The 57,671-nt window shown below is 42.3% G+C and carries 56 protein-coding genes (1 of these 56 running past the window's edge); 34 read left to right on the forward strand and 22 right to left on the reverse strand.

The window, feature by feature from the left end; translation table 11 throughout:
• Positions 1–461: 461 nt before the first annotated feature.
• Together DVG79_RS12225 and DVG79_RS12230 are read left to right on the forward strand one after the other, a co-directional pair.
• Positions 462–1,841: a PepSY-associated TM helix domain-containing protein gene (locus DVG79_RS12225; RefSeq protein ID WP_114596967.1), complete on the forward strand. Its 1,380-nt coding sequence runs from the start codon at positions 462–464 to the stop codon at positions 1,839–1,841.
• A complete protein-coding gene (locus DVG79_RS12230) occupies positions 1,834–2,319 on the forward strand; it encodes a FixH family protein (protein WP_114596968.1) in 486 nt (161 codons plus the stop codon). The genes DVG79_RS12225 and DVG79_RS12230 overlap by 8 nt, the downstream gene beginning before the upstream one ends.
• Before the next feature lie 70 nt (positions 2,320–2,389).
• Here the strand turns inward: DVG79_RS12230 and DVG79_RS12235 are convergent, their stop codons facing one another.
• Positions 2,390–3,403, reverse strand: coding sequence for a hypothetical protein (locus tag DVG79_RS12235; RefSeq protein ID WP_114596969.1), 1,014 nt, complete (start codon positions 3,401–3,403; stop codon positions 2,390–2,392).
• Between the two features lie 259 nt (positions 3,404–3,662).
• Here DVG79_RS12235 and DVG79_RS12240 point away from each other — a divergent pair, with 259 nt between their 5' ends.
• From DVG79_RS12240 to DVG79_RS12265, 6 genes are all read left to right on the forward strand, one after another.
• Positions 3,663–5,042, forward strand: coding sequence for a copper amine oxidase (locus DVG79_RS12240; RefSeq protein WP_114596970.1), 1,380 nt, complete (start codon positions 3,663–3,665; stop codon positions 5,040–5,042).
• 70 nt (positions 5,043–5,112) lie between these two features.
• A complete protein-coding gene (locus tag DVG79_RS12245) occupies positions 5,113–5,670 on the forward strand; it encodes a copper resistance CopC family protein (protein WP_114596971.1) in 558 nt (185 codons plus the stop codon).
• A complete protein-coding gene (locus DVG79_RS12250; protein ID WP_114596972.1) occupies positions 5,667–6,686 on the forward strand; it encodes a copper resistance D family protein in 1,020 nt (339 codons plus the stop codon). Before DVG79_RS12245 ends, DVG79_RS12250 begins: the two co-directional genes overlap by 4 nt.
• 173 nt (positions 6,687–6,859) lie before the next feature.
• Positions 6,860–7,915, forward strand: a complete 1,056-nt coding sequence (locus tag DVG79_RS12255) for a bifunctional transcriptional activator/DNA repair enzyme AdaA (RefSeq protein ID WP_369835128.1) — start codon at positions 6,860–6,862, stop codon at positions 7,913–7,915.
• Positions 7,912–8,967 (forward strand): DNA alkylation repair protein, encoded by a 1,056-nt coding sequence (locus DVG79_RS12260; RefSeq protein WP_114596974.1) that lies wholly within the window; start codon positions 7,912–7,914, stop codon positions 8,965–8,967. Before DVG79_RS12255 ends, DVG79_RS12260 begins: the two co-directional genes overlap by 4 nt.
• Entirely contained in the window at positions 8,964–9,293 is a 330-nt protein-coding gene (locus DVG79_RS12265; RefSeq protein ID WP_114596975.1) for a hypothetical protein, read from the forward strand. The genes DVG79_RS12260 and DVG79_RS12265 overlap by 4 nt, the downstream gene beginning before the upstream one ends.
• A 237-nt stretch (positions 9,294–9,530) precedes the next feature.
• Here the strand turns inward: DVG79_RS12265 and DVG79_RS12270 are convergent, their stop codons facing one another.
• Positions 9,531–9,827 (reverse strand): hypothetical protein, encoded by a 297-nt coding sequence (locus DVG79_RS12270; protein WP_114596976.1) that lies wholly within the window; start codon positions 9,825–9,827, stop codon positions 9,531–9,533.
• Positions 9,824–10,408 (reverse strand): DEAD/DEAH box helicase family protein, encoded by a 585-nt coding sequence (locus DVG79_RS12275; RefSeq protein ID WP_114596977.1) that lies wholly within the window; start codon positions 10,406–10,408, stop codon positions 9,824–9,826. Before DVG79_RS12275 ends, DVG79_RS12270 begins: the two co-directional genes overlap by 4 nt.
• A 138-nt stretch (positions 10,409–10,546) precedes the next feature.
• Between DVG79_RS12275 and DVG79_RS12280 the strand changes: the two genes are divergently transcribed.
• A complete protein-coding gene (locus DVG79_RS12280) occupies positions 10,547–11,071 on the forward strand; it encodes an NUMOD4 domain-containing protein (protein ID WP_158537536.1) in 525 nt (174 codons plus the stop codon).
• 44 nt (positions 11,072–11,115) lie between these two features.
• Here DVG79_RS12280 and DVG79_RS12285 read toward each other — a convergent pair whose 3' ends face one another.
• Together DVG79_RS12285 and DVG79_RS12290 are read right to left on the reverse strand one after the other, a co-directional pair.
• Positions 11,116–12,771 (reverse strand): methyl-accepting chemotaxis protein, encoded by a 1,656-nt coding sequence (locus DVG79_RS12285; protein WP_158537537.1) that lies wholly within the window; start codon positions 12,769–12,771, stop codon positions 11,116–11,118.
• 117 nt (positions 12,772–12,888) lie between these two features.
• Positions 12,889–13,074: a hypothetical protein gene (locus DVG79_RS12290; RefSeq protein ID WP_114596980.1), complete on the reverse strand. Its 186-nt coding sequence runs from the start codon at positions 13,072–13,074 to the stop codon at positions 12,889–12,891.
• Positions 13,075–13,231: 157 nt separating this feature from the next.
• Here DVG79_RS12290 and DVG79_RS12295 point away from each other — a divergent pair, with 157 nt between their 5' ends.
• The gene (locus tag DVG79_RS12295; RefSeq protein WP_114596981.1) at positions 13,232–14,317 is read left to right on the forward strand and encodes a GGDEF domain-containing protein; all 1,086 of its coding nucleotides are present in this window, start codon (positions 13,232–13,234) and stop codon (positions 14,315–14,317) included.
• Positions 14,318–14,371: 54 nt separating this feature from the next.
• Here the strand turns inward: DVG79_RS12295 and DVG79_RS12300 are convergent, their stop codons facing one another.
• The 6 genes from DVG79_RS12300 to DVG79_RS12325 all read right to left on the reverse strand — a co-directional run bounded on the left by DVG79_RS12300 (position 14,372) and on the right by DVG79_RS12325 (position 18,003).
• A complete protein-coding gene (locus DVG79_RS12300; protein WP_114596982.1) occupies positions 14,372–15,370 on the reverse strand; it encodes a DNA/RNA non-specific endonuclease in 999 nt (332 codons plus the stop codon).
• Between the two features lie 230 nt (positions 15,371–15,600).
• Positions 15,601–16,011, reverse strand: a complete 411-nt coding sequence (locus DVG79_RS12305) for an NUDIX hydrolase (protein ID WP_114596983.1) — start codon at positions 16,009–16,011, stop codon at positions 15,601–15,603.
• Positions 16,008–16,667 (reverse strand): Type 1 glutamine amidotransferase-like domain-containing protein, encoded by a 660-nt coding sequence (locus DVG79_RS12310; RefSeq protein WP_114596984.1) that lies wholly within the window; start codon positions 16,665–16,667, stop codon positions 16,008–16,010. The genes DVG79_RS12305 and DVG79_RS12310 overlap by 4 nt, the downstream gene beginning before the upstream one ends.
• A gap of 16 nt (positions 16,668–16,683) precedes the next feature.
• Positions 16,684–17,193, reverse strand: a complete 510-nt coding sequence (locus DVG79_RS12315; protein WP_114596985.1) for a permease — start codon at positions 17,191–17,193, stop codon at positions 16,684–16,686.
• Positions 17,190–17,672 carry a hypothetical protein gene (locus tag DVG79_RS12320; protein WP_114596986.1) on the reverse strand — a complete coding sequence of 161 codons (483 nt, stop codon included), beginning with the start codon at positions 17,670–17,672 and terminating at the stop codon, positions 17,190–17,192. Before DVG79_RS12320 ends, DVG79_RS12315 begins: the two co-directional genes overlap by 4 nt.
• Positions 17,665–18,003, reverse strand: coding sequence for a PadR family transcriptional regulator (locus DVG79_RS12325; RefSeq protein ID WP_114596987.1), 339 nt, complete (start codon positions 18,001–18,003; stop codon positions 17,665–17,667). Before DVG79_RS12325 ends, DVG79_RS12320 begins: the two co-directional genes overlap by 8 nt.
• Positions 18,004–18,208: 205 nt before the next feature.
• Between DVG79_RS12325 and DVG79_RS12330 the strand changes: the two genes are divergently transcribed.
• Both DVG79_RS12330 and DVG79_RS12335 read left to right on the forward strand, forming a co-directional pair.
• The gene (locus DVG79_RS12330) at positions 18,209–18,580 is read left to right on the forward strand and encodes a hypothetical protein (protein ID WP_233494597.1); all 372 of its coding nucleotides are present in this window, start codon (positions 18,209–18,211) and stop codon (positions 18,578–18,580) included.
• Positions 18,577–18,960: a hypothetical protein gene (locus tag DVG79_RS12335; RefSeq protein ID WP_114596989.1), complete on the forward strand. Its 384-nt coding sequence runs from the start codon at positions 18,577–18,579 to the stop codon at positions 18,958–18,960. Before DVG79_RS12330 ends, DVG79_RS12335 begins: the two co-directional genes overlap by 4 nt.
• A gap of 38 nt (positions 18,961–18,998) precedes the next feature.
• Here the strand turns inward: DVG79_RS12335 and DVG79_RS12340 are convergent, their stop codons facing one another.
• Positions 18,999–19,388, reverse strand: coding sequence for a RidA family protein (locus DVG79_RS12340; protein ID WP_114596990.1), 390 nt, complete (start codon positions 19,386–19,388; stop codon positions 18,999–19,001).
• Positions 19,389–19,566: 178 nt separating this feature from the next.
• On the opposite strand from DVG79_RS12340, the gene dndD (DVG79_RS12345) reads away from it, so the two are divergent.
• The 7 genes from dndD (DVG79_RS12345) (at position 19,567) to DVG79_RS12375 (ending at position 28,606) form a co-directional block, all read left to right on the forward strand.
• A complete protein-coding gene (gene dndD / locus DVG79_RS12345) occupies positions 19,567–21,822 on the forward strand; it encodes a DNA sulfur modification protein DndD (protein WP_114596991.1) in 2,256 nt (751 codons plus the stop codon).
• Positions 21,822–22,226: a hypothetical protein gene (locus tag DVG79_RS12350; protein ID WP_114596992.1), complete on the forward strand. Its 405-nt coding sequence runs from the start codon at positions 21,822–21,824 to the stop codon at positions 22,224–22,226. The genes dndD (DVG79_RS12345) and DVG79_RS12350 overlap by 1 nt, the downstream gene beginning before the upstream one ends.
• 140 nt (positions 22,227–22,366) lie before the next feature.
• Positions 22,367–23,470 carry a DNA sulfur modification protein DndB gene (gene dndB, locus DVG79_RS12355; protein ID WP_114596993.1) on the forward strand — a complete coding sequence of 368 codons (1,104 nt, stop codon included), beginning with the start codon at positions 22,367–22,369 and terminating at the stop codon, positions 23,468–23,470.
• Position 23,471: 1 nt separating this feature from the next.
• Complete coding sequence (gene dndC, locus DVG79_RS12360; protein ID WP_114596994.1) at positions 23,472–25,121, forward strand: DNA phosphorothioation system sulfurtransferase DndC; 1,650 nt, start codon at positions 23,472–23,474, stop codon at positions 25,119–25,121.
• Positions 25,096–27,102: a DNA sulfur modification protein DndD gene (gene dndD, locus DVG79_RS12365; RefSeq protein WP_114596995.1), complete on the forward strand. Its 2,007-nt coding sequence runs from the start codon at positions 25,096–25,098 to the stop codon at positions 27,100–27,102. The genes dndC and dndD (DVG79_RS12365) overlap by 26 nt, the downstream gene beginning before the upstream one ends.
• A complete protein-coding gene (locus tag DVG79_RS12370) occupies positions 27,099–27,470 on the forward strand; it encodes a DndE family protein (RefSeq protein WP_114596996.1) in 372 nt (123 codons plus the stop codon). Before dndD (DVG79_RS12365) ends, DVG79_RS12370 begins: the two co-directional genes overlap by 4 nt.
• Positions 27,471–27,484: 14 nt before the next feature.
• On the forward strand, positions 27,485–28,606 hold the full coding sequence (locus tag DVG79_RS12375) for a cysteine desulfurase family protein (RefSeq protein ID WP_114596997.1): 1,122 nt from the start codon (positions 27,485–27,487) through the stop codon (positions 28,604–28,606).
• Positions 28,607–28,642: 36 nt separating this feature from the next.
• On the opposite strand, the gene dptH is transcribed toward DVG79_RS12375, so the two are convergent.
• Genes dptH through dptF form a run of 3 tightly spaced genes read right to left on the reverse strand, consistent with a single transcriptional unit; the run spans position 28,643 to position 36,261 of the window.
• Positions 28,643–32,644: a DNA phosphorothioation-dependent restriction protein DptH gene (gene dptH / locus DVG79_RS12380; RefSeq protein ID WP_114596998.1), complete on the reverse strand. Its 4,002-nt coding sequence runs from the start codon at positions 32,642–32,644 to the stop codon at positions 28,643–28,645.
• A complete protein-coding gene (gene dptG / locus DVG79_RS12385; RefSeq protein ID WP_114596999.1) occupies positions 32,625–33,998 on the reverse strand; it encodes a DNA phosphorothioation-dependent restriction protein DptG in 1,374 nt (457 codons plus the stop codon). The genes dptH and dptG overlap by 20 nt, the downstream gene beginning before the upstream one ends.
• Position 33,999: 1 nt before the next feature.
• Positions 34,000–36,261, reverse strand: coding sequence for a DNA phosphorothioation-dependent restriction protein DptF (gene dptF, locus DVG79_RS12390; protein ID WP_114597000.1), 2,262 nt, complete (start codon positions 36,259–36,261; stop codon positions 34,000–34,002).
• A 135-nt stretch (positions 36,262–36,396) separates the two neighbouring features.
• Between dptF and DVG79_RS12395 the strand changes: the two genes are divergently transcribed.
• The 4 genes from DVG79_RS12395 to DVG79_RS12410 are packed head-to-tail and all read left to right on the forward strand — an operon-like array spanning position 36,397 to position 40,409.
• Positions 36,397–37,776, forward strand: a complete 1,380-nt coding sequence (locus tag DVG79_RS12395; protein WP_114597001.1) for a DEAD/DEAH box helicase family protein — start codon at positions 36,397–36,399, stop codon at positions 37,774–37,776.
• A 17-nt stretch (positions 37,777–37,793) separates the two neighbouring features.
• Complete coding sequence (locus tag DVG79_RS12400) at positions 37,794–37,976, forward strand: hypothetical protein (RefSeq protein WP_114597002.1); 183 nt, start codon at positions 37,794–37,796, stop codon at positions 37,974–37,976.
• The gene (locus tag DVG79_RS12405; RefSeq protein WP_114597003.1) at positions 37,976–39,961 is read left to right on the forward strand and encodes an AAA family ATPase; all 1,986 of its coding nucleotides are present in this window, start codon (positions 37,976–37,978) and stop codon (positions 39,959–39,961) included. Before DVG79_RS12400 ends, DVG79_RS12405 begins: the two co-directional genes overlap by 1 nt.
• A gap of 1 nt (position 39,962) precedes the next feature.
• A complete protein-coding gene (locus tag DVG79_RS12410) occupies positions 39,963–40,409 on the forward strand; it encodes a hypothetical protein (RefSeq protein ID WP_114597004.1) in 447 nt (148 codons plus the stop codon).
• Between the two features lie 44 nt (positions 40,410–40,453).
• On the opposite strand, the gene DVG79_RS12415 is transcribed toward DVG79_RS12410, so the two are convergent.
• The 5 genes from DVG79_RS12415 to DVG79_RS12435 form a co-directional block, all read right to left on the reverse strand.
• Positions 40,454–41,416 (reverse strand): HNH endonuclease signature motif containing protein, encoded by a 963-nt coding sequence (locus DVG79_RS12415; RefSeq protein WP_114597005.1) that lies wholly within the window; start codon positions 41,414–41,416, stop codon positions 40,454–40,456.
• A gap of 31 nt (positions 41,417–41,447) precedes the next feature.
• On the reverse strand, positions 41,448–41,753 hold the full coding sequence (locus tag DVG79_RS12420; RefSeq protein ID WP_114597006.1) for a nucleotide pyrophosphohydrolase: 306 nt from the start codon (positions 41,751–41,753) through the stop codon (positions 41,448–41,450).
• A 2-nt stretch (positions 41,754–41,755) separates the two neighbouring features.
• On the reverse strand, positions 41,756–43,384 hold the full coding sequence (locus DVG79_RS12425) for a DUF2075 domain-containing protein (RefSeq protein ID WP_114597007.1): 1,629 nt from the start codon (positions 43,382–43,384) through the stop codon (positions 41,756–41,758).
• A 179-nt stretch (positions 43,385–43,563) separates the two neighbouring features.
• A complete protein-coding gene (hepT, locus tag DVG79_RS12430; protein WP_114597008.1) occupies positions 43,564–43,971 on the reverse strand; it encodes a type VII toxin-antitoxin system HepT family RNase toxin in 408 nt (135 codons plus the stop codon).
• Between the two features lie 299 nt (positions 43,972–44,270).
• Entirely contained in the window at positions 44,271–44,699 is a 429-nt protein-coding gene (locus tag DVG79_RS12435; protein WP_114597009.1) for a VOC family protein, read from the reverse strand.
• A gap of 212 nt (positions 44,700–44,911) precedes the next feature.
• Here DVG79_RS12435 and DVG79_RS12440 point away from each other — a divergent pair, with 212 nt between their 5' ends.
• From DVG79_RS12440 to DVG79_RS12475, 8 genes are all read left to right on the forward strand, one after another.
• Complete coding sequence (locus DVG79_RS12440) at positions 44,912–45,925, forward strand: LacI family DNA-binding transcriptional regulator (RefSeq protein WP_114597010.1); 1,014 nt, start codon at positions 44,912–44,914, stop codon at positions 45,923–45,925.
• Between the two features lie 205 nt (positions 45,926–46,130).
• On the forward strand, positions 46,131–47,438 hold the full coding sequence (locus DVG79_RS12445) for an ABC transporter substrate-binding protein (protein ID WP_026829428.1): 1,308 nt from the start codon (positions 46,131–46,133) through the stop codon (positions 47,436–47,438).
• Between the two features lie 60 nt (positions 47,439–47,498).
• Positions 47,499–48,395: a carbohydrate ABC transporter permease gene (locus tag DVG79_RS12450; RefSeq protein ID WP_114597011.1), complete on the forward strand. Its 897-nt coding sequence runs from the start codon at positions 47,499–47,501 to the stop codon at positions 48,393–48,395.
• 3 nt (positions 48,396–48,398) lie between these two features.
• The gene (locus DVG79_RS12455; protein ID WP_114597012.1) at positions 48,399–49,322 is read left to right on the forward strand and encodes a carbohydrate ABC transporter permease; all 924 of its coding nucleotides are present in this window, start codon (positions 48,399–48,401) and stop codon (positions 49,320–49,322) included.
• 22 nt (positions 49,323–49,344) lie between these two features.
• Positions 49,345–50,691: a GH1 family beta-glucosidase gene (locus DVG79_RS12460; RefSeq protein WP_114597013.1), complete on the forward strand. Its 1,347-nt coding sequence runs from the start codon at positions 49,345–49,347 to the stop codon at positions 50,689–50,691.
• 69 nt (positions 50,692–50,760) lie between these two features.
• A complete protein-coding gene (locus tag DVG79_RS12465) occupies positions 50,761–53,148 on the forward strand; it encodes a carbohydrate binding domain-containing protein (protein ID WP_114597014.1) in 2,388 nt (795 codons plus the stop codon).
• A 145-nt stretch (positions 53,149–53,293) separates the two neighbouring features.
• The gene (locus DVG79_RS12470) at positions 53,294–53,767 is read left to right on the forward strand and encodes a hypothetical protein (protein ID WP_114597015.1); all 474 of its coding nucleotides are present in this window, start codon (positions 53,294–53,296) and stop codon (positions 53,765–53,767) included.
• Between the two features lie 207 nt (positions 53,768–53,974).
• Positions 53,975–54,274 carry an excalibur calcium-binding domain-containing protein gene (locus DVG79_RS12475; protein WP_114597016.1) on the forward strand — a complete coding sequence of 100 codons (300 nt, stop codon included), beginning with the start codon at positions 53,975–53,977 and terminating at the stop codon, positions 54,272–54,274.
• A 46-nt stretch (positions 54,275–54,320) separates the two neighbouring features.
• On the opposite strand, the gene DVG79_RS12480 is transcribed toward DVG79_RS12475, so the two are convergent.
• Positions 54,321–54,644 (reverse strand): thioredoxin family protein, encoded by a 324-nt coding sequence (locus DVG79_RS12480; RefSeq protein WP_012369239.1) that lies wholly within the window; start codon positions 54,642–54,644, stop codon positions 54,321–54,323.
• Between the two features lie 301 nt (positions 54,645–54,945).
• Between DVG79_RS12480 and DVG79_RS12485 the strand changes: the two genes are divergently transcribed.
• Positions 54,946–55,815, forward strand: a complete 870-nt coding sequence (locus tag DVG79_RS12485; RefSeq protein WP_114597017.1) for a cation diffusion facilitator family transporter — start codon at positions 54,946–54,948, stop codon at positions 55,813–55,815.
• Positions 55,816–55,859: 44 nt separating this feature from the next.
• Here the strand turns inward: DVG79_RS12485 and DVG79_RS12490 are convergent, their stop codons facing one another.
• The gene (locus DVG79_RS12490; protein WP_233494598.1) at positions 55,860–56,516 is read right to left on the reverse strand and encodes a class I SAM-dependent methyltransferase; all 657 of its coding nucleotides are present in this window, start codon (positions 56,514–56,516) and stop codon (positions 55,860–55,862) included.
• A 168-nt stretch (positions 56,517–56,684) separates the two neighbouring features.
• Here DVG79_RS12490 and DVG79_RS12495 point away from each other — a divergent pair, with 168 nt between their 5' ends.
• Both DVG79_RS12495 and DVG79_RS12500 read left to right on the forward strand, forming a co-directional pair.
• The gene (locus DVG79_RS12495; protein WP_114597018.1) at positions 56,685–57,173 is read left to right on the forward strand and encodes a MarR family winged helix-turn-helix transcriptional regulator; all 489 of its coding nucleotides are present in this window, start codon (positions 56,685–56,687) and stop codon (positions 57,171–57,173) included.
• Positions 57,166–57,671 carry the start of an ABC transporter ATP-binding protein gene (locus tag DVG79_RS12500; protein ID WP_114597019.1) on the forward strand. 1,219 nt of this gene lie beyond the right edge of the window, so only the first 506 of its 1,725 coding nucleotides appear in the window; its start codon is at positions 57,166–57,168; the stop codon falls past the right edge of the window. The genes DVG79_RS12495 and DVG79_RS12500 overlap by 8 nt, the downstream gene beginning before the upstream one ends.

Below are 57,671 nucleotides of genomic sequence, written 5' to 3' on the forward strand. Positions count from 1 at the left end.
TTGTTTTTGTATATTTGGTAGTTGTTGTCTGCATCGTTCTGAACAGCATACGCGCCCGGATTGGAATTGGATTTAAAAAAGATTAAAAAATATGAAAAAAATTCAAAATCATTTAGCTAACTTGCAAAGAAATTAAGTGTTTTCCTATTATATGTACGAAATCATTGTGTGGAATTTAACGAATCAACTACTTAATTAACACGCAGAGATATCACCGGATTGGCAAAAAATCGCCATAGTGTCAGCGGTCCGCGAATTGTGTAACCGCTTATACTTAATGAGCGTTCACAAGCTGGACATATTTTTCACGGATGTACGGCAAACTGAAATCACTGAAGGAGTGGGGAGAGAAAAGAAAACGTAGAATAAGACAGCAGACTCATGACAACACGTGTGCCATCATAACTCATCCTACATATTGTCATGAGAACATCTACTTAACGAAGAAGCGGGGATTGAACATGAATCAACTCGAGACGAGGGGAACAGAACAGAAAACGGAAAACCGTTCCGCATCATCATTTTACCGGACGGTTTGGCGCTGGCACTTTTATGCCGGACTGATTTTTGCACCATTTCTTGTCATGCTTGCCGTGACGGGATCGATTTACTTATTCAAACCACAAATCGAGAATGTTTTATATCAGAAGTATTATGAAGTGACACCGCAAGAAAACCGGATTTCAGCGACGGCACAAATCAATGCTGTCAAAGCAAACTATCCGGACGCAAGTATTACGAAGTACCGCCCCGGAGAAACCGATGCGCGGTCGAGTGAAGTGAAGATTGCGACGGAAGAGGCCTCGTCGACGGTCTTTATCAATCCGTACACCGGAAAAATTATCGGCGAACTGGCGGATGATGACCGGATCATGAATAAAGTCGAAGAAATCCACGGCGAACTGATGGCCGGGACGATTGGGGACCGGATCGTTGAACTTGTTGCCTGTTGGGCGATTGTCTTAATCGTAACGGGGCTATTTTTGTGGTTCCCGCGTAAAAAATCAACCGGGTGGTCCGGTGTCTTGATTCCACGACTACGCCAAGGGAAAAAAATCTTCCGACGTGATTTGCATGCTGTACCGGCATTTTGGATTACAGCCGGGATGTTATTCCTGATTTTGACGGGACTGCCGTGGTCCGGCTTTTGGGGAACAAGTTTTCAATCTGTCGCTACAAACCAAGGGCTTGGATATCCGCCATCGATTTGGGGAGGCGAGGCACCGGTGTCAGCTGTTCAAACAAAAGATGTCGCAGAAGTCCCGTGGGCAGCGGAAACACTCGACGTGCCGAAATCAAACGTCGAGGGGCTTGTACCGGCGTCGATTGACGATATCGTGTCGATTGCGAAACAACAAGGTATGGATCCGAGTTATGCCATCAGTATTCCAAGTGATCCGACAGGCGTCTATACGTTGTCGGCGTATCCTGCGAAAGCAGAAAAGGAAGCCACAATCCATCTTGATCAATATTCCGGAGCCGTCTTGGCAGATTATCGTTTTGATAACTATGGTTTTGTCGGTAAAGCGGTCGCGCTCGGGATTACCTTGCACAAAGGAACGGAATTTGGTCTGATCAATCAATTGATCAGTTTAGCGATTTGTCTCGGAATCATTTTAGTCGCGGTCAGCGGATTCTATTTATGGTTGAAACGGAAACCGGGCAAAGGGATGGGCGCACCAAAAGGACCGCCGGCGAAATCAATCAAGTGGTTTATTCTCGTTTTGATTGTGCTTGGCATACTGTTCCCTTTGGTCGGTCTGTCGTTAATCGTTGTCTGGCTGGCCGATTTCTTCATCATCCGACGGATTCCGGCTGTAAGGAGGTTTTTGAATGCGTAAGTCAATCAAAGGCATTTTACTAAGTGGACTGATTGTGACAAGTAGCGGTCTTGCAGGGTGTGCGGTCACATCGGACGCGGCCCAGCAATACGCTGTTGCCATCCCTTTATCGGTAAAATTTGAAATTCCGAAAGTACTGAAAGCCGATCAGGAAAAACAGTACCGATTCGGAGCGACACTGTGGCAGGATCAAAAAGCAGTTAAAGAAGCGGAGTATGTCCATTTTGAAATCTGGAAAGCAGATGGAACACTTCGGTACAGTATGGAACCGGCAGATGAAACGAAACCGGGAGTTTACTCGATTGAAAAGAAATTGCCGAAGGAAGGTCTGTATTACATCAAGGTCCATGCCAGCAGTAACGGAGCGATGATTATGCCGACACGGCAATTCATTGTCGGTCAACTGTCCGCCAACGATTTAAAAATCTTACAGGGCGGTGCCAAACCTGCCGGTGGAAGCAGTGGGCATCATCATTAAAAAAATAAGACAGCAAAACAGGACGATGGATAAAAATCCGTCGTCCTATTTTCATGTGCAATGGATTAAGTTAATCATCATCTCCATGAGATCCGTGGTCATCCCCTTGATCGTCTGAATCATCATCCGACTCGTCGTCATCTCCAGAATCATCGGATTGTCCATCATCATCCGAGGATTCATCTTCTGATTCCATTTCGTGTCCATTCACGAACTTGACTTCGACCTGAAGACTTTTGATTGGCGTCGCAAGCTGTAAAGCTTGAGAGACCTGTACTACAAGTTCTTCTTTCGTCATCGAGGCAGTCAGCGTTAATCGTTCGCGTAAAGTAGCAACATCCTTGATGCCGATTTCATCCTTGACGCGTAACTCGTTCCGGTGATGTTCACTGCTGTAACGCCATTCGAATTTTTGTTTGTTCGTATTAGTCAACTTGATCGTCATTCGTTTGATTTCTTGACTGTTTTGGACGCCGTCCTGATCTGCATCTTCCTGATCATCGCGAACACCGTCATGATCGCTATCGGCATGTGTCGGGTCTGATCCCAGTTCGAATTCGTTCTCGTTATTCAGTTGATCTTTGTCTCGATCTTCTTCCCCGTCTTTTAGACCATCCCGATCAGAATCAGCTTGGATCGGTTGTGTGCCGACAATAAATTCTTCTTTCGTCGTCAGGCTGTCAGCATCTTGATCTTCTGCCGCATCGGAAATCCCGTCTTGATCCGTATCTTTTTTTAAGGGATTAAGCTTGGCAAGATACTCTTGTTGATTCGTCACGCGATCACGGTCCGCATCTTCTTGCCCGTCAGCCAGCCGGTCATCGTCTGTATCTTTTTTGGTCGGATTCAACTGCAATTGATACTCCTGGAGGTTGGTCAGACGGTCACGGTCACGATCGGCCGTCGCTACGGTTTTTCCATACCCTAAATGATACTTACTCTGCCAGGAATCCGGAATCTTATTTTGATCCCGATCGACTTGAGTCACTGCCTTTTTCTTTGGTTTTGTCTTGGCGTCGACCGAGACGACCGACTGAGAGAGACAGACGGAGGCGAGTAACGCTCCAATGATGATTCGTTTCATACGTTCACTCCTGTTCCTGATGAAAAATAGTTTAAAAAGCGATCTTAAGAAGAGTTTAATCAAATTGTTCTAACATAAGGACGCTCTTTCGAAAAACGAGTCAGTAAAAAATAAAATAGTTAAAGAGAAAAGTTTTCAAAACGCCTTATATTTTTTAGAGAAAAATATTTTTTTATAAAAAATGTGAAAAAAGAAAACTATTTGTGAACTGCTTACGTTATCTGTGTGTAGTTTAAAAAATCAAAGGGGTGTTCATAAGATGAAGATGAAAAAGTCGTATCTCGCCGTCCCACTCAGTGCCGCATTATTGATTCCAGCAGCAGGCGTCAGTGCCCATGGTCATGAAGATCATAGCAAGATGTCCCACAGCTCGGGCAAAGTATCACTAGATGTCTCGTCTCCCGCATCGGATTTGCGAGCGACGCTTGATCAGCTTTTATCTGAACATGCTTATTTAGCAGTCGTCGCCATGCAAAAAGGTATTGACGGCAAAAAAGATTTTGATCAAGCAGCCGCTGCGTTGAATCAAAATACGGATGATTTATCGGCAGCAGTCGGATCCGTCTACGGGGATGAAGCCGGCGAAGCGTTCAAAAAGATTTGGTCAAGTCATATCGGCTACTTCGTGGATTATGTCAAAGCAACAGGCGCTAAAGATGAAGACGCTAAACAAAAAGCGTTAAAAGAACTGGATGAGTACCGCGTCGAACAAGCCGCTTTCCTCGATCAAGCAACAGAAGGACGCTTGAAAGCAGCAGATCTAGAAGCCGGATTAAAAGTCCACATTACGCAATTGTTGACCTCATTCGACAGTTACGTCGCCGGTGATTATGACGCCGCCTACAGCAACATGCGAAAAGCGATCGAGCATATGTACATGGTCGGAGAAGGATTATCGGGCGCCATCGTTACGCAGTATCCGGATAAATTCAAAAATACGAAAGTCGATACACCGGCTGCCGACCTCCGTGCCGGATTGAACCGGAACTTCTCGGAACATGCGGCACTCGCTGTCCTTGCGATGCAAAAAGGAATCGACGGAGCGAAGGACTTTGATGCGGCAGCAGGAGCACTTGGTGAAAACACAGACGATCTGACAGCGTCAATCGGTTCTGTCTACGGCAGTGAAGCCGCGCAACAATTCAAGAAAATCTGGTCGAGTCACATCGGCTACTTTGTGGATTACGTGAAAGCGACAGGTGCGAAAGACGATCAGGCACGTGACATGGCCGTAAAAGAATTGGATGAATACCGTGTCGAGCAAGCTGCTTTCCTTGATGCCGCAACGGAAGGTCGCCTGAAATCAAAAGATCTCGAAGAAGGACTGAAGGTCCACGTCGATCAATTGTTACTGGCCTTCAACAGCTATAATGAAAAAGACTACGACAAAACGTACCCGGCAATCCGTGAAGCATACGGTCACATGTACGGAGTCGGTGAAGGAACAGCGACAGCAATCGTCGATCAGTTCCCGGATAAATTCAAAGGCGCACCGGCCGGTATGCCGAACACCGGTCTTGGTGGAACGGCTGAATCACAATCATCCACATCAAACGGTATCCTTTGGTCATTACTTGGAATCGCAGCCGCTTCGATCCTCGGATTCTTCGGACTTCGCGGACGTCGCTCACAACACTAATCGGACAACCGAACCCGCTGGAAACAGCGGGTCTTTTTCTACACATTTTCGGTCAAAGGAGGAGTTTACGATGAAGATCAAATGGTTTGTGCTGTTTATTCTGGTCTTGTTCGTCGTTCAGCCGTTTTCAGTCTCAGCTCACACGAGTCTAACGAATTCAAATCCGTCAGAAGGTGAAGTCATACAAGGCGACTTGGAAAAAATTCGTTTGAATTTCGATACGGCGATTGAAAAAACCAGTACGGTCGAACTGAAAACAGCTCAAGGTGACGCGGTTCCGCTTGAAAAGCCCTTGATTATCGGTAATGAATGGAGTGCAGCCGTTCAACAAAAACTTGAGAGCGGAACGTATCTCATCCGCTGGACATTGATTTCGGAAGACGGACACCCGGTCGAAGGAACGATTCGATTCGACTTGAAAGAAACGGTTTCTTCGACCGATCCTGCTGACGATAAAGACGTCGAGCCGGCGGCACCGGAACCGCAACAAGCGAGTATCGTTCCAACTGAATCCGCAGAAACCGTCGAACCGGGGCTGTTTCCGACCTTCTTACCCTGGCTCGTGGCTGTTTTGGTTCTAGCAATCGTCATCACGTTCTTCCTGCTCCGTCGCCAAAAACGGTCATGAACGGCATCGTCAGTGAACTGCTCATCTATATCGGCGGGGCACTTTGGGCAGGGCGGCTGTTGCTTTTGTTTATTTCAGAAGATAAAAAACCGGCAGTCGGTCAATTGGATGGTCTTGCGTGTGCAGCACTCGTCAGCATCGTTGCAGGAGCCGGCTTTCCGTTATGGCGTGTAGTTTCTTATTTTCAGCAGGAGATGGACTTATCCTTCCGTGAAGCGTTACAGGCGGGTCTGTTTGAAGTCCGGATCGGTCAGTATTTTTTGATGGTGTATTTTTCAGCACTCGTGGCATTCATCATCGTGTTCATGAAACGAATCCTGCTCATCAAACGGTGGTTGCTGCTTGGTATAACAATCCCGCTCTTTCTTGGGATTTCCGGAACCAGTCACGCCGCATCGAAGCATGGCCTGCTGGGGCTTGTGTTACAGACCAGTCATTTTAGCCTGATGGCGTTGTGGGTTGGAGTCGTATTCGTCATCGGTTGGTGTGCCCGGGACTCTAACCACTGGTTGTCGTTTTTACGCTGGTTCAGTCCGTTCGCCCAATTGACGTTTTTAGGAGTCATCGTGACCGGCTTCTTCCTGATGCGTCAAAGTGTTCTGTTAAGCGAGTACCGCAATGCCTGGAATGTCCCGTATGGCCAGGCTTTGCTCTGGAAACACCTGTTGTTAATTCCTTTGCTTGGTTATGCATTCATTAACGGGACACTCGTCAAACGGCGGTTACAGAAGGAACCTTCCTTTGATCCGCGGCGTGGTTTGCGCTTTGAGAGTCTGATCCTCGGTTGTATCTTTTTTGCGACAGCGACCTTGAGTAATCTGGAACCGCCGGATTTGAACACTCTTGGAGCAGTCAAGCCGATTCTTTGGTCGAACATCGTTCTTCTCTTAACAGGCGGTGGAAGTATCGGACTGTTGCTGTTGGCCTATCAGAAACGCCTGCCGTTCCTGCTTGGCAGTCTGTTCAGTCTGCTTGGTGTCAGCCTCATTTATATTGGATTGGTATATACGCCTTAGCACAGTCACCTTCGGAATCCGGGAATGGTGGCTTTGTTGCGTCCGGAGAAGTGACAGAGCGATCATTTTAAAAATTAAAAGATAGTTTTTCTGAAGAAAATATCCGTGCCTGATTTTCGGCGACATGCAGGAGTGGAAACTCGGTATACTGAGGAAAAGAAGGGGAGGGACACGTGATGAATACCTTACCGGAAACGGATTATTATGAAGCGCTCGTCCGTCGTGATGCCTCGTACGAGGGGACATTTTTTGTCGGCGTCAAGACGACGGGGATTTTTTGCCGGCCGACCTGCCCGGCTCGGAAACCGAAGCAACAGAACTGCGAATTTTTTGAGACGGCGAAAGAAGCGTTACTCGCTTCGTACCGGCCGTGTTTACGCTGTAAACCGCTCGCTTATCCCGGTGACAGTGACGTCATCAGCCGCTTGGTTGCCGCCGTCGAAGCGAGTCCTGAAAAGCGGTTCAAAGATGCCGACTTCCGGGAACTGGGACTTGATGCCTCGACCGCCCGGCGGCAGTTTAAGAAACGGTTCGGGATGACGTTCGTTGAATATGCCCGTTCCCGCCGGATGGGACTGGCGATGAAGGAAATCCGCAAAGGACAACCGGTCATCGAAGCCCAGTTGGCGAGTGGTTATGAATCAAGCAGCGGCTTCCGCGATGCCTTTGCCCGCATCATGGGCGAGACACCGAAACGCTGGGACGGAACGTATCTGCAGGCGAAGTGGCTCGACACGCCACTCGGACCGATGCTTGCGATTGCCGATGAGCAAGGACTGCATTTACTCGAGTTTGTCGATCGTCGCGGACTGGAACGGGAAGTCGAACGCCTGCGGCTCTCAGCCCGTGCGGTCATCATTCCCGGTGACACGCCAATCTTCGAGCAGGTAACAGTTCAACTGGAAGCATACTTTGCCGGCGAACGCGACCGATTCGATCTTCCGCTTGTTTTGTACGGGACGCCGTTCCAGCGACAGGTCTGGGAACAGTTGCAACAGATTCCTGCGGGTGAGACGATTTCCTATCAGGAACTGGCCGTCCGTGTCGGGAATCCGGCTGCTGTCCGTGCTGTCGCCCGGGCAAACGGCGCCAATCAACTGGCGATTTTGATTCCCTGTCATAGGGTGATTCGCTTGACCGGCGATCTCGGTGGATATGCCGGCGGCTTGGCACGAAAAGCGGCCTTATTAAAATTAGAACGGACGAAGAGAGGATTGAATCACGTATGAGTTTGATTAAAGATGTGTTTACGGATGACTGGCTGAATCGATTGGGGAAAGCGGTGCAGGCACCGGACTTTAAAGACGTCGTTCAACAAGGGGACTGGGAGGAGCTGGCGTTTAAACAACGGGTCCGCCGGATTGCAACTGAGCTTAAGCGTTATTTGCCGGCTGACTTTGAGCAGGCGGCGACGCATCTCGAAACGATCGCTCCGGAGTTTCCGGGACTGCCGGGCATCGTTTTCCCGGATTATATTGAAGTCTATGCGCCGGGTGATGCCTGGGACCGTGCGATGGCAGCACTGGAACGGTTGACCCGGCACTCGACGTCGGAATTCGCTGTCCGCCGTTTTCTGCTGGCGGATCAAAAACGATTTTTAGAGGTCGCGACGCAATGGAGTCACTCGAATGACGAGCACATCCGGCGCTTGGCGTCAGAAGGAACCCGTCCGCGTTTACCGTGGGGACAGATGATTCCATCGCTGATTGCGGATCCGCGACCGGTCTTGCCGATTCTCGATGCACTGCTCGAAGACGATGCGTTATATGTCCGGAAAAGTGTTGCCAATCACTTGAATGATATCGCGAAGACCCATCCGGAACTCGTCATTGAACGATTGGAGCGGCTCGGAACGCATCCGCATACGGATTGGATTTTACGCCACGCGTCACGAACTCTGTTGAAACAAGGCCACCGGGATGTCTTAAAAGCCTTTGGACTCGTTACGCGGGGAACGGTGACGGTCGACGAACTGACGGTCACACCGACACTGGCAATTGGCGGAGAACTGGCTTTTTCCTTTCACGTAACGACAACCGAACCGCAAGTGTTGCGAATCGAATATGCGATCGACTATGTCAAAAAGCGGGGGACGAGTCAAAAAGTCTTCCGGATCAGCGAACGGCAGGTGACGGGACGGGAGGCGTTTGCGAAACGGCAGTCGTTCCGGAACTTGACGACGCGCGTTCATTATCCGGGTACGCACCAGCTGACGATTCTGATTAACGGAGAAGCCTATGCGACGACGGAGTTTGATGTCACGAAGGAGGAAACAATATGAACGGTCGCCATCCGGACTTTACGACATCCCGGTTATCTGTTGAGGCAACCGATACAGCGGACGGCTGTATTTGGGCACTGCAGAAACGGGATACGCAACAACAGATTGCAACGATTCAGTTCAGCGGTCAGCAACTCAGCTATGACGCAATTGATCCGACCGACCGGGCGGGCTACATCGAAGAAGCATTGAAGGTCATCGTCGCGTATCTGGCGCGGACGCTGTTGTTGCCGTTCGTGACCGGACGGGATGGAGAAGCAGTGGTTTGGCTCCGAAATGGGTTTCATGCTGACGGACCGGTCTTTTGGCGTGACTTGACGCATTGAAGTGAGGAAAATCATGAAACAAAGTAAGCCAAGAATCGTCTTTCCTCCACTCGCTTTTCTCAGGCGGAACGCAAGCCGCGGTCGTCCTCGGACGACCGGGTCTCGCCTGTTCCTGACGGAAGCACGCTTCCTTTTCCTGTAGAAGTCGAGTGGAGTCGACGATTCTTTTGAATGAGCAAAAATAAAACCGTCTCCTCAGAAAACGTGCTTCTGAAGAGACGGTTTTTCGTGTACGGATTACGGTTCTGAGATGCCGTTTGCGAGTAACAGCAAAAAGGTGATGACGGATAATGACAGTAAAAAAGCAATGTTCGCGAAGACACTGAACCATTTGACGTAGTTATTTGTCGACCGGAGACCAAGCACCAGTGAAACGATGTATCCGAGTCCGACCAAAACGTTGAGACCGATGGGCACCCACAGGCTCAGGTTCGGAAAAAAACGTCCGCTCAGCAGGTAGGAAGTCAGCATATTGAACAGCAGCAAACCGAGCGTTAAGAAAACCGGAAAATACGTCTGCTTGGATTGATTCATCGTTCGACCAGATTCGTTGACCAGTTAAAGTGTCGGCAAATGGCGTCGGCACTATCGGCGGCTGAGCGTCCCTCGGTATCGAGCCTTAAGTAATTCGGATACGGCAGTTCCCCCGGAAGTGAATGCGTCCGGTAGTGTTCGGCTGTTTCAAGCAGGTTGGCTTCCGACGCGGCAATGTCCCGTTTCGTAAACTTATGTAGTAGGCGGTTCTCGGTCTGGTTCCGGACAAGACGGGTCGACAGCGCAGCTTCGAGTTCGACGATGAAGACTTCGGCACCGGCTTCTTCAAACAGTTGAACGGTCTCTTCGATGAATTCGATACCTCCGCCTTCGACGCCGAACAGGCACAAGAACGTAAAGATCACGCCTTCCAGGTCACTGACCGCCATCTCCTTAAACATCTCCCGCCGGATCAAGTCCTTCAGCTTATGGTGCGCCGGCTTCGTAAAGTCAAAGTACGGATATAACAGGTCGATCGTCTGATGGTTGTGGAATAATTTCATGCCCGTTTTTTGTTCGAGTTCCTGACCAATCGTCATTTTGCCGACGGCTTGCGGTCCGAGTAACATCACAAACTTCATCTCTGGCACCTCTTCCTTTTTTTGTTAATACTAGCACAGAAAAACAAAGTGTTCATATTAGAACGTTTGTTCGTTAAATGGTATAATGACAGTAGGGAATGTTGCTGTTTTTTCGACCGAATGGAGGTCATTCATTATATGGAACACTGGAAGATGGTAGACGGTTATGAAGGGATGTATCAGGTTTCAACAGCGGGGAATGTCCGCTCGCTCGACCGGATCATCGAGACGAGTCGGGGTGTCAAACAACGGCGGCAAGGTGTCGTCTTGCGCCCACGAATCAATCAAGAAGGCTACCGGAAAGTCACGTTATACAAACAAGGACGGGGCGAACGGTATTATGTCGGAGAACTTGTCGCGAAAACATTTATTGATAGTGAAGCGGTGCAGGAGCGGGTTATCCGGGCAGACGGTAATCGACTGAATGACCAGATCGACAATCTGACGGTCAAACCGTCCGTGAGTCAAGCGTATGCATCGCTCCTTGACGAGTTCGAGTCGCTACTGAGTCAACACATTGACTTGTCGCCACGACAGATTCGGGACATCCGCTACCGCTATCAAGCAGGACAGTCGATTCGCCGGTTAGCGATGGCGTATCAGGTGACGGAAAATCGGATCCGTAACATCATCGACAAAAAGGAAGCTCAATATATTAGTTAAACGACAAACAGACTCTGTGCTTGAGGCACGGGGTCTGTTTGTCTTTACTGGGACGGACCGACAATCGTCCGGTTGAGAGACTCGATTTGTTCGCCGATGATGTGACCGTGCTGTTTCAGTTCCTGTTGGCGGACACTGTTGGCCGGCATGTTTGCTTCAAGTGACTGACTGTAGTGGGTCAGTTCAAACAGAATCGTTTCAATCAGTTGAAAATGTTCCCGAATCCGCGGTTGGACCGAATAGACGAGCGTCCGGTCCGTCTCGACCTGGACGAGCGCGGCTTCAATCTGTTGGGCATGATCAAGGACGGAAGCAATCCGGCGGGTGCTCTGTTCAAGTTGTTCGTGTGTCGTCTCGATTTGGGTCGTCATCTGGACAACATCTTGTTCGATTTGCCCGATACTAGCCGTCAAATCCCGGTTCGCCTGGTTGATGTGATCGATACTCCGCTTGATATCGAGCGCAAGTGACTCGACCTCTTTGGCGACGATGACGAAACCGCGGCCTTCGTCGCCAGCGCGTGTTGCTTCGATTAGGGCGTTGAGCGATAAGCGGCGTGTCGCTTCCGCCACCTGCTGGATATAGCGGATCGAGGCATGCATTTGTTGATTGCGTCCGGTCGCTTCTTCCAGTGACTGTGACGTGTTGACAGACAGGGTCCGTAACAACGTTGTATCCTGTTGCAATGAGTCGAGGATTCGATGACTCGTCGTCGCTTCGTCATTAAAGGAGCTGACCCGTTGATGGCTCGTTTGGATCGACTCGTCCATCGTGGCGAGTGCTTCAATCGAGGTCGTCAACAGTTGGCCGGATTCCATGATGATCTGTTCCATCTGCGTCGACTGGTCCGTCAACGATGTCGCCACTTGATGGACGTCAACGATAGATTCATCAATCGATGCGAGTTGGGACGAAAAACCGGGTTGAGTTGCCTCCAGTCGTTCGCTCGCAATCGAAATTTCTTGCGTCAAGTTCCCGATTTGCTGCATCAGTTGGTTGTATTGAAACGTCAATTGCTGTAATTCAAACGTCGTCGTCTTGATGCTGATCGGCTGATAGGTCCGCCGTGCATAGGCTTCTTCAATCTTTAAGGACAAGACCGACAGCGGAGCGAGTTGCTTTTTAATGCGGGCACGGATCAACAGACTGACGAAACAGAGGACGACGATTCCGAGCACACCGAGTTTCAAGGCGAGTGCCTTAGCGGGTGCGACCAATCGTGCTTGATCGACCGATAAGAACAGGACATCATTCACTTCCGAAATCGACATCGCGAGAATAAACCGGTCGTTGCTCGTAAACGTCATGACGCGTGTTTTCTTCAATTGTTGCGTCACATCTTTTTTTTGTTGTGCCGTCAACGCCAACGGTTGGATAGCTACGTTTTTGGTTGCGAGCGACTGAATGGCCGCATCGTACTCGTCCCGTGCCATATCGGCGAGCTGTTGATTTTTTAATCGTTTGATGGCGCGTGTCCGTTCCTGTTCGTCTTCCGGATACGCCAAGTAGATGGAGCGGATATTGGCATCGAGCATCGTCATTTCGCGTTCAAGCCGTTCGCTGACGGACTTCGTCGACGCGCGGTAGAGTTCTTCAACGCTTAAAGCACTGATCAGTAACAGACCCATCGCGACGATTGGGATCAGCCAGTTGTTTAATTGTTGGGCCAATAATCTTTTTTTCTGTGTAGGTTGCTTCATTCGCTTTATCGCCTCCATGCTTCCTATCGGAAAGGAATGAGGCATAATTTATGAAGGCAACGTAGCGTTCTTGTAAAGGTTCAGTCCGCAAAAAAAGACATCCGAGGATGTCTGCTGTCAGCTGGCATGTGGTAGGTAAGTCGAAACGAAACTGGTCGTCATCTGTAAGAGCTGTTGGGTTTCTTCTTTTGGTTCTGATGTGACATAAATAATCAGGGCAGCGGCGACGGCGACAAAAATGATGATGACGAGAATGACGAAGAACGGCATCTTGCTTTTCTTTTTTTCCTCTTTCATGTCCATGATGCGATTACCCCCTTATGAAGTAGAAACAGTCTCTTTGAACTGATTCCCTGATGAAAAAAATGGAAACCTGTCAGAGTGCTTGAAACAGGTAAGAATTAGTCCGATAAAGAACTATAACGTGTAGGGAATTAGTTTTACATAAGGGGCGTGCAGCATGTTGAGTCAGTTTAATCAGTTTCTGTTGAATTTTTCGTTATTGATCACGTCACTGTTATTTGCCTCTTTACCACTCCGACACGTCAAACGCATTTCACCGGCGTCACCGGTCAAGCTTCGTATTCTGGTCGGGTTGATTGCCGGGTTTATCAGTGTCCTGCTTGTTCTGAACAGCATTACCTATGATGGTGCAAAAATTGATTTACGGCTCGTTGCGCTTGTCACGGCGTTTTATTACGGCGGCTGGGTCAGTGCCGGCATTACGACGCTCGCGATTCTTGGCGCCCGGTTTGCCGTTACGCCGCCGGGGGCTTACGAAGGGTTGATCCTGACCGGTTTAATTTGTATCGCTTTACTCATCACGGCAAGCATTTACCGTCGATTTGCGTCGCATACACTCAAAGATTATTTAGTCTTGATTGGTATCGGGATTGGTTACAGTTTACCTGCCCTCTATCTATTAACGGAGACATTTAACCGGTTTCTTGAAATCGCCTTGGTCTATATCATTTTCATTTTACTGGGCGGTTATGTCACGTACCGTTTCCTGCAGGAACTGCGCAAACACTTCCAGTTCGTCCAGACCCAGCAGGAGCTTGCTTTGACGGACGGGCTGACGAATCTCGCCAACCGGCGGAAACTGGATGAGACACTCGCTCACTATGATCAACACGGCTATGCGTTTTCCGTTCTGATTGTCGACATCGACTTTTTCAAATCGGTCAACGATACGTACGGACATGACGGGGGGGATGTCGTTTTGCGACAATTAAGCCACCTGCTCGAACACTGTTGTCCGGATCAGGCGCTCGTCGGACGTTACGGCGGGGAAGAGTTTGTCGTCCTGTTACCGGACACACCGCTCAAAGAAGCCGGACGGCTCGGCGAAACGATCCGTTCTGCCTGTGCCGATCAGCATTTTGTCTTCAGCGCGTATCCGGCATTCCATGTCACGTTATCAATCGGGGCGGCCTCGTCGGACCAAGGCGAGACATCGTTTGAAGTCGTCCAAAAAGCCGATCAGGCATTGTATCAGGCGAAACAGACGGGACGTAACAAGGTCGTCGGCTACAGCGAAGAATAATCCAAAACAAACAGGCGGGCTCCCCGGAGTCCGCCTGTTTGTTTTACCTATCGGTTATTCGCCGACCATCCCGTCATGGTCATTGTCCCGCATGTACGGATAAAGCCAATGGTCATCTGTAATCGGCATCGCGAAACCGGCGTCCTTCGCCTCTTGGATTGTAACTTGTCCGTTGCCGTTCGCGTCGACGGTTGAGACGTCATTTGTCGCGTCCGAAGCTGGTTCCGGATCGGCAGGAGCTTGTACCGGTTCTTCTTTGTCTTCGGTCAGACCGAGTTCGGCATTGACTTCATCCGGATTGACGTTATCGAAGTCATCGACGATTTTATTTCCTCGTAGCGTATACGTATAGTGATAATGCGACGGGATTTGTGTGTTCGTATCCGGATACGTAATGATTGCTTCGAAGTCTGTCACCTCACCGGCCTTGCGGATAGTGTTTTCCATATAAGCTTGATCACCGTGCCGGTTGAGCGTACTGTCCTGCGGCGTGATGTTGTAGGCGTTTGAGACCCCGCCCAGTGAATCGGCGATAACGTGGCCTTCGTCGAGTTGCGGACTCTCAACACCGGGGACCTTCGCTTCGTCTGAATAATAGCGACCGGATGACGTCGTTTCCTCGGAATCATTTTGTAAGGTGATTTTTTTCGCGATCACTTTAACGAGTTGGGCATGTTCGTTCGTAAACGCCCAATACTTCCGATTGCCGAATCCGATATTGACGACAGCATTCGGTTCCCGGTCACCCGACAGATCGCCCCCGTCGACGTTCAGTTTTGTATAGCCCGAAAAAACGGAGTTCTTCGAAGACTTGGCTGTCGCCTCAGCAGTAGCCGTTTCGGTGTTCACCGGTTTTTTCGTGACGGGTTTCTCAGAGGTTTGGTCTGCTTCGGCCGGTTTGGTTTCTGTTTCCGTTTCCGCCTGCTTCGGTGAATCCTTCTGAATGGTTGATTGGTCGGTCTTTGGTTCTTGCGAAGCTGTTTCTTCACCGGCACATCCCGTTAAGAGAAGGGCAGCCAGTGGTAACGCAAAGTAAGTAAAGGATAGTTTCATAGGTAGACTCCTTAAATGGCATGACATACTTGTTCATTTTAGGAATCTTTTATCCTGAATACAAGCTGATTTTAAATATCTAACTACATGATATAGATAGTGTCAGGTAATTTATCAAAAATAGTCTTTCAAGAGACGGTCGTTTCACACCAAAAAACACGCCACTTAAAAGTGACGTGTCCGGACGGATGACTGGAATGAAATGGTCAGTTCCATAGGAAGAACTGTCTTTAAGAGGAAATCAATTGCGGGAAAATCTGATACCGCTCAAAATCAGCGAGGATATTGGGTGCAATCTGTTGGCGGAGTGTCGATTCATCTGCCCACATGTAGGCGTCGTGCTCATCGGACAATTCGACGGTCCGAGTCGTGGCGGTGCAGAAGTAGACCAGCAAAATGACTTGGCGGTCCGGATGCGTCATGAGACTCGAAGCATAAGCGATGCGGTCGACAGTGACCGTCAGTCCGGTTTCTTCCTCGATTTCCCGTGCCAGACTGTCTTCCGGCAACTCGCCGAAATCAATTTTCCCACCCGGACATTCCCACGTTCCGCCACCGGAGTCGGCAGCGGCGCGTTGGACGATTAAGATCCGGTTGTCGTACTGCACGATACCTTTGACGGCTGTTACGATCGTTGTCATATGTTTCCCCCCTTTTGTCTGAGAAGAACAGCTTCCGGTCCTTCCTGTTGCATCAACTGACCGTTCTTCAAATAAACGCCGCTTCGTTCCGGTAAACCGTAGCCGAAGGTACTCTCCGTTTTTATAAACGCCTCGTACAAGTTCGTCTCTTCCTGCCATGTGTCGTAATGGACGGAAATTACGGCGTCCGGTAACAGTCCGAGACCCTTCAGGACTAATGATTTACCGTCCCGTTGATCAATCGCAGGAATCCGGCATTCGTTTGGTGTCAGTAAGGCACCGGCTGAAAATCCGGCGACCGGAACGCCGTGCTGAAACCGTTCTTGAATGATGGTACCGATTGGTGTGCCGACGATGAACTGTTGGTAGCGTTCCGTCTCGCCACCCGAGATGATGATGCCGGCACTTCCTGCTAACCGTTCGAGTTGTTCAGGTGCCGGACGCGCAGACAATGGAAAGTGGAAAAAATCTGTTGCACCATTTGCTGTTAACGCATTCGTATAGATCGGGGCATAATCTGCCCAGGACGAGTCGGGACGCGGGACATACAGTAAAGCAACCGGTCCCGACTGGTCGAGACAAGAGACGAATTGTTCGCAAAGCATTGGCGTGAACGGCGGACCGCCACCGAAGAGAAACAGCTGTTGATCCATCATGAAAAACCTCCTGTTTTTAAAATGATTTCATCTGCAAAGCGGTCTGATACCGTTCAAAAAGTTGGGCCGTCATGAAAAAGAACAGCAGACCAAAACCGATGTGAAGCGCTGTATAGACAAGACCAAACGAAGAGATTTCATACAGCAGGACCGGTAACTTGACCGTCGTGAACGCTCCGAGGAAAAAGACGACATATCGGACGCTGGCGCCTTTTTCGAGCAGGAGAACGGCGACGGGAAAAGCGACATAGAGCGGACCGGCTGCGATGGCAGCGAGTAATAAGACATACACATATCCTTGAGCCCCTGCATCTGGTCCCATGTATTTTAGCAGGGTGTCTTTTTTGATCCATTGATCAAGTAAACCGACCAAGACCAGAATCGGTGGCAACAGAAGCAGCATATCGAGCAGACTGTTAAAACTGAGCCGGGCGGCATGCTGACCGCGTACAGGATCAACGAGCAGAAGTCCGAGCAAGAGGACGGACATTGTGAGGAAAAAGCCATATGTTTTGATCCGTTTCATCCAAGCACCTCCATGACGAGTAATGAAAAGAACAGGCACATCATAAGTGCGGATAGGTTGCGCACGTAAGCAAAACGTTTGCCGAACAGGCGGCTCTCGAGCGGAATCGTCATGATTCCGACGGCCATCAGTGAAGCCATTAAAGCCGAAACTTGTGCCAATCCGGCACCGTTCTCAAGTAAGGTCGCGCCGAGCGGGAAGACGACGAAGCTCGGAATCAGAGCAATCGCACCGATGACGAGCGACAGTATAATACCAAGAAACCCGGCATCCTGTCCGAGTAAGGCCGAGATTTGCGCAGGCGACAGAATCGATAACGACAAACCGACGAACAACAGGATGGCCAGGAGATCCGGCAACAGGTTCGTAAAGATTTTCCAGGCTTTCGCAAATGCCGCCTGCGTCTTTTGTTTGTCCTTGTAGAAGGAAAAACTGGACAGAAGAATGACAATTCCGTACAGCACGATGCTGTTAACCATCGGATTTTACCTGTTTTGCATAGTGCGTCTGGAAATACAGTAGATTTTGAAGTTTTTGTTCGATGTCCTCATGAAAGCGGTCGAGTTGTGCCCGACCGGACGATGTCATCTGATACATTTTCACCATCTTGTTTTGGGGAGACGTGGTGAGGATGGAAGTGACGAAACCTTCTTCTTCAAGTTTTTTGAGTGTCCGGTAGAGAATCGCACTGTCAATCGGGTTAAACGGCAACTCCTGCTCGCAGCGTTGGAGCAGATCCCCGCCATAGGTGGGACCTTTCGCAAGGAATAAGAGTAAAAAAGCGCCTGTGTGGCGACCGGTATGTTTCAACGTAAATCCCTCCTGATTAATCATGATTTGGAACTGTTATTAACACTTAACTGTTGATGACAGTATAAAATCGAAAAGATGAAAAAGCAACTGCCGATTAGAAATAGGTCCATCAGCAGAACCTAATCATTTTTTGAGATAGGTAGAAAACGGAAAATGAATTATACTGGAAATAACAGGAGTAAACGAGGAAGGACGGATAAAAATGAGCGACAATCCAATCCAACAATTCCGTTACCGGGAGTCCGGCATGGGAGAAGAACAACTATTTACGTGGATGGCCGCGACTCAGGAATTACGACTAGAGGAGGGAACAGGAGAAGAAACGACCGTTCTCTTGTCCCGACGGCAACAGCAGGAGCTGACACGACGTTTAGAGAAGGCCGGGGTCATCGACTGGCAACCGGAATACACGACAGAATGGCTGATTCTCGACGGGACATATTGGGAAATCAGTTGGACGGGATCAGAGGGAAACGGAGCATCTCAGGGCAGTAACGCCTATCCGGAACACTGGGAACTGCTTCGGGATTGGCTGTACCGTCAGTTTGGAAGGGACGAGGGGGAGTTTGGATGAAGAAGTGGTGGATCGGGTTAGCTGTCTTAGCCGGCTATTGTATTCCATTCGTCTACCTGGCGTTGCTCGAAGACTTCAAGACAGGGACATTACTCGGTTATCTACTGTTACTTGTCGGATTCACGTTTCTCGCTTTTATCGGTCAGCGGTGGAGTCATCTGCTGTTTGTGATGACCGGTAATGTTCTGTCTTACTCCATCTCTGTTTATTTTGCAGGTCAAACAGATGCCTATGGATTTGACGGTTACTTCAAACCGTTGACGGCCGAACAACTGATTCTGCTCGTCAGTCTGTTGATGCTCATTCCACAATTGATTGCCATAGTGGTGGCAATGTCACTGGAGGCGAAAAAGCGGATGAAGGAAATAAAGAAGCAATAAAAAAACACGCCACTAAAAACATGACGTGTTGCAAGTCATTAAACTAATCCTAAAATCTCAACCTCAACTAAAGCACCTTTCGGCAATTCTTTGACGGCGATACAAGACCGAGCCGGGAAGTGGTTATGCGGGGCAAAGTAATCCGAGTAGATATCATTAAACGCAGCGAAATGATCCATGCTCGTTAAGTAACACGTCGTCTTGACGATACGATCCGGTGTCAGACCGGCTTCTTTTAAGATGGCATTAACGTTTTTCATGACCTGCTCCGTCTGTTCTGTAATGCCACCGACGACCATTTCACCCGTCGCGGGATTGATTGGGATTTGACCGGATGCGTATAACGTACCGTTAGCGATAAAGCCTTGTGAATAGGGACCAATCGCAGCAGGTGCGTTGGTTGTTTCGATTTTTTTAAAAATTCCCATGGGAAATCCTCCTTTAATTTTTAGGATGGAAAATACAAGATGGTAATTAACTACTAAGTAAAAACGCGTGATAAAATTAATAAATACAGTTTGAAAATTCATGATTTATTGTTTAGGTAATTCTTAATTAATTTAATCAAGCTTAGTCGTTTTGTAAAGATAACGGAGGTTAATAATAATGTACGATGATTCGTTAAAAACTAAAACTGAAGTCGATATTTTAAAAGAAGCGGCTCTTACTAATAATATTTTTCCAAATACACTATATAAAATATTACAAAGTGCAAAAATTGATCACTACTCTGAAAAAGGGTCTGATGCAAAAAGACGGAAACGAATAAGAGATGAAATTGTTCTGTATTCAAAAGAAAAGAAAATTTTGACAGGCGATTCTGCACTGAAATTACAAGTACAAGCTGTTGATTTTATAGAATTAAAATTAAATAACTATAAGACATATTACGGAAAACAAACCCTGAACTTTAAAATGCCTACACAATCAGAAGAAAATATTATTTTAGTAGGTGGAATGAATGGTGCCGGCAAAACTACTATTTTAAAAGCATTACGAGTCTTGTTATATGGAAAAAGGAATATGACTGATCTTGAGTATAAGGAACAATTTGCTAATACGATCAATAATCGTTTTTTTTCTGAAGGCGGTCGCGAATCAAGTGCTGAGTTAACACTTTCTGTCGATAACGACTATACCCATACAATAAAGTTAACATGGCAATATGACAATGCCAAAAGAATGATTAGTGAGACAAGAACTTTAATTAAGAAAAGAAATGGTTCGGTTAGACCTGTTAGTAATAACATTATTACTAAAGAAAACATGGATACTTTTAATCGATTAATTGATGGGTGGCTTCCATTGGAGTCATCACCATATTTTATATTTGACGGAGAAGAAATTAGCACACTTGTTGCTTCTAGAAACTCGACTAAGTTTAAAGATGCTATTAACCGTATGATTGGCTTAATGTTTTATGACAACCTCAAAGGTGATATTGATTCAATTGTAAGAGACTATGAGCGGTCACTTGCACAAATGGCCGATGCCGCAAAAGTGAATCGGATTAACAAGGTAATCAAAACATTAAGAGAAGAATTAGAAGAAGCAGAAACCAAGCTAAATAAAGTAGATATATATTTAAGTGGACGTAATAAAAAACTAGCTGAACTACGTAAACAAAAAACTGATATTTTAATGAAAAATAGAGATACGCGTGATGTGATTTTAAAAGAAGTGAGTCAGTTAGAAGAACGATTAAAAAATGAAAAAAACAACTTAAATATTCTCTATAAAAAAAATATTATACCAACTATTTTAAAAGATAAAATACATTTGCTATCTCAGAGAATGAAAGAAGAACAGCTCTCACAGGAAAAATTAATTCGCTCAACAGCAGCGTTGAAACCATATGATGAGTTTATGAAGCAGTTATTATCAAAACCTTTAACACCTGCCTTAACTGAGAAACAACTAATCCAAATTCAAGAACTAGGTAAACTAATTTGGATGGAAGATCACAATATTTCAAAAGTTGATGAGATCAAAATTCTCCATGATGTGACAAATGATACGAAACGAATGTTGTCTAACTTAACTTCAAATGCAAAAGGCGATCAAATTAAGAATTTGATCCGAAATATTTCAAAATATGAAAACGATTTGAAAAATCTAAATCGTAGAGTTAGTTTAGCACCTTCAGCAATAGACGTCTCCGAGATAGATCAGGAAATTGAAGTTTTAAACCGGGATGTGGGTGATAAAGAAAAAACTCGACGTGTTAGAAGAAATAAAGTAAATCAAATCAAAGAAGAACTCACAAAATTAGTGAACGAATTAAGACGCCTTGGAGAAAACGCAGAAACAGACTCTGATTTACAACAAAAATACGAGTTCTCTAAAAGAATTCAAAAAGCAGTCAATCATTACACAGAGCAGGTGTTAAATTGGAAAGTTGCTCTTATTAGTTTCGAATTCAAAGAAATGTTATCTGCCTTATTTAGAAAACAAAATGAATTTGGAAATGCTTATTTTGATCAGAAAAGTATGTGCATCAGAATTAAAAACGAAGTAGGAACAGAAATTCCGATTGAAGAGCGTTCAGCAGGTGAGAAGCAAATTATTTCTTCAGCATTTATATGGGCAATGACAAAAGCTTCTGATTTAGATTTACCTGTAGTGATTGATACGCCTCTCGGAAGATTGGATAGTCACCACAGAAATAATTTGATAACACATTTTTATAGAAAACTAAGTAAACAAGTTGTAATTTTATCAACTGACACAGAAATCACGAAAGAATATATGGAGTTAATGGAGAAGAACACTGCAAAACAACTTATGTTGGATTATAACCAAGATGAGAAATATACAGTAATTCGTGAAGGGTATTTTGAGTTCACGAAAGGGGTGTTGTAATGGATTCTAAGGGAATAAAGATATCTAAAACGACTAAATTAAGAATAGATGACTTGATGGGAGAATTTGTGGATTCTTTTGATGAAAATTCAAAGGATGTACGACCATTCGTTGTAAAGTTAGGGCTATCTACAGGTATCGCTAACAGCAAAGGGCTATATAAAGAATTTCCTCCTGGATGCGAAAGTAGTGATTGGGAGATGGGATCGATAATCTCGGGTGATGATTTTATGATTTTTAAACATTTAATTATTAACGAAGCAGGAATTTCTTTATCAGATTCTGAAATTAAAAAGCATATGAGAATGTTTATAGAACACGGAATCGAATCATTGTATCTCATATGGGAAAATCACCATGACAGTGGAGATTTAGAAGATTTTAAAATAAAGATTTTAAAATAAAGATTTTGAACTAAATAGCTTTTTAATAAATGTTGATTAAAGAAAATACAAATAAAGGTTATATTCACTTGAATATTAACCTTTATTTTTTTATACTTGTATCAAAGTTACGTACGTAATGAAAGGGGATTATATACGACATGAATGCTACATTTAATTATAATTTTCCAGCTTTAAAGGGTTACCAAGCAAATAAAGAATACTTTGTAGTAATGTGTCCACTAAAACTAATCCCTAAAATTTTTTTATTTGATGAGGAAGAAGTACCTGTTGAATATCGTGCTCAGAGAATTATTAACAAAGGACGCATTCCAGAAATAACAGAATACATTGTTCATCATCCAGAAGACTATGTCTTCTCTTCTTTGACAGCATCAGTAGATGGAGAGATGAATTTTGAACCATTTAATGATCATCCTAATTATCAAAACCTCGGTCAACTTTCTATTTCACTAGAGTCCAGATTTTTGATAAATGATGGCCAGCATCGAAGAGCAGCGATTGAAGAAGCATTGAAACTCGCACCTGAACTTGGGAATGAAACAATATCAGTTGTATTTTTCCAAGATGCTGGTTTAAAGCGATCACAACAAATATTTTCAGATTTGAATCGTCATGCCGTTAATACTACATCTTCTATTGGTATACTGTATGACCACCGTGATCAACTATCTATGGTAACTAAAAATCTGCTGGATGAGATTCCACTTTTGGCTAGGTATACAGAAAAAGAAAGAACATCACTTTCAAAAAACTCTCCAAAATTACTCTCGATTAATCATATCTACAACGCAAACTTGAGATTGATTGAAAAATCAAAAGGTGAACCAATTACTGAACAAGATGTAGAAGTTATTAATTTGTTTTGGAGTACATTATGTGAGACTATTCCTGAATGGGAAGAAGTACTGAAAAGAAATATTTCTCCAAGAACATTGAGACTTCAATCAATTACGGCACAAGGTTTATTTATTGAAGCCGTAGCAGAAGTGGGAAGAACATTAATTGCTCAGAGACCAGATTCGTGGTTATTAGGAATTAGAGAGCTATCAGGTATTGATTGGAGTCGGACGAACGAAAAAGATTGGAAAGGAAGAGCTTATGATGACTCCGGACGAATTATTAAAAATCGCCGAACAATTGCTCTGACGTCAATCCGAATTAAACAACTTTTAAATATAGATTTAAATGATAAAGAAAAGTCGATGGAGCAGGAGTTTTCTGTAGAAAGGAAGTTAATTTAAAATGGGGATTATTAGTAATCAACTGGCAAAAAAAGAAGACAATCCTTTAGCAAGACAATCTAAAGAACTAATTAAACGCGTATATGAACAAGATGAGAGACCGTGGGTTATCGGTTACAGTGGGGGAAAAGATTCAACATTAACAGTACAGCTCATTTTTGAAGCATTGCTAGAAATGTCGCCAAAACAGTGGCATAAAAAAATCTATGTAATTTCCTCAGATACGATGGTAGAGAATCCACTTGTTGCAGCAATGATTAACGGTTCTTTACAACGGATGCAAGATACTGCATTAAGAGTAGGTTTACCGTTAGAAACTCAAAAAGTAAAACCCTTAACAGAAAAAACATTCTGGTCAAATATTATTGGTCGAGGATATCCAACACCTAATCAAACATTTAGATGGTGTACTGATCGCTTAAAAATTGATCCTGCAGATCGCTTTATTAAAGATAAAGTGAATCGTTTTGGCGAAGTTATTATGGTTTTAGGTGTCCGTTCTAAAGAAAGTCAGAGTCGAGGTAACTCAATCAAAGAACATGAAATTCAAGGTACAGAATTGTTAAAGCACACAACTTTAAACAATGCTTTTGTTTTTGCTCCTATAAAAGACTTTGGTTTAGATGATGTATGGGGATATCTTTTGTCTAACCCTTCACCATGGGGAGAAGATAATGCAAAATTACAGGAAATGTACATGAATTCCAGTGGTGAATGTCCTTTAGTAGTCGATCAATCTATCAAAGAAAGTGCCGGATCATGTGGGAACAGTCGCTTTGGATGTTGGGTTTGTCCAGTGGTTTCTGAAGACAAATCATTAACAGGATTTATTAATAGCGGTGAAGAATGGATGACTCCTCTACTAAAGTATAGAAATCGTTTAGTCCATGTGCGGGATGATCGTAATTTAAGAATGCATCGTCGGATGAATGGTAAATTCTATTTGATTGGTGTGGAAAGCTATGAAAAAGATGGTATCACGTATCTTTCAATCAAGAAAAAAGGTGGCAGACAAGCAAAACTTTATTCTACTGAAGATGTAGAATCAGACAATGTAGAAACTGCTGAGGTTGTCGATGAGTACAACTTAAATTCATATATCGTAAATAATCAAATTGATCTAAGTCGACCAGAAAAACATCGAGATTTTTTCATTCGTCAAACGGATCAAGAAGGAAATGCTACGTATTCGCAATTAGGTCTAGGACCATTCACACTTGAGGCACGACAATTACTACTAAAAGAATTATTAGAAGTACAACGTGACTTAAATGCACCGACTACACATGATATTCCGCTTATTCAAGAAGAAGAGCTTCGTATGATCAGAAGAATGTGGTTACGTGAAGGTGATTGGAACGACTCATTACCACAAATCTATCTAGAAGTATTTGGTACAGAACTGGATTGGGAGCATGATGATCGACCATTAATGACCGCAGATCAAATGTCGGATTTAGAATTACTAGTTCAAAAACATCAACTTGACTTAAATACTGTAAAAAAATTATTCCACGTTGGAAACGAGTATGTAAGCTTAAAAGTAAAACGTGGATTCCAAAAAGAAGTGACATCTTTGCTCAAGCAGGATTACCTTCAGTTGTACCATGAAGGGGAGATAGAGAATGAAACTAAAGTCATTGACGCTTAAAAATATTGGTGCTTATAAACAACAAACTTTTGATTTTTCAAGTAAACGTAGTAAGCAAAATGTGACATTGATTGGTGGGAAAAACGGTGCAGGTAAAACAACATTTTTATCTGCAATGAAGTTAGGGCTATTTGGACCACTTGCCTATGATATGAAGACCGCTTCATCAACATATTTTAAAAGAATTAAAGGCTTAATGAATCATGATGAACTAGAAAAAATAGAAGGCTTAAAGATATCAATGCCTTGGTTTAAAATCGATTTAACTTTTGAACAGGTAGAATCTTCTGTCAGGGAAGAAATCCGATTTGTGAGAGAGTGGAACTTTACAGAAACAGGTGGAAGAGAGTTCTTTTCAATTTATAAGGATGGTGCAAGTCTTCCGGTTAGTGATGAGAAAAGGGACTTAATCTTCAATCGTTTCTGTGAATCGCTTCCTCCATATTTGTATGATGTGTGCCTATTTGATGGAGAAGAAATCAACAGAATCATTCAACAAGATGAACTATCTAACCATTTAGAGCGCTTAATTAAAAGTGCTTTAAAACTAGAAGTTCCTTTCTTGTTGGAAGACACAATTAATCGCGTTATCAATGAGGAAACTAAAAATTCAGTTGATCCGAATAAGCAAAATAAGCTTGAAAGATTGAAACTAGAATTGAATAATTTGATTCAAGAAGATAATAGGCTACAAAAAAGATATGATGTTCTATCTGATAATTTAGAAGAAATTAGTTTAACTGTCACTTCTCAGAAAAATGAATTGAAATCATTTGGTGGTCTTTTAAAAGAAGAAGAAGAACAATTAAAAAGTGAATTGAACGAATTAGAACGTAAGAAAAAAGAGAATAAATCAAGTGTTCAAGAACTTATTAATGGTAATTTACCTTTCCTATTAAATCGTAATTTAATTGAAAAAGTAAGAGGACAGTTGAAAGAAGAAAAATTGATTGAAAGTATTGATGATGTGAAAAGAGAAATGCTTCAAGAATTAGCTAGTGAGTTATCACATCGTATTAAAACTAATTCAAATCAATTAGAAGAAGCGCTTCAAGAATCTTTAACAGCTATTCAACCGAAGGGTCAATCAATTATTCATCGTGCTTCCTTTGGTGAAAAAGCTCAAATTGAGTCTGTATTTGAAGGGATTAAAAATCTTGATTTTTCTTATTATCGTAAAAAAATAAGTGATCAACAAAATATGGATGAACAAATTAAATTAATTAAGCAAAAACTTATAGTTCAAAGTGATAGTGTTGAAGATTTTATGGGGATGTTATCTGAACTTGAGCAGTTACAGGAGCAATATGCCGAAAAAAATCAAGAATTGAAAGTAACAACTAAACAATGGGCTTTAGTCCAAGGAGAGCGTGTCAGTTTACAGGAAGAATATGATCAATTGAGTGAAGAAATCGATAGAGAAGCTAACCAATCAAGTAGTGTTATGCATAATGCTACAGCGATGCGCGCATTACTTTTAGAATTCCAAAATCAGCAACAGCAAAAAGGGATTCAATTGATTGAAAAGCAAGCACTAAAAATGATTAATCGTCTCTTCCGAAAAAGAGGTTATTTGCACCGTCTTGTAATTAATTCAATGACGTATGAGGTTACTTTATATTCTGAGGATCAAAAACGAATTCCTCAATCTACATTATCGGCAGGAGAAAAACAGTTATTACTCATGTCACTAGTTTGGGCAGTATTTGATGTATCAGGAAACAAATTACCCTTTATTTTCGATACACTTTTGGGACGTTTGGATGTGGAACATCGTGAGAATCTTTTAACTGAACTCATTCCTGCATTTGGTGAGCAAGTATTGATTCTATCGACAGACTCTGAAGTGACAGAAGCAAATTATAAATTATTGAAGCCTGTCATCAATAGAGAATACAGTTTGAATTTCGATACAACTGAACGTTCGATCAAGGTAGTACCAAGTTACTTCCGCTTTAATGAAACGGAGAAAATATCATGAATCATCGCTTAAAATTATCCAAGACAACACTAGAAATATTTCAACAGCTACAAGCAAGTACGAATATTACACCTAACGTATTGGCAAGGATAGCTGTTGCACTTTCCCTAAAAAATGAACAAATACCAAAAGTGAATACAAAAGAAATTTCAAATTTTGAGATTTCCAGAGCCACATTGACTGGAGAACACGATTTTTCATATAAATCTATGATTCTACAGCATGCAAATCAAGCAATTGAAGAAGAACATTATTTTCCTGATCTGTTTAACGCTCATATTGATCGAGGAGCCGACGAACTATTTAAAATCTATCAATACTCAGGAAATCCTCAAAAGTTTTGGATGAAGATATTAGAAATTGAGTAGAGAAGGAGAATAGTATGCTGTATTTAGATAACAGTGCAACAACACCAACGCATCAAGACGTTGTAGATGCGATGCTACCGTATTGGACAGATGTTTTTGGTAATCCTTCTAGTAAATACTATGCTCAAGCTGTTGATGCAAAAGTAGCGGTAGATCGTTCTAGACAAGCTGTAGCAGAGTTAGTAAATAGTAAAGCTGATGAAGTAATCTTTACAAGCGGAGCAACCGAGAGTAACAACTTTTTACTAAAAGGAATTGCGATGTCGCACTCTAATCGTGGTAAACGAATTATATCTAGTACTGTAGAACATCCGTCTGTATTAGAAACACTTCGATACCTTGAGACTCAAGGGTTCGATGTCGTATATCTTTCAGTAGATTCATACGGAAGAATTGATTTGAAAGATTTGAAAGAAGCTTTACTAGAGAAACCAACCGTATTGGTAACGCTTTTATGGGGTAATAATGAACTAGGTTCATTAAATCCAATCAAAGAAGCATCTAAACTCGCAAATCAATACGGTGCTTTTTTTCATACAGATGCGACTCAAGTAATTGGGAAAGTAAGAGTTAATTTAGAGGAGTTACCCTACGTGCAGCTTCTATCAGTATCAGCACATAAATTTTATGGACCTAAAGGAATTGGTGCAGCAATCGTTCGCAAAGACGACATGGGTTTATCTTTGAAGATAACTCCTCTTTTACATGGAGGTGCCCAGGAGAACGGTTATCGTAGTGGAACCCATGCAGTTCCATTAATTGTAGGAATGGGAAAGGCAGCAGAAATAGCTCATTCAAGATTAGATGAAAATCTCCAGCAATTAACGAAACTTGAAGCGAGGCTTAGCCAATTGCTAATTCAACAATTTGGTGATGTCATTCATTTCAACAATGATGAACAAAACAAAATCCCTGGAATCTTAAGTGTTCAGTTTAAAGGCTTGAACAATGAGATTCTTTGCAAAGAGCTTGCACCAGTTATGGCGGTTTCAACAGGGTCTGCATGTAGTTCAAGTAAACCAAGTCATGTACTTCAAGAAATTGGTTGTTCCATGGAACAATTACGTTCAACTATTCGTTTTTCACTATCTCCTTATCAATCAGAAAAAGAGTTAGATGTCTTTTTAGAATTATAAAAAATCAGCATCGGTTTATCCGATGCTGATTTTTTGTTAAGTCGTATATAAAGATTCGATTAAATCTTCTTTTTTGATATCACTTGTAATTTTATCGATATGATCTTTAATTTGTTGAATTGGTTGAAGTACTCCTCTAATACCAAATGCTTCTGGCAAATGAACTAATGTGTGATCCTCTCGTTTTACGAGAGAAGCACTTGGGACATCATGTTTGAAGGAAAGTACGATTCCATCTCCGAGGTAAGGTTCCAGAGAATCATCAATTATAAAATCTCCTTTTAATAAAGACGTGATGACTGATTGACGATTATTTTCAAAATCATAGTTTGTCCGTTCAGGCCAAAGTTCACTTTCATGAATCTTTTTAGCATTTGTCAGGAAGAGTTGAGCGAAGAAAAGACGATAATAGTCATTTTCAAACGTATCCCCAATTTGATTGTAAAGATTAGTACGGAAAAGATCTTTTGTATGTTTTGTTTGTTCAATTGCTTTTTTTATTACACTCTCATCATTAATACCGATTTTCACTTCAACAGGGAAAAAGTGCAGTTTTAATCCAGTTGAAGATTCTTCAAGACCGATTAAAAGTAAGTCATCAGAATGAGTTCCAGAACGATTTAATGATTTTGCTGAAAATACACTATCGCGAGTAAATCCTGCAGCACCAGCAACTCTAAGGACTTCTTCAAGTGATATCGGAACCCATGTAATTGCAGGATGATCGAACAAAGCAAGCGCATATCGAACAGCTGAAAGAATGCTAAATTTCTCTCGACTAAAGTGTTTTCGTTTTTCAGGACTCTCAATACCACGGCGAATCATTTCAAGAAGCCATTCACCATTAATTGTATTAAAGGCTTTAATGGCCTGAACAATGTGCTGATCCGTTGGTTCATGATGAATCATTTGATTCGACTTAAAGAATTCTTTTACGATTGACTGATATTGACCAGCTTTATTTGTAACGGTGATAGCATCATAACGGAATGATGAAGTGTACTGATCACTGTAATGAATAACTAGTAAATCTTGATTTGTATTTTTATTACCATGAAAATATCCTAAATCTACTGTAGGTTCTATAAATGTTACCCAATGAGATTGTTCATAGATTTCATTAAACGTATCATCTGGTAAAACTTTCATCGAAGAAACTGCTACTGTTCCTTTTGAATAAGGATTGTTTCCTGCATCACGCATGTTGAAATTAAATTCATTCACAGAATATGCAATTTTCGCCAAAATTTCTTCTGAGTCAATTGGATATAATTTTGTTCCGAATCCGCTTAAATAAGAAGTCTTATTTATTGTTGCTGATAAAGTAGAATAGAGTCCACCTAAAGCCATACCAGTCTTCATATTATCCGCACGGTCTGGATAAATGTTTTCTTTTCCTCTCATTTTATAAAAACTGATATGTGCATATTCAAAATTATCACTTTGGCTGAATCGATAAAATTTTAAGTTAGCACGAACAATTCGAATTAAGTCTTCAAATAAGTAATTACTACTTTTTTTCATCAAAGAACGAAGGTCATCGAATTGATTTTCAAGGTCATTGAAGAAATCATATTGAGAGAAGTCATCTAAGTCTTTATGTCCAGATTCGTGATGATGATTATATAAGCGAACTTCTACAGGAATTAGTTTGTCAGCACCATGTTTTTCTATTTGTTTGAACATCCAAGAAACAATACCTTTTAAAATAGGACGTCCACTTGAAATTTCAATTATATTTAGTTTCAAAGAAGCTTTTGTTTCAGTGTTAAAAAGAAAATCAAAATGATTAATAAATTGATTCATTTTATCAAATATAACTTTATCAAGAAACTTTTCAGCATCTACAATAGTGAGTTCATCAAGCGGTTTATATAAAATCCATTCTGGAGCAACATTTTGACTTTCTGGCTTATACCATTGTTGATTTTGGCCATCAGGCTGATAACTCAAAAGTGGTAAGAGCGCATCAGGGCGCAAACGATTGATGATAGAGTAATTCACATGATTATTTTCTAACTGCTGATAAAGTTCAATTTGATAAGCAACATTCAATGGATGAAAAGGAGTTAGGAAAACCTGATTCTGATCAATTGAATAAATGGTTCCTAAACGATCAGTACCTAATCCGTCTTCCATCAATTTGTCATCTGTTTTGAGATTCTGTACAAACTGAAGATAGGCATTCAGGTAAGGAATAGCAACACTTAAATATTCTTCATTAACCTGCTCGTAAAAGGGGACACTGTTGATTCCTTTGAAATAATTAATAAATCGATTATACGTTTCACGTAATAAAAGATTTTGTATTTCGTACTCTTCATTAGAAAAAAGCTCTCCATTCTGTATGATACCAGTAAACATACTGTCTTTAACCCAACGAATTTCTTGCTCTACGAATGAACGGTATTCCGAATGATCATAAAACTGCTCATTCCCTATAATCAGACGTTTTCCTGAAACAAGAACAGAAGAAGATTTTTCTCGTTTCATTTGCCAAAGACGCATTCCAGTGATGGGATGAGGCTTATTTGGTAAATCAGAAATAAGCAACTCAATGGGGTTAAATTCATCAATCTGCAGATTGATTCTGAGAATTTGATCGCCATCCATTAACTCAGGATCAAAAGAAAAAACGGTATTTGTTTCACTTGTTACCCGAATAATTTCTTTATCACTTGTTACTATACGTTCTTCAGGGTGTACAAAGTTAGGATCTCCGATGCGAATGATACCATCTGGATCTTCTAAAGAAAGAAATGGGGAATCGTCTGTCCAACCATTAGAATAAGATGCTTTGTAATTTCCAAGTACGTCTTCGCTAAAAGGAAGAACAGTTATATAAAAGTTATTCTTAAGACCAGTAATATGAAGATATTCGGCATGTAAGTTAAACGGTTGATTTTCAATTTCATCTAAAAGAATTCTTAATTTTTTTCCACTATGTTCAAATGAAACATTGGCTTGTCCCGAAATATTTTTGCTACGAGCACCAGAAGATTTAATACTTTTTGGCATTTTGTGATCGCCATCGATATCAAACTCCAGTGTGAGCGTCATCTGATTCAGCCCCTCCGGATTGAAAACAATAATATGACGATGCTTTCGACCGGCAGCAGTATTACTTTTAGGTAATTCCCAAACACTAATTTTCTTGTTATGTTGCTTTGCTGAAACAGTTACAAGCTCAAATTTTTTCTTTGTTTGTTCAACGTATGAATTTACTTGAGCATAACTCAGCTCTTTCCAATCAGTTTCTTTTAGTTTTTTTTGCCCTTCAACCGTAAACTTTTTATCAAGAACTTTTTCTATATTGTAGAGATGATAATCTTGAATGATTTGGTAGAGTTCCTGATTTTCTTTAAGTCGCAATTCAATATTTTTTGTTCCTACATATTGAGTTAAATCATCTTTAAAAAACCCAAGTTTTTCATAATCATCTGTGGAAACTTTTCCTTTTGCTAAAACGTCGAGGATAGGTTCAAAATCCATGAAATTTATATTACCAGTATCACCATGTTCTTCAATAAATTGAGATAGATAGAACGACATTAGTGCTTGATCAGACTCATTGAAAAGCTTCTGTCCTACATCTTTTTTTAAAGAATGAATCAAGGCTTTTACATGAAGAGGCATTCCTTGTTTTTGTAAATTTCGACTTCCACCTTCGATACTATCTAGTTGATGAGGTAGTAACATTAAGAGTGCAGTATTTTTCCATCCTTCTTGTTGTTGACTTACTAAATTTCGTAACAATACTAAATAATCTGCTGTTACATCAGATGTTTGAGCAGCTAGTATCAATCTTATATTGCCATAGCGAATAGAATAAGAATGAAAGGGAGTTTGCTGTTCATGTGTATATTTAAAAGGACTTAAAAAGTCTGGTGAGATTTTATTTTGAACTGACGCAAGGAACTGTGTTACTTCTTCTTGATGGTCAAAACGAATAAAGTATTTATCACCATTATTAGGTGGATGCTGAACAAAATAGTCATTAATGTGTAATGATAAATAGTCATAAAATTGATTTGACATATTGTGCCTCCCCGCTGTCACTCATTTTAATGAGTAAGTTCATTTTTTCTAACGTATTTTCAAATTCAATACGACTATAGCGATCCAAGAAAACTCCTCTTCTTTCAAGTTCTGAATAAACATCCTGAAGGCGCATTTTAGAAGATCGAACAATAACTATAAGGAACATAGTGAGCATTTCTTGATTAAGTGAAAAAACATTCCCATTTCGTCCACGTTGTTTTACAATTCGAGTTTTGGCGATTTCAGTAACAGCATTTCCATAACGTCCTTGAGGAGCTTCAGGAGAAGAAACTGTCATAACAGAAATTAATTGCTTAACTGAATCTGAAAATGTTTCACTTTTTGTAATTGGACGTTGAAGTTTTGATTTTTCAATGATGGAAGTAGATTGCGCATCTACTTCTTCTAACCACATACCTTGTTCTTCACTTGAAAGTTGATCAAATATTGATTTGATTGTAGGAAATTCCATCATTGTTTCTGATTCTAAATTTCTTGTATTGCAACTCAATTGGGCCAATGTGAGCTGTGTGCTAAATAATTTACCAGCCATTTCTTCCAAGTATTTAAATCCCTTGCGCACAGCATCGCGCCTACTTGAAACAGTAGGTTCCCAATCGAGTGTGAAATAAAGTTGCTCTATATTTCCTTTGCTATAATCAGCCTGTTCAAGTAATGAAAGTTTAATAATGTTTTGACTCAGTAAGAAGAATGTATAGTAGTAGGTTACTAAGTCAGCATATTTGATAAAGAAATCTGGATGATTTCTTAAAAATAATAAATCATCTGTAAACAGTTCACCTAACCAGGGTAGTTTATGATCGAATGTTGGAAGCGATTTTTCTCTTTTTTCAGGAAGTGGTTTAAAATTTTTAGTGATATTTTGTAAGACATCGTTCTCTTCATTAGGATTAAACATATTCTGAAGTGATGTATGATCTTTGCACAAATCATAAAGATAATCTGAAATTTTAAAAGTACGATTTTTTAAATCCACTCGTTCTAAGTGCAATAACATATTTGGATGTTGGAGTTGTTGCTTTGTTTCTCCTGTGATTACTAATTCGTTTAGTAAAGCAATAAATTCATCATGATCTTTAGGCTCAATAGACATCTCATTTAAAAGTGGTTCGAAATCATTCGTTTGAGTTCCAACTGAATACTCACCTTTGTATCCACTGATTAAACGAGCAAACGAAGCAAATTCTCCTGTCCAATTTTCTTTAAAAGTTTCATCAACTTTTAATTTGGTAGCATTAGTGTTAAAAGGGAACATTTGATGGAATGCATTCAAATCTCTCTTTTTACTTGTAATAACTTTTTTTTCAATAATTCCTCTTTGCAGTTCCATGTTAATCCTCCGCTGTTCCCATGTGTTTAAAGGTTTTAGTGCCGAAGCGATCCTGACTTAGTAAATATGCTTGTTTAGAGTCTTCAGTCACAATCATTACCTCTGATGGGGATGTACACATTTCATGAATCTTCTCTGCGAACTCTAAAAATTTAATAGATCGGTGATCATCTTCTTTAGTAGGACGATATCCATCCTGAATATCCATGAATAATTGGAATAGTGGATAGTCGATTTCAAGTTCAGCTAAGTTAGTCTCGTTACCTTTTTTATTGAAGTGTAAGAGGATAGTCGGGCTAAACTTACTTAGAACACTTTCTGTACTTGATTTAATCTTCGTTGGATTACCTTCAATTTCAGCTTTAAAAGCAAGACGATGACGATTTGTAATTTTTTTTGTATATACATAATAAGGTTTTGGAGAGCCAAACCACTTGTAGTAAGCTGAGCTACTTATTTCATAGAGCGGCTGCAAAAGTCGAGTATTTCCTTTGTTGTATTGGTAGAGAAAATGAAGGTAATTTCGATAGACTGAATCTTGAATTGTTTCTGCAAATTCTGGATTACTTAAAACCATCAATCTAATCAATTGACCTGTCCATTCTTGAATGCTATCTACTTGAGCTGGCGAGTAAAAGGCTTGAGCATTTTCGTCTAAGTGTTCTAATATTTCATCTACATCTCCACCGGTATAAAGTGAAAGATATAAGTCATCAACAGTGCGATGACGTGTTCTTAAAGGATCGAGTTGGGCTATTTGTGTCAATAATTTCGAGCGTTCTGGACGATTAAATAACTGCTCAGGTAAACCATTTTCGAGCATTATAGAAGGTTTAACAGAAACATGTTTTAATTCGTTCCAGTTCACAGGAATCAGTAAGTCAGAAATTAAGTTGAAAAAGGCACGGACAGAGATCAATTCATGATGCTTTACAATCAACTCAATTAACACTTGGACAATTTGATCTTGTATATTTTTTTGGCTTAGCAATGCGTAGTTACGATGTAAAATCGTATCAACTTCATTTTCTCTATCGACTCGATATGCATCGTAAAAAGGATTTTCTGGAGAGTCAGAACAAATTTTTTCAAGAAGATCAGAGTAAAATGAAGACTTCGGACCATTCTCAGTTAGCTCATAAGATTGATAACTTGAAAAACTAAATAATGTAAAAAAACTCGAAGATATGCTAATGGTTTTTCCTGGTTTAAGAACATTTGTTTGCTCAACAAATTCTCGAAGTGATGAGTAAGTATATTCGGAATCTTCTTTTGTATGATCAAGAAATTTAGCAAGCATTCCAATATTGATAGCAAGAATCATTTTTGATGAACTTAAGTTGTTTTGTAAAGATTGATCCGAAAAATCTTTAAGTCGTTCCAACAAAGTATCAACAGCATTTTTCGTAGGGTCAAAACTTTCTGTAGCATCATTGTAGACTTTGTAATCAGAAAGAAGATCAGGGTGTTTCTTTTGTATATAACTCAATAAATGAGATTTCCCATCACCTACATTTCCACATAGTAGGATGAGGCGATTTTCATGGCTATTTGTCAACTGTTCGACAAGTTCTATCTGGATCTTACGATCAACATGCAAATAATTACTTAATTCATTTAATGGATCGTTACCATTTTCTACTGCATCTTTAGACGTTTCTTGTAAGCGAGAAATATAAGTGAAGAGATAATTATCATTAACTTCTTCATTTAAATAAGAAAAAGCAGGTCGTTTGATATCTTCAACTTGTATATGATCTTCAGGTATAGCGGGGGGAGCAGTCAAACCAACATCATCAAGTAATCTCATAAAAAGTTCTTTCATACTTTGATCGTCCATTGGTGATGAAGTTACAGGAACAGACGGTAACGTATAGTGAGGAATATTTGGCATATCAAAATGTCGTGCACAATAATCGACTGAAATATCAAACATAGCTTTATGTACACGAGTCAAATGAATGCTGCTTTCCGTTGAATGATTATGAACAGCATTATTTCCAAGCTTTCGTATATAGTGCAAATCATCAATTGATTTGCTTGATAGGGTATGTGCTCCCTGAAGTGATCGAATCATCTCTACTAAAGATCCTTGATCTAACTTTTTTCGCCAAATCATATCTTTTGCGAGCTCTTCAATAAATTTACGTGAATATGTTAACGCAGCGTCCGAATCAATATAATATTGGCGTTCCATGTCGAGTGCTAATTTAAAGGCATCTTCGTTCCACTCTTTTAAAAAATCAAAAGTACTTTCACTCATTGCTTTTACTCCTTATATAAAATCGATTTATTATTTATTGAGACTAACAATAGAAAAAATAACAATTATTTGCTAAAAAGATTACAATCAAAGTATAACAAAAATTTTCTTTCTGATGATGGAGTTGAGAAAATTATGCAATCTACATCCTATGAAATACCAAAGTGGCTGACTCTTCATCCTTATCAAGAACAAGCAATTAAAAGCTGGCAAGATAACAATTATCAGGGATTATTTGAGATGGCCACAGGGACAGGAAAAACATTAACAGCTCTTTCAGCTGCATGCAAATTATTCCAAGCAAAAAAACGATTAGCTATTATTATTGTATGTCCATTGATTGATTTGGTAGATCAATGGGCGAAAAATGCGGAAGAATTTGGACTACAACCAGTACGTATTTATCAAAATAGAAAGCAATGGTTTGATTTAACAAGTAGTGAAATCACTCAATATAATATAGGAAATCAAGATGTACTATGTTTTATTACAACAATGCAAACTTTAAAAATGTCGAAAGATGTACAACTACAACTGGGAAGACTTTCAAAAGAAAGCTTAATTATTGTTGATGAAGCACATAATATAGGAACTTCAAGATCTATTGAATCGTTACCAAGTCATTTTAAATATCGATTAGCTTTATCTGCTACTCCAAGACGATGGAATGATGATGAAGGAACAGATGCTATTTTTTCCTATTTTGGTGGTGAACCTATTTTTAAATATGAGTTACGCGACGCCATTCATGCAGGCTATTTAACTCCATATTATTACTATCCGCAAATTGTAGTTTTAACTGATTCGGAAAGAGAAGAATATATGGAGTTAAGTAAAAAAATCGCCAAGCTATTTGCTTCTCAAGGAGAAGACACTAAAAATGAATATCTAGAACAACTTTTGATAAAGCGTGCTCGACTAATCAACAGTGCTGAAAATAAAGAAGAGTTACTTAAAAAATTATTAAAAAAGCAAAAGAATGATGGAGATATGAGACATACAATTGTTTATTGTGGTGATCAAAAAAAAGAAGGCGAACGACAAGTGGATCGACTTGTTCAAATGATGGGGAAGGAATTAGGAGTTTACAGCAGCAGTTATACATCTCACGAAAATAATAAACAAAGACGAGACTTACTTAGTCAATTTGACTCTGGTGAAATTGAAGCACTAATTGCTATTAGATGTTTAGATGAAGGTGTTGATGTTCCTAATACTCGAACTGCATATATTTTAGCAAGTAGTTCTAATCCTAAAGAATTTATTCAACGAAGAGGTCGAGTATTGAGGAAAGCGCGTGGAAAAGAATTTGCTATTTTGTATGATTTTATTGTTATTTCTCAGGAAATTTCAGATACAAATCAATTGCCTGATGCAGATTTTAATATTGAACGGAGTTTACTCGAGAAAGAGCTAAGGAGAGTTCAAGAGTTTGCTTCTTTAGCAATTAACGGGCCGCAAGCTTCACAGACATTACTCGAATTGAAAAATTTATATAACTTACAACATTTATAAGTAAGGGGCGAGTATGAATGGATGAACAAAGAACATTACAAGATATTCTTGAAGAAGAATTTGATGATTTCACAAATGAAGAAAAATTAGTATTCTCAAAAATCCTAAATTTAGAGGATATTTACTTAAGTACAAAAAGTGGAACTAACGGAGAGATTGTAGCAGAAATTGTACGTCTTCTGAAAGGGTTGTATAACTAATGATTATAAAAAAAATAGTATTAAATAATTTCAGACAGTATTATGGTGAACAGTCTTTAAGTTTTGCCTATGGAGAAACCGATAATGTAACAGTTATACATGGTGAAAATGGATCTGGAAAGACGGCATTAATTAATGCTTTCTTGTGGGTTTTATATGGAAAACCTCTCAACTTACCCAATCCGAACGAAATTATAAATAGAAGATTTGCCCGAGAATCTATGTTAGTTGGACTATCCGAAATTAGTACCTCAGTGAAGCTCTTTTTTAACGATGGAAATCATCAATTTGAGATTGAACGATTTTTAAATCATAAGTTTGATGGAGTTACTTATACACCCTTTAAAAAATCAGAAGTGCTTTTGAAAAGAATTAATGAACTAGGGGAAGGTGAAATCATAAAAAGTGTTACCGATACAATCGATAAAATTATTCCACAAAAACTAAGTTCTTTTTTCTTCTTTGACGGAGAGAGAATCGATAATTTAGGTAAACAAAGAGCTAAAACTGAAATCAAAGATTCAATTAAGTTAATGATGGGCCTCGATCTATTTGTATCAGCTAAAAAAGATCTTCGATCAGCTAAAAATAAACTTCAAGGAGAGCTTGCACAGAAAAATGGAGGAGAATATGAAGAGTTAATAAATAAAAGGGGAATTCTATACAATGAAAAAGAGTTAATAGAAAAAAAACTTTTAGATACTAGAGACAACACAGTAGCATTACAAGAAGAGATTAAAGTGATTGACGAGAAGCTACAAGCAGATGCAGAAATTGGTGCGTTACAAATTGAGTATGATTCAAAGAAAAAAGAACTAGAACGATTACAAAAAAATTTAACTTTGATTGAAACTGAGTTAGCAAAGTTATTAAGTAGTAATGGTCATCTTGTCATTGCTCTACCATTAATTCAACAAATTGAACTAAAATCTGAAAACGATGATCGAATTGAGTCTTATATAGATGAAGAATTCCTAGAAAAGCTTGAACAAGAAGAAATTTGTATCTGTGGTCGTCCCATTTCGGAACACGAAAAAGAGCATATTATGCATTTGAGAAAGTCGTCCATTTATTCACAAGATAATGGGATTAATGTTTTGCATAAAAAAATGAGTATTATTAAAGAAAAAAGAAATGGCATATTTGAACAAGTACGTGCTTACTCAAATCAAAGAAATCAGCAACTAAAAGATATCATGACAGTGCAACAAGAAATTGCAGAGCTAAATATAAGTAAAAGTACGAGAAACAATCCAGAACTAGTTGATTTGCAAAAGAAGTTTACACAACTTGAAAGTTCTATTCAAGAACAAAAAGCTATGATTATTTATTACGAAAAACAACGGGAAGAGTTAACACTAAAAGTTGATTTGCTCGAAAAACAGATCATTAAAAAAGAAAGAGAAAATTTAAAGGAGTTAAATCTTCAAAATAGCTCGAATACAGCAATGAAATTTGAAAGCGTGATTGACCGCCTTCTCAAATTTCAGGAAGAAGATATAAGAAAACGTCTTGCCTTTCAAATTAAAGAAGTATTCTCTAAATTCCTAAGGAAAAACTACAACGTAACAATGACAAATGAATATGAATTGATTGTTACTGACAGTGGACATGAAGAAGTGGGAATGTCTCAAGGAGAAGGCCAATTAACAAGTCTTGCATTTATTGGCGCTATCGTTGATATGCAACGTAAAAAAGCAGAAAAACCGAATGGTGGTCTTCAAATAAAAGGTGCGAATATGAAAGCCGTATATCCACTTGTGATGGATTCTCCGTTTGGTGCACTAGACGCGGATCACAGAAAACGTGTTGCAGAAGGTATACATCAGCTATCTGATCAAGTAATCGTCATTGTATCTACCTCTCAATGGGACGGTGAAGTAGAGAATCAGTTAAATAAGCATGCAGGTAAAGAATATACACTCCGTTACATTGAAGACAATAATAATTTAGAATATACACAAATATTGGAGGGGAGAATCTAAAATGAGACTATCCCGGAGTTTGGAACAACAACGTGAATACGATGAATTACATCGTGATGGAGAGTTCGGTTTTTTCAATACGTTTAAGGATATTTTTATGGCAGGATTAATGATAGGGCGTGAAACCGGAAAAATTATTTCATTTAAAAGAGGGAAAAATGCAGAAGCTTTCAACGAATCCGTTTTTTCAAGTGATGATGAGCTTCTAATCAATTCAATTATTTATGATGAATTTGGAGAAGGTGAGCCTAGTAAAGAAGAGCTTCAAAGAATCGAAAATTATGCTGCGGGTGGAGTTTCTTATCTGTATGAAATATTGATTAAGAATAGTGGAAGCAACGCTATAGATCGATATATTGAATTGTTATATGATTTCAAGGATGAGGAGTCTTTAGAGAACTATAGAAACCGTTTAGTAACAGAAACTCTCTATAAAGATCATCTTTAATGTTAACGAGTAAAACTCTAAACTTTTGCTTACACGCATAAAGTTTAGAGTTTTTTATTTGGAGTCCATATATTAAATCCATTCTGAATAGCGTATTCATATGTATAGTTTAATTTCTTTTCAGTATAATTTTTCATATAAGTTGTATGAGTCAATTTTTTATTGCGATCAATTAGGTTATATAAAAATTCTATTTCTGCAATTCGATTATTTTTACTTGAGTTACAACTTGGGCAGGATAGTACGAAATTCCAAAGCACGTCGTTCTGAGTATAGGACCACGGAATGAAGTGATCTACATGGATTTTTTTTAGCGGTTTGCGGCAATAAAAGCAGTTAGTCTGACCGTGTTGTAAAAGGATTTTTTTGAACTCACCTAGCGACTGTCGTGCTGACACAAATTCAACTTTACTTAAGATACTTTTCATCAGTTCACTTGAATTATATTTCTCTAAAAAAATGGATAATTGATAATTTGTAACATTCATCAAAATCCTTTTATATTTTTCGAAAAAGACAATGTAAATAGGAACTAATTTAACCCATTCTTCTTTTTTATTAAAAGAATAAATAGTGCCGTTAAAAGATGAATAAAATGAACCGTAGACATACTTTTTATAGACTATATTAATGTTTTTACTGAGCTCAGATTGCTGAGATTCTGATAAGTTTTCAAAATTCCATTCTGAAGGGATACTATATTTCATTTGAAAATTTTTTAGTACTTTTTCTATAGAGCTTTCTCCAGTTTTAATATTAACTTGACGTAATTCATTCGTAATCACTAAGTTCCAATAAATCTTTGCGACATGTTTGGAAATTTCTAAGAAATCTATTTTTCCTGTTTCATCGATTTCGGTTGTACACTCTAATAGTGATTTCATTAGTATATGTTTATAGGTAGTTGTATACGTTGCATTCATTAAAAATTGCTGTGTCAGGCGCCATAAATCACTCTCTGTCAAATATTCCTCATTTGCTTCTGCAATGTCTAGTCTCCATCCCAATAGAATTACCTCCTAATAAGACAATCTACATCTAGTTTTTTAATGGATACTTCTCTTCATTCTTCCTAATCTTATCTACCACAATCTCTTCTACATCTACATTCAACTCACTACACAACGTCAATGCATAAATCAACACATCGGCAATTTCCTCTTTAATATTTTCCTGATTTTCTTCCCACGCTTCTTCGCTGGTCCGCCACTGGAAGGCTTCGAGTAACTCGGATGCTTCGATGGACAGAGAAATCGCTAAATCTTTTGGGTTATGGTGTGGTCGCCAGTTACGTTCGTCACGGAAGTCATCGATTTTTTGTACTAACGCTTTGATTTCGTTCATAGTTATGTCTCCTTTAGTTGTAATAATCGTGCGCGTAATTGAGGATTGGTTGCGTACAGATAAAGCCCTTTGACGCCACGCTTCAACAGGATGTTCAGGGAGTTCAAAATGATTTCTTCCTTGGCACGTTCGTTTTCTGACCGACTCAAGTCTTGGCGGGAAACAAATGCTCCGGTGTCTTTATATGACGTTGGATCGAGCTTCAATTGTTGAGTTGTTTCATCATACTGAATCGACGGACCGAGGACGACACCGACGTAGTTTAAATCAAAGCCTTGAATGGTATAGATCGACCCAACTTCTTGAATCGTTTCCGGTTGTTCTGCCCATGTTGTATGGGGATAAGTACGATTCCACGGAAGGTTGATTCCGCCTTCGTCAACAAAGTAGTCGGCCCCATCTTTTTTATGCAGGTAGTCAAACGTCGAGACGATTCGGGATAGTCCGTGCTGTTCGTTTTTCGAGAAAATCGCCTGCTTAAAGACTTCCGGGTCCTCGAAGATCTGTAAATCATAATTTGAATCACTCGGAATCGGTAAGAGCTCGCGTTCTACCAGCCGATTGATCCAGTGCAATGTCTGCGGACTCGCTTGCATCCGGAATTGATTGGATAATTGCAGCGTCTTTGTCGAAAAAGGACCGACGATGTCTTGCAATGTCATACGTCCCCAGTGACTTTTAATCTTGAGGACCTGTTTCGGATCAAAGATCAGAATCGTGATTTTACTGCGTGTAATGATTTCATGTAGTTGATTTTGTTGGTGGAAATTGTTGTAGGCATCTTCTTTTGTAAGTAACAGATGGGCTTCGTCCACGAGCACGATGTCAGCAGTCCGCTTTTGTTTATCTAATGTATTTAAGAAGGGGGTTGGCTTTTGAAACTGCTTTTTCTTTAAGTTTGGTAGACTGCCGGCAATCGATTTATACGTCTTGAGCATTTCGCCGTGGTTGACGAGCAGATAGTTATCTGTCTGATGCAGTGCGGAATCTGTTTCTTTCGATAAATCCTGAATCGTATTGAACAAGGAGCTGAGTAAGACACTTTTTCCTGTTCCGGCGTCGCCTTCAACAATAAAAACATGGTGCCCCGTTTCGGTGATTTTGGTTTTACAAAATTTTAAGATTTCCTCTTTGACCTCCAGTTGTTGCTCAGACAATTCACGAAACGGAGAGAGTTTGTAGACGTCTTTGTTTCGTAACTGATCGAGTGTTCCTTCCGCAATTTGCTCCTCGCGTAACTGTTGCCAAATGTTTTCAAAAACCGTCTCATTGAAAAAATTTTTTCGGAAATAGTTGTGCATCTGACGGGAGACGGTTTGGCTGACATTTTGCAATGTATAGCGACCATCCGCAATTAAAAAGTTAATCAAATTGGATTCGATATTGTAAGTAGCCGATTGGTTAAACTGTTCATGCCCAATTAAAATCGATTCGTCGAGCTGCTTCCGACGAGGATCTTTTAAATGGGCTTTTAACCGTTGATTTTTTTGAACTGTTTGTCCGACGTAAGCTTGTGCTTTTGACCGATTATACAACAGATAAACGATTGGATAATTGTCTATGTAGAGCGTTCGACTACGCGTTAAATCAGCGTAGTTAAACCGGTACTTTTCAAAATAAAGTTTCTCCAAAACATGTGTCCATCCTTCCAGTGACGTTACAAGGTATGTAAAAAGTAGTTCTTATTAAATATAGCATGATGAATGAATAATTGTTATTTAAAGGGAATTTGGTTGGGCTTATCCTGAATATACTAGGTTATTTACTTTAAAATGTTTATTTGAGAAGGGGGATGAAGCATGAAAATCTGTCAGTCTTCCAACTGGATAACAATCTGTGCAAATGTTAAGAAATCATCTATGTGCTTCTCTAAAATAGCCTGGAGAATATTTAAATCAAGTGACGGGTAGTCATGGATTGCGATAGTACAAAATCCCATCATATTCATTAGGCTAGTAGATATGGAAGAATTGATAAAGTGTGCTTTCTCTAATAGTTTAAGTCCATCCTGACTCGCTTTAGGTAATCCCAGTTTTCGTGTACTTACAACATACATCGCCATATCAATAGAAGCTTGGCATATCCGTTGCAAATTTAAGATGATGCTATCTTGTCTGGTTAAATCACTTAAATTTTTGGAGTCATTATTGTAGACTTCGTTCATTCTAATGATGCAACGTTTGATTGTCGCTTGTTTTTGTAAAAGGATCTCGTTCATTTCTTGAGACACCTCCTTTCTTACACAGTAGATAATGGGACATCTGATTTTAACCATTCTATAACATCGTGAAAAAAATCGGTATGATCTAAAAAAAAGTAAAATCCGACGAAATCCGTCAGATCTTACTTTTTATCAAGAATGCATACCCGTCACTCGACTCCTGCAGGAAAAAGCGCAGGGATCTGCGCTGTCAGAGGCAAACAAGACCCGAGTCCGTGTCCGGAGGACAAAGGAGGCGCGGCTTGTGCCTCGCCTGAGGAAAGCGAGTGAAAGGGGAAGCATGACGTAGCGAGCACTTATGCTGTCACTTCACTGACTTCGTGATTGAGCTGCCACTGCACACCAAACGGATCTTCGACGATGCCGTAGGCTTCACTCCAAAACGTTTTTTGGATCGGCATGATGACATTGCCATCTTGCGCCAGCTTATCGAATGTCTCGTGAATGACTTGGACGTCCGACAGATGCAGAGCCAGCGTGACGTTTTGTCCGATCGTCACCGGATCGTGCGGCATGGCGTCGGAAAACATGACGCGTGTACCATGAACAATCAATTGTGAATGCAGGACAAGCGATTGGACGTCTGGTGCGAACGGTTGACCGTCCGGACCATTGCCGGGACCAAACTCCATGATGTCGGGGATGTCCTGACCAAAGATGTTGGCATAATAATGGATCGCCTCACGGGTATTGCCATTGAACACAAGGTAGGGAGTAATCGGCATATAGATGCTCCTCTCAATTTTAAGCACGATTGGCTGATACTTATATTATACCAAACATTTGTTCTTATTTAAAGGTTTGTGGGATGAAATATGAAAGCGGTATCATTTATTTTGCGAATTCCGATTAAATTCTAAAAAAATGGTTGTATCTTTCCAAATCGCAGTCTATACTAAATTTATCGAAAGCGCTTTCGGTGAAATGGAGTGGTTACATGGGTACAATTTATGATTTAGCGAAAATAACCGGTTTTTCGATCACCACGGTCTCAAAAGCCTTAAATAACTATTCCGACGTCAGTGAGAAGACAAAAGCAAAAATCGTTCAGGCAGCAGCCGATATGGGCTACTTGCCGAACGCCCACGCCCAGTCGCTCTCAACGAAACGGTCCTGGACAATCGGCGTCATGTTCTCGGAAGCACACGGCGTCGGGATGATGCATCCGTTCTTTAACGCGATCATCGAAAGTTTCCGAAAAGCAACAGAGCAACAAGGTTATGACTTAATCTTCGCTTCAAGGAATTTACGCAATCGGGACATGAGTTATCTCGAGCATTTCCGGCATCGGGCGGTCGACGGCATCGTCGTCATCTGTTCCGATCAAATGGACCAACACGTTCAGGAATTGATTCAAAGTACGATTCCAATCGTTGTCGTTGATATGGACAGCACCGATTGTAGTGTCGTCTTCTCGGATAATCTGACCGGTGGCGAACTTGCTGTCAATCACTTATACCAGCTCGGTCATCGACTAATCGCCCATATCGCGGGGGATACGACGACTGACGCAGGGTCGGCACGAATCGAAGGGTACAAACAAGCAATGGGACATTTAGGATTACCGATTCCTGATGAATATATCGTCAGCGGAGGATTCTTTTCGGTTGAAGAAGGAAAACAGGCGATGCAAGAGTTACTCGCACTGCCGGAACGACCAACGGCTGTCTTTGTTGCAGGTGACCAAATGGCAATCGGTGCAATCGACGCGATTCATGAAGTCGGTTTACGGATTCCAGAAGATCTTTCGGTTGTCGGCTATGATGACATCGAACTGGCCAAGTTCATTACACCAAAGCTGACGACGGTCCGGCAAGATACGGACACGATCGGGCAGCATGCAGCAAACCTTTTGATTGAACAAATCGTCAACAAAAAGCGGGTCATGACGACGGATATCATTCCGGTCGACTTGATCGTCCGCCAGTCGACGGGACCTGTCAAAGCATAATCACTTTTTCGAAATCGCTCTCGCAGGTTGTCTTCGAGAAAACGCGAGAGCGGTTTCGAAATCCATACTATATTTTTTTGTACGTTTCCGAAAGGGCTTTCGGAACTTTTTTCAGACCATTTACGAAAGCGCTTTCGATATTTTTGAATAATAAATGAGACCGCTTACTTAGGGGACTACTAAAACCAGACAAGGATGGGATGACATGAAGAAGAAGTTTGTCAGCGTATTAACAATCGGCGCATTAACAGCAAGCGTTTTAGCAGGATGTTCAGGCGGCGAAGAGGAAAAAACGAGCGGCGGCAAGGAAGTTCTTAAAATCTGGTCGTTTACGGATGAGTTAAAAGAACCAATCAAAAAGTTCGAAGAGAAAAACGGTGTCAAAGTCGAATTGACGATTGTTCCGATCGCGGATTACCCGACAAAATTAAAACCGGCACTTGAGAGCGGCGTCGGTGCACCGGATATCTTCACAGGTGAGATTGCCTTCTTAAAACAATGGGTCGATGCCGGCTACTGGGCAAACCTCTCGGAAAAACCGTTTAACGCAGGCGAAGTCAAAGATGATTATATCCCGTACGTCTATGACATGGGGAAAGACAAAGACGGTAACGTTCGTGCCTTGTCATGGCAAACGACACCAGGTGGCGTCTACTACAAACGAAGCATCGCGAAAAAAGTTCTCGGCACAGATGATCCAAAAGAAATCGGTGCGATGATGAACTCGATGGACGGCGTCTTCGAAGTCGCTGAGAAGATGAAAGGCAAAGGCTACAAAATGTTCCCGGACGAAGGATCGATCCGCTGGTTCGCACAAGGAAATGAGCCGGAAGCCTGGGTCAACGACAAACAGGAACTCGTCGTGACGGAAGACAAGAAAAACTACATGGATTACGCAAAAGAATTACGGACAAAACAATACACAGCACTTGCGCCGGAATGGTCTCCATCATGGTTCGCCGGAATGGATAAACCGGTCAAAGTCAAAGAAAACGGCAAAGAAACTGAAACAGAAATCTTCTCATATGTCCTTCCGACATGGGGCTTACACAGTGTCTTAAAAGAAAACGCGAAGAAATCAGCCGGTGACTGGGCTGTCACAAGCGGACCGAGCCCATACTTCTGGGGCGGTACTTGGTTAGGAGTCTACAAAGATTCGAAGAAACAAAAGCTTGCATATGATTTCGTTAAGATGATGACGCAAGACGAAGAGTTCCTGACAGACTGGGCGAAAGAAACAGGCGACGTCCTCGCTTACAAACCGGTTACGGACAAAATCAAAACCGACTTCAAAGATGAGTTCCTCGGCGGACAGAACAACTACGAGTTCTTCCTTGATCAAGCAGACAAGATCACACCGGGAATCGTGACGAAGTACGACCAACAGCTCGACACATTGTACGGTGCGTCGGTCATGGAGTATGTCCAAGGCAAAAAATCAAAAGACGAAGCACTTGCTGAATTCTACAAAAAAGTCAAAAATGCGTATCCGGACGTTAAAGTACCGGAATAAGGAGTCTAGGTGGGGCGATCCTCGCTTCACCTTTTCTTATTTAAGAAAGGGGTTTGACCTGTGAAAAAACTCGACCGCCATGGTTATCTGTTCATCGCACCGTTCTGGATCGTCTTCTTGATCTTCAGCATCTATCCGGTCGCGCTGACGTTCTATTACAGTTTTACGAACTACACAGGCGCAGAAGGCGAACAACTCGTCGGACTCGCGAACTATACGCGTTTGCTCGGAGATACGTACTTCATTGAAGCATTCTTCAATACGATCAAGATTTGGGGACTGAATTTCATCCTGCAAATCGGCGGAGCGTTGATGCTCGCCTTACTGTTCTCGGATTTACAGCTCAAGCTCAAGGGTCTCGCCTTTTTCCGCGCGACATTCTACTTGCCGAACTTGATTACGATCAGCTCGGTTGCCTTGCTGTTCGGTATCCTGCTCGACTGGCAGCACGGTTCACTGAACATGATGCTGATGAAAATCGGTTTGATTTCCGAGCCAATCAACTGGTTGACACAACCGGTTACGGCACAAATTTCCGTCTCCCTCATCCTGACCTGGATGTGGCTCGGTCACTCGTTCATCGTCGTCATGGCCGGCGTATCCGGCATCTCGAAGGATTATTTCGAAGCGGCACTGATTGACGGTGCGACACGCTGGCAAATCTTCTCGCGGATTACGTTGCCGCTCTTAAAACCGATACTGCTCTACATCATGATCACGTCACTGATCGGCGGACTGCAATTGTTCGATTTACCGATGTTGATCACGGACGGTGTCGGTGCGCCGGATGGTGCCCTGAACACGATGGTGCTTTATCTCTACAACCAAGCCTTTAAGTACAACAACTATGGCTACGCCGCTGCTGTCGCATACGGATTGTTTGCCATCACGCTCGTCTTTTCAATTATCGTCTTCAAAGGGATGTTCCGAAAAGAACGTTCACCGAAAGGAGCCTGACCGATGGAACGAAATGCAGAAGCACGTCGGATCGTGCCACAAACGGAGGATCAACCGGATCGTTCAGAACGTCCGCTGAAGTTGACGCCGCCGCCGAAACAGAAAAAAGCCTGGTTCGGCAAGAGTGTCATCTATATCGCGCTCATCGCGTTGACAATCGCCTGTATCATTCCGTTCTTGATGATGATCATTAACGCGACCCGCTCGAACGAAGAAGTGTTATCCGGTTTCTCATTGATTCCAGGCAACTCGCTCGCTGAAAACTATGCCGCCTTAAGTTCATACGTCAACATCTGGTCCGGCTTTAAAAACAGTCTCATCATCGCCGTTCTCGTGACCGTCTTATCGGGTTACTTCTCGGCGATGACAGCATTCGGATTTGCGTTTTACCAGTTCAAAGGAAAAAACGTCCTGTTCGTCTTCATGCTCGTCATGATGATGATTCCGGGCCAACTCGGATTGATCGGATTTTACGAACTCAGCAAGAACTTAGGACTGCTCGACAGCTTCATCCCGTTGATCGTTCCGGCGATTGCTAGTCCGTTCACGGTGTTCTTCGTCCGTCAGTATTTACAGACGGTCATGCACCCGAGTTTGATTGAAGCAGCACGGATGGATGGTGCGAGCGAAATGCGTATCTTCCACACGATTGCCTTGCCGATGATGATGCCAGCGATCGCAACGATGTCGATCTTTACGTTCATCGGTTCATGGAACAACTACATCATGCCGCTCGTCCTGCTGTTCTCACCGGAAAAGTATACGTTACCGGTCTTGATGGGCTTCCTCAAAGGATCACAAGTCGCGGAAAACCTCGGCTCGCTGTATCTCGGAATCGCGATTTCCGTCGTACCGATCATGATCGCCTTCCTGTTCCTCTCGAAATACATCGTCAGCAGCATCTCAGCTGGTGCCGTCAAAGAATAAACTATTAAAGGAGCTTACATCTATGAAATTTGCACCGAACTTCGTCTTCGGGACGGCGACGTCCTCGTACCAAATCGAAGGCGCACACGACGAGGGTGGCCGTACCCCGTCAATCTGGGATACATTCTGCGATACGGACGGAAAAGTTTTCGAAAAGCACAACGGGGATGTCGCTTGCGACCATTACCACCGGTTTGAAGAAGACATCCAGCACATCAAACAGTTAGGCGTCGACACGTACCGCTTCTCGATTGCCTGGCCACGGATCTTCCCGAGCAAAGGGCAGTTTAATCCGGAAGGCATGGCGTTTTACAAGACACTCGCTACACGTCTGCAGGAAGAAGGCATCAAACCGGCTGTCACACTCTACCACTGGGATCTTCCGGTCTGGGCGTACGACGAAGGCGGCTGGGTCAACCGTGACTCGGTCGACTGGTTCCTCGACTTCGCCCGTGTCTGCTTCGAAGAGCTCGACGGGATCGTCGACTCATGGATCACGCACAACGAACCATGGTGTGCCGGCTTCTTGAGCTATCACCTCGGACAACACGCGCCGGGACATACGGATATGAACGAAGCCGTCCGTGCCGTCCACCACATGCTGTTGTCACACGGAAAAGCCGTTGAACTGTTGAAAGGGGAATTCCAGTCCACGACACCGATCGGCATCACGCTGAACTTGGCACCGAAGTACGCAAAAACGGATTCCGTCAACGATCAGATTGCGATGAACAATGCCGATGGGTATGCGAATCGCTGGTTCCTTGATCCGATCTTCAAAGGACAATATCCAATCGACATGATGAACCTGTTCTCGAAATACGTTCATACGTACGACTTCATCCAGGCGGGAGACCTCGCGACGATTTCGACGCCATGTGATTTCTTCGGGATCAACTTCTACAGCCGGAACCTGGTTGAGTTCAGTGCCGCAAATGATTTCTTACACAAAGACGCGTATTCGGATTACGATAAGACCGGCATGGGCTGGGATATCGCTCCAAGTGAGTTCAAAGACCTGATCCGTCGCCTTCGTAACGAATACACGGACTTACCAATCTTTATTACGGAAAATGGCGCTGCGTTTGACGATCAGCTCGTCGACGGACAGATTCACGATCAAAACCGGATCGATTACGTCGAACAGCATTTGCAAGCCGTGTCTGACCTAAATGAGGAAGGCATGAACATCGCCGGCTATTATCTCTGGTCGCTGCTCGATAACTTCGAATGGAGTTTCGGCTACGACAAACGATTCGGCATCATCTACGTCGATTTCGATACACAGGAACGAATCTGGAAAGACAGCGCGCATTGGTATGCGAATGTCATCCGGACGCATAAGGCAGCACTTCCGCAAGAAGCGTAACGTCGTCGAACAGGCAAGGTCGAATTGATCGTCTTGCCTGTTTTTTTCATTAAGAAGGAGGAATTACAGATGAAGAAATGGCTCGCAGTTGCCCTCGGAACGGGACTCGTCCTGTCATACGCCGGGACCGGTCATGCCGAGAAGGCGGACAAAAAAGATAATACGAAATGGAAAATGGTCTGGTCCGATGAATTCACGAAACAACAGCTCGACCGGACGAAGTGGACGTATGATACCGGGAACTGGATTGTGGATCAAAATGGAAGCGTTATCAGTCCGGGCTGGGGCAACAACGAAAAACAATACTACACGAACAAAACCGACAATTCCTTTATCCGGGACGGCAAACTCGTCATCCGGGCTCAGGAAGAAAAAACAACGGATGCCCTCGGAACGTACGACTATACATCAGCTAAATTAAAGACAAAAGGCTTATTCAGCAAGACATACGGGCGTTATGAAATCAAAGCCAAATTGCCGACCGGCAAAGGATTATGGCCGGCGTTCTGGATGTTGCCGGAGCAAGACAAGTACGGTGCCTGGGCCTCGTCCGGTGAAATTGATGTCATGGAAGCCTGGGGCAGTCAGCCGGATAAAGTTGCCGGGACAATCCACTATGGCGAGAACTGGCCGAACAATAAATATACCGGTAAGGATTATCATTTCCCGGACGGCGGACGGATTGACCAGTGGCATACGTATGCGGTCGAGTGGGAGCCGGGCGAACTCCGCTGGTACGTCGATGGCAACCTTTATCAAACACAAAACGACTGGTACAGCAAAGGCAAAAACACGGCAACCAACTACAGTTATCCGGCACCATTCGACCAAAACTTCTATCTCGTGATGAATCTCGCGGTCGGCGGCTGGTTTGACGGCGAAGTCGATGCAACGACGAAGTTCCCGGCTGAAATGGAAGTCGATTATGTCCGCGTCTATGATTTACAGAACCGCGACTATCGCGAACCGGTCGAGCCGGTTTATGAAGATGTGACGTTACCGGACGGGGCGAAACAGCCGTTAGCAGACGGCAACCTCGTCTATGATCAAGCGTACGAAAAAGCGATCAAGACAATCACCGACGGCGCACAAGTCCTTGACCCGACGTACTGGAACTATGTGACGTTACCGGACTTCGGTGGCAAGGGATCGGTCAACGTGACGGAGCAGGACGGGACCCGCTTTGCGAATGTCACGATCGACCAACCGGGCGCCCAAAACTATGCTCACCAGTTGATTCAAAAGATTTCCCTCGCTCAAGGCGGACGCTATGAAGTCAGCTTTGACGCCAGCAGTGAAGAAGCACGGACGATCGTCGCGAAAGTCGGCGGCGGGGCGGAACGCGGCTACACAAAATATTCGAATGAAGAAGTGATTGATTTGACGCCAACCGTCAAACGGCATACGTTTGCGTTCGATATGGCAGCAGAAACGGATCTTGCGGCACGTCTCGAATTCAACCTTGGTCTGGCGAAAGCCGGCGTCAAAATCGGTAATGTCCGCGTCGAGCAGGTGCCACGCGGTGAAATCGATGAAACGGCAACAAAACCGGCTTTACCGGACGGTAATCAGATCTACAACGGGACGTTTGACCAAGGGGCGATGGACCGCCTGACGTACTGGCAGTTTGATGCCGGTCAGACCAAAGGCACGGGAACGGTTGACCCGGTGACACGTGACTTTACGTTCAAGACCAATCCGGCAAAAGGACAGGCCGCGACATTGACACAACGTGGCGTCCAATTAAAAGAAAATCATCAGTACGTCTTACGGTTTAAAACGAAAGCCGAACGGATCAAAGAACTGCAAGTCAAGCTGACGAATGCGGACGGAACGGTTTCTTATCTGCCGACGCATGACGTACCGGTGACAAAAGCGGCAACGACAGTCGAAGTACCGTTTACGATGACACAGGCAACGGATTTAAACAGCCGACTCCAGTTCAATTTCGGGACGGCAAAAGGTGAAGTGACACTGGATGACGTGGAGCTGGTTGATGTCACACCGGTCGAAGTCGACCGGTCGCCGCTCAAAAACGGTTCGTTTGCGGACGGACTGAACTTCTGGAGTTCGTATGTCCATTATGACGCGCAAGCCGTCGTTTCGAACGTCAATGACGCAGCGAAACTCGCCATCACGTCAGAAGGACAGGAACCATGGAGCGTTCTGCTTGAGCAAGGTAACTTACAGCTCGTCAAAGGGCAAACGTACCAACTGACGTTTAAAGCATCGTCGACAGTTGCCCGACCACTTGAAGTGACCGTTGAAAACGCAGCGTATACACGTTACTTCAGTGAAATCGTCGAACTCGGCATGGAAGCAAAAACATATCAGTTTGACTTTACGCTCGGTCAGGATGATACAGCCGGACTGAAATTCCTGCTTGGAAAGGCAACCGGTTCACCGTTCGCGGCACATGACGTGACGATTGATGATGTGAAGTTAGAAGTAAAGTAAAATGAATGATAAAAACATCCAGGGTAATCCTCATTTCTGTAGACGAGGATTACCCTAGATGTTTATTTTTTGTATTAAAAGGGATTTAAAGGCAATTTAGAGAAAGAAAGACTAAGGCAATTTCATACTTAGGAGGAACACCATCATGGTTCGTTCGACAAAACAGTATATCGCTTTATTTATCGTGCTTTTGCTTGCGACAATTGGTGTCAATGCCTGGCCGGCGAGTATTCATCCCGACGGTACGATTGGTCTGCTTCAAATCGTGTCTTCATTTGTCTGGCTGGTCTTTTTAATTGGTTCGGTAATGCTCGTCCGCGAAGAAAAGACAATTTTGTTTGTCTTTAATTACCTGCGTCTTGGGTTTGTTGCCGGTATCGTCGTCTACTTGGTGACGTTTTTTGAACGGTACTGGATGGGCGAGCTTTGGTTTGATATCGTCTCCGGCATTCAATATCCGTTTTATTATTTATTTGCGGTCCCATTGTTCGGCTTCAATGCCTGGTTGGATGCTCCATACGGACACTTTGCGATGTTTACCGGATTTGCTTATATCGTGCTTGCGACCGGTCTAAGTGTTCGCTACAAAAAGCTTGAAGCGAAGCGGTTGCGGTACTGATCGTTATTTATTTTGCAGAAAAGAGATCATTCAACCTAATTTTTAAGGGAGGTCTGTCGCGAAGCGATAGATCTTTTTTTTCGTTCATCGAAACTGTCTGACAAATCATCTCTCTAAAAATCAAAAATTAAAAACAGATTCTAATAAAAATCGCTATAATCAAATTATCACTAATATTTGGAATTTAAAAAACAAGGAGGAATAGACATGAACAAAGCAGTAAAACTCATCATGACAGGTGTACTCAGCCTTTCTTTGATCAGCGTGACTTCAGCTGAAAGCCATGCGGCAACAAAAGCGAAGGCATTCAAGAACTGTACGGAGATGCAGAAGAAATACAAAGGCGGCGTTTCGAAGAAAGCTGGACTTAAAAACCGGACAGGATACGACAAAAAAGGTAAAGCTATCTATAAAGAAACGAAATACAAAGCGTATGTCAGCTTAGCAACGTACAAACTTAATACGAAAAGCGACCGTGACAAAGACGGTATTGCCTGCGAACGCTAAAAAAAGACCCGCTTCCGATTTTTTCGGAAAGCGGGTCTTCGTCTGTTCAGTTGAAGTTTTTCTTGAGGAAGTCCGTTACTTCTTCCGGTGTTTTTGCGTTGGCACTGTGCAAGTGACCCAGTTTCTCGTTGTTTTGGAAGACGAGTAAGCTTGGAATCCCCATGACGACATTGTCTGATGCGATTTCCGGGAATTCATCTTTGTCGATCGTATAGATCGGCAGTTCGCTGAATTGTGATTCGACGTCCGGCATAAAGTAGTCCATCCGTTTACAGTCCGGGCACCAGTCGGCTTCGAACTTGATAATGACCGGTGTTTCGCTTGCGATTAACTCTTTGAATGTATCTTCACTCTTAATGTAGTTACTCATGTGTTAGTTCCCCCTGTTGTTGGTGTGTATCTTTAGTCTACTGATTCCAAGCACAAGATGCACGGATTATGATTGAATAAGGTCCGCGTTCTGCAAAAATGTTGTAGAAGAAAATAACTAAAGTATGCGCAAATTGCACAAGAAGCACCAATAAACGATTAAATATGATTTGCCTTAAGTAAAAACTATTGGTCTTTTGTTAATTAACTAGTTTTAAGCAAAATGATTTCTATAGACCCACTTGATTTTGACCTGTTACGATGAGGTTTGCTAATCGACAGAGCGAGTGGGGGCGACAGAAATGGATCAGCAAAAATATGATAATTTAAAGCTTGGTGAGCGTGGTGCGATCATTAGCATCATTGCCTATATTGTTTTATCAATTGTTAAATTGGTTGTCGGCTACACGGCGGATTCAGCGGCGTTACGAGCGGATGGTTTAAACAATACGACCGATATCATCGCGTCGATTGCCGTCTTGATCGGGTTACGAATTTCAAGACGTCCGGCAGATGACAACCATAAATACGGACACTGGAAAAGTGAGACGATTGCCTCGATGGTCGCTTCCTTCATTATGATGGCTGTCGGACTACAGGTCTTGATCGATACCGTTTCGACGTTGTTCGAAGGAAAACAGGAGTCACCGGACATCGTCGCGGCTTATGTCGGAATCGGTTCCGCCGTTGTGATGTATTTCGTCTATCGTTACAACCGGAACCTGTCGCGAAAAATTAACAGTAAAGCGGTCATGGCGGCTGCAAAAGATAACTTATCCGATGCCTGGGTCAGTATCGGGACGACAATCGGGATTATCGGTTCCCAGTTCGGGATGCCGTGGCTCGATACCGCGACGGCAATCGTCGTCGGATACCTGATTTGTAAAACGGCGTGGGATATCTTCTCGGAAGCGTCCCACGAATTGTCGGATGGATTTGATGAACAGAAGCTGAAGATGTATGAAGATGTGATTTTTGATTTAGAAGGTGTCAAAGGAATCAAGTCAATCAAGGGACGGAATTATGGGAATAATGAAGTCGTTGATGTCGTGATTCTCGTCAACTCGCAATTGAACGTCCATCAAGCCCATGATATCGCGACGAAAGTCGAAGATACGCTGACGGATGAATATGGTGTCTACGATATTCATGTCCACGTTGAGCCGGAATGAAGCAGATAAAAGGAACGATCGTCCTCTGACGACTGTTCCTTTTTTTAATGGAAAGGTTTATGGCCCCTCACTGCAACGTTACGGAATTGCCTTGAAACAGGACCTTCGATGAATGAAATGTCGGAAAATCCGTGTTTTCTTGCGGCAGGAAGGAGTTCGTCTTGGACTAGATCTCTCACGCCGGCCCAAATGACATCATTCTTACCATCACAAAAGGTGATAACAAAATGACCGCCTGGTTTTAAGGCGTGATAGAGAGCAGCCAAGGTGCCGGAGATGTTTTCCCAAAAATAAAGTGTATGTATCGTAAATACCTTATCAAATTGTTCACTTTGAAAAGCTAACTTGTTTAGATCACCGTAAAGAACATGGACCCGTTTGGATTGGATCGCCTCTTTGTTTCTTTTTTGTACCGACCGCAACATAGCAGAAGAAGAATCGATACCGGTAATCTGCTTTGCGTCTGTTTGATGTACAAGTCGTTCGATGGCATAACCTGCACCGCAACCTAATTCTAAAATGCTGTCATCCTTTTGGACAGTCAACAGCTCGATTGTCCATTCTGTTTCAGGTTGGTGCTGCCTGACCATCTTTTCCCCGATATAGGTTCCGAACCGTCCTGTCGGATGTGCGTATTGCTGATCAATTAGACGTTTAATGGATGCAATAATGGTTATCCGCTCCTTCCTCACGATTCTCACAATTTTATTTCTCTTTCATTATACGTGAGATGAATCATGTCCTCATTGCAAATATGTGCATTTTCACATTGTTTCTGCGTTGACATTCAGTCTAAATGGGCGTAATTTAGTTTACATAGATAATCGTTCGATATGGAACGATTCAATATGGAACATGGAGGTGGAAGGATGGAAACAGAGCAAAAAGAGCCGGTTCGTTCAACGGCCATGATGCAGTCGTTTTGGAATGTGCAGCGTCATCTTGTCCGCGCGGCGCATCAGACAGCGCAGGAAAATGGACTCAGTTTACCGCAATTTCACAGCTTGATGACGATTGCCCCAAGAAGTCCAATCACACAAAAGGAACTTGCCGCGTATACGCATTTACCGAAAAGCACCCTCAGTCAATCGATAGAAGGGTTGGTGCAAGCGGAGTGGGTCATCCGGGAAACGAATCCGGACAACCGACGGGAAGTCGTCTTACGTTTAAGTGATCACGGACGGCAATTCGTCGAGACGATCAAACGGCAGGAAGCGGGGATGCAACAACGGCTCGAGCATATCCTCGATCAAATCGATCCTGCCGTCTTTGAGCAGATGTTGCAGACGCATGCGCAGATTGCAGAAGGACTAAAAGAAATTTTGGCACCAGGAAACGGAGGCTGTACAGATGATTAAGTTACTCAAAAATCTGACGACCTATAAATGGGCAGTCTTGGCCGTCTTGATCCTTGTCTTCGCCCAGTCGATGTCGGATTTATACTTACCGACTTTGATGGCCGACATCATTGACAAAGGGGTCGTGACAGGGGATACGGCGTACATTTGGAAAATCGGGGCTGTCATGCTCGGGATTACCGGACTTGGCGCACTCGCGGCGATTGCTGCCAGTTATTATTCCTCGAAAGCTGCGATGGGACTTGGCCGCGATATCCGCCGAAAAGTCTTTAACCACGTCGAACGCTTTACGTTACAGGAGTTTGATCAAGTCGGAACGGCTTCATTGATCACACGGACGACAAACGATATCACCCAAGTTCAGCAGGTCGTCATCATGATGCTCCGGATGGTCGTCAGTGCGCCGATCATGTTCGTCGGTGGACTGATCATGGCGGTTTCGAAAGATGCTAAATTATCACTTGTCATCGTTGCGGCGATGCCGGTGTTGGTCGTCTC

This window comes from Exiguobacterium sp. RIT594, assembly GCF_003339585.1.
In the GTDB taxonomy this organism is placed as follows: domain Bacteria; phylum Bacillota; class Bacilli; order Exiguobacteriales; family Exiguobacteriaceae; genus Exiguobacterium_A.

What these genes read in the sequence shown, in the direction of transcription:
- DVG79_RS12225 (WP_114596967.1), top strand. Translation starts at nt 462, where the DNA reads ATGAATCAACTCGAGACGAGGGGAACAGAACAGAAAACGGAAAACCGT.
- DVG79_RS12230 (WP_114596968.1), top strand. Translation starts at nt 1,834, where the DNA reads ATGCGTAAGTCAATCAAAGGCATTTTACTAAGTGGACTGATTGTGACA.
- DVG79_RS12235 (WP_114596969.1), bottom strand. Translation starts at nt 3,403, where the DNA reads ATGAAACGAATCATCATTGGAGCGTTACTCGCCTCCGTCTGTCTCTCT.
- DVG79_RS12240 (WP_114596970.1), top strand. Translation starts at nt 3,663, where the DNA reads ATGAAGATGAAAAAGTCGTATCTCGCCGTCCCACTCAGTGCCGCATTA.
- DVG79_RS12245 (WP_114596971.1), top strand. Translation starts at nt 5,113, where the DNA reads ATGAAGATCAAATGGTTTGTGCTGTTTATTCTGGTCTTGTTCGTCGTT.
- DVG79_RS12250 (WP_114596972.1), top strand. Translation starts at nt 5,667, where the DNA reads ATGAACGGCATCGTCAGTGAACTGCTCATCTATATCGGCGGGGCACTT.
- DVG79_RS12260 (WP_114596974.1), top strand. Translation starts at nt 7,912, where the DNA reads ATGAGTTTGATTAAAGATGTGTTTACGGATGACTGGCTGAATCGATTG.
- DVG79_RS12265 (WP_114596975.1), top strand. Translation starts at nt 8,964, where the DNA reads ATGAACGGTCGCCATCCGGACTTTACGACATCCCGGTTATCTGTTGAG.
- DVG79_RS12270 (WP_114596976.1), bottom strand. Translation starts at nt 9,827, where the DNA reads ATGAATCAATCCAAGCAGACGTATTTTCCGGTTTTCTTAACGCTCGGT.
- DVG79_RS12275 (WP_114596977.1), bottom strand. Translation starts at nt 10,408, where the DNA reads ATGAAGTTTGTGATGTTACTCGGACCGCAAGCCGTCGGCAAAATGACG.
- DVG79_RS12280 (WP_158537536.1), top strand. Translation starts at nt 10,547, where the DNA reads ATGGAACACTGGAAGATGGTAGACGGTTATGAAGGGATGTATCAGGTT.
- DVG79_RS12285 (WP_158537537.1), bottom strand. Translation starts at nt 12,771, where the DNA reads ATGAAGCAACCTACACAGAAAAAAAGATTATTGGCCCAACAATTAAAC.
- DVG79_RS12290 (WP_114596980.1), bottom strand. Translation starts at nt 13,074, where the DNA reads ATGGACATGAAAGAGGAAAAAAAGAAAAGCAAGATGCCGTTCTTCGTC.
- DVG79_RS12295 (WP_114596981.1), top strand. Translation starts at nt 13,232, where the DNA reads ATGTTGAGTCAGTTTAATCAGTTTCTGTTGAATTTTTCGTTATTGATC.
- DVG79_RS12300 (WP_114596982.1), bottom strand. Translation starts at nt 15,370, where the DNA reads ATGAAACTATCCTTTACTTACTTTGCGTTACCACTGGCTGCCCTTCTC.
- DVG79_RS12305 (WP_114596983.1), bottom strand. Translation starts at nt 16,011, where the DNA reads ATGACAACGATCGTAACAGCCGTCAAAGGTATCGTGCAGTACGACAAC.
- DVG79_RS12310 (WP_114596984.1), bottom strand. Translation starts at nt 16,667, where the DNA reads ATGATGGATCAACAGCTGTTTCTCTTCGGTGGCGGTCCGCCGTTCACG.
- DVG79_RS12315 (WP_114596985.1), bottom strand. Translation starts at nt 17,193, where the DNA reads ATGAAACGGATCAAAACATATGGCTTTTTCCTCACAATGTCCGTCCTC.
- DVG79_RS12320 (WP_114596986.1), bottom strand. Translation starts at nt 17,672, where the DNA reads ATGGTTAACAGCATCGTGCTGTACGGAATTGTCATTCTTCTGTCCAGT.
- DVG79_RS12330 (WP_233494597.1), top strand. Translation starts at nt 18,209, where the DNA reads ATGAGCGACAATCCAATCCAACAATTCCGTTACCGGGAGTCCGGCATG.
- DVG79_RS12335 (WP_114596989.1), top strand. Translation starts at nt 18,577, where the DNA reads ATGAAGAAGTGGTGGATCGGGTTAGCTGTCTTAGCCGGCTATTGTATT.
- DVG79_RS12340 (WP_114596990.1), bottom strand. Translation starts at nt 19,388, where the DNA reads ATGGGAATTTTTAAAAAAATCGAAACAACCAACGCACCTGCTGCGATT.
- dndD (WP_114596991.1), top strand. Translation starts at nt 19,567, where the DNA reads ATGTACGATGATTCGTTAAAAACTAAAACTGAAGTCGATATTTTAAAA.
- DVG79_RS12350 (WP_114596992.1), top strand. Translation starts at nt 21,822, where the DNA reads ATGGATTCTAAGGGAATAAAGATATCTAAAACGACTAAATTAAGAATA.
- dndB (WP_114596993.1), top strand. Translation starts at nt 22,367, where the DNA reads ATGAATGCTACATTTAATTATAATTTTCCAGCTTTAAAGGGTTACCAA.
- dndC (WP_114596994.1), top strand. Translation starts at nt 23,472, where the DNA reads ATGGGGATTATTAGTAATCAACTGGCAAAAAAAGAAGACAATCCTTTA.
- dndD (WP_114596995.1), top strand. Translation starts at nt 25,096, where the DNA reads ATGAAACTAAAGTCATTGACGCTTAAAAATATTGGTGCTTATAAACAA.
- DVG79_RS12370 (WP_114596996.1), top strand. Translation starts at nt 27,099, where the DNA reads ATGAATCATCGCTTAAAATTATCCAAGACAACACTAGAAATATTTCAA.
- DVG79_RS12375 (WP_114596997.1), top strand. Translation starts at nt 27,485, where the DNA reads ATGCTGTATTTAGATAACAGTGCAACAACACCAACGCATCAAGACGTT.
- dptH (WP_114596998.1), bottom strand. Translation starts at nt 32,644, where the DNA reads ATGTCAAATCAATTTTATGACTATTTATCATTACACATTAATGACTAT.
- dptG (WP_114596999.1), bottom strand. Translation starts at nt 33,998, where the DNA reads ATGGAACTGCAAAGAGGAATTATTGAAAAAAAAGTTATTACAAGTAAA.
- dptF (WP_114597000.1), bottom strand. Translation starts at nt 36,261, where the DNA reads ATGAGTGAAAGTACTTTTGATTTTTTAAAAGAGTGGAACGAAGATGCC.
- DVG79_RS12395 (WP_114597001.1), top strand. Translation starts at nt 36,397, where the DNA reads ATGCAATCTACATCCTATGAAATACCAAAGTGGCTGACTCTTCATCCT.
- DVG79_RS12400 (WP_114597002.1), top strand. Translation starts at nt 37,794, where the DNA reads ATGGATGAACAAAGAACATTACAAGATATTCTTGAAGAAGAATTTGAT.
- DVG79_RS12405 (WP_114597003.1), top strand. Translation starts at nt 37,976, where the DNA reads ATGATTATAAAAAAAATAGTATTAAATAATTTCAGACAGTATTATGGT.
- DVG79_RS12410 (WP_114597004.1), top strand. Translation starts at nt 39,963, where the DNA reads ATGAGACTATCCCGGAGTTTGGAACAACAACGTGAATACGATGAATTA.
- DVG79_RS12420 (WP_114597006.1), bottom strand. Translation starts at nt 41,753, where the DNA reads ATGAACGAAATCAAAGCGTTAGTACAAAAAATCGATGACTTCCGTGAC.
- hepT (WP_114597008.1), bottom strand. Translation starts at nt 43,971, where the DNA reads ATGAACGAGATCCTTTTACAAAAACAAGCGACAATCAAACGTTGCATC.
- DVG79_RS12435 (WP_114597009.1), bottom strand. Translation starts at nt 44,699, where the DNA reads ATGCCGATTACTCCCTACCTTGTGTTCAATGGCAATACCCGTGAGGCG.
- DVG79_RS12440 (WP_114597010.1), top strand. Translation starts at nt 44,912, where the DNA reads ATGGGTACAATTTATGATTTAGCGAAAATAACCGGTTTTTCGATCACC.
- DVG79_RS12445 (WP_026829428.1), top strand. Translation starts at nt 46,131, where the DNA reads ATGAAGAAGAAGTTTGTCAGCGTATTAACAATCGGCGCATTAACAGCA.
- DVG79_RS12455 (WP_114597012.1), top strand. Translation starts at nt 48,399, where the DNA reads ATGGAACGAAATGCAGAAGCACGTCGGATCGTGCCACAAACGGAGGAT.
- DVG79_RS12460 (WP_114597013.1), top strand. Translation starts at nt 49,345, where the DNA reads ATGAAATTTGCACCGAACTTCGTCTTCGGGACGGCGACGTCCTCGTAC.
- DVG79_RS12465 (WP_114597014.1), top strand. Translation starts at nt 50,761, where the DNA reads ATGAAGAAATGGCTCGCAGTTGCCCTCGGAACGGGACTCGTCCTGTCA.
- DVG79_RS12470 (WP_114597015.1), top strand. Translation starts at nt 53,294, where the DNA reads ATGGTTCGTTCGACAAAACAGTATATCGCTTTATTTATCGTGCTTTTG.
- DVG79_RS12475 (WP_114597016.1), top strand. Translation starts at nt 53,975, where the DNA reads ATGAACAAAGCAGTAAAACTCATCATGACAGGTGTACTCAGCCTTTCT.
- DVG79_RS12480 (WP_012369239.1), bottom strand. Translation starts at nt 54,644, where the DNA reads ATGAGTAACTACATTAAGAGTGAAGATACATTCAAAGAGTTAATCGCA.
- DVG79_RS12485 (WP_114597017.1), top strand. Translation starts at nt 54,946, where the DNA reads ATGGATCAGCAAAAATATGATAATTTAAAGCTTGGTGAGCGTGGTGCG.
- DVG79_RS12495 (WP_114597018.1), top strand. Translation starts at nt 56,685, where the DNA reads ATGGAAACAGAGCAAAAAGAGCCGGTTCGTTCAACGGCCATGATGCAG.